We start from the raw sequence: 55,207 nt of genomic DNA, 5'->3' as shown, positions 1-55,207 counted from the left end.
GTTACGCCGGTTTCTTTCTCTCCGTTCATAATCGAGCGTTGGATCGGCGCCCCGCCGCGATAGGCAGGCAGCAGTGAGCCGTGCACGTTAATACAGCCAAGACGCGGAATATCGAGCACCTTTTTCGGCAGAATCTGTCCATAAGCCGCCGTTATGATCAGGTCAGGCTGCACCGCTTGAATATCGGCCACCGTCTCCGACGTTCTAAGTTTCTCGGGCTGCCATACAGGAATGTGGTATTGTTCAGCAAGGGCTTTGACAGGCGTTGGCGTAAGGACCCGCTTCCGTCCAACAGGACGGTCGGGCTGTGTGACGACAGCAACGACCTCATAGCCCTCATCTATTAGCATCTGCAAAGAGGGAACAGCAAACTGCGGTGTTCCCATAAATACAATTTTGGTCATGATTACTCCTTGTCTTGGCGTTGAATCTCATATACACGTTCCGCGATAGAAGTGAAGAGCACACCATTCAGATGATCGATCTCATGCTGGAAAGCACGTGCCAGGAAGTCCTCGGCGATCATTTCCCAAGTCTCTCCGAAGCGGTCCTGCCCTCTTACACGAATCTTTTGATGGCGAAGCACATCGCCATTCAACCCAGGAATACTCAAGCAACCTTCCGGCCCGAGCTGTTCGCCCTCTGTTTCCACAAGCTCTGGGTTCACCATCTCGATAAGACCATTCTCATCGCCTACATCAACAACGATCACACGCTTCAAGATGCCGATTTGCGGTGCAGCAAGGCCAACGCCCTCTGCATGATACATCGTGTCGGCCATATCATCGAGCAGCTTATGAAGATTTGCATTAAACTTGGTAACAGGCTTTGCTACCTCATGAAGTACCGGATCCGGCTCTTGTACAATAATTCGAATAGCCATGTATAAACACCTTCCTATCCCACTAGTTTCGTTGTCTATAAACCTATTTTATGCCAAAACGCTTGCTTACATCATCATTTGCGGATCAATATCGACGCTAAATTGCACATGCTGCTCTTTTGCCATCGGCTCAAGTGTAGACATAACTTCCGACATAAGGGCAGATAGATCGATAGGGCCTCTGCATTTCACGACGCATTGAAAGCGGTATTTGTTTTTAATTCTAGGAATTGGCGACGCAACAGGGCCGAATACATCGACAGCCTCAGTTGCATGATGCAAGGACTGGAGATAGCCCTTTCGCTCGGCCAGCTCCTTGATTCGAAGTGCAGCATTTTCTGCGGCACGAACCAATAGGGGCAGCTGCTCGTGCGTCATTGTGAGCAGCGCAATCCGGCTAAAGGGTGGCACCATCTGTGCTAGGCGATGTCTCAGCTCATCAGAGGCAAAGTTCGTATAGTCATGCCCCGAGGCATGGATGATCGAGTAATGCTCCGGTGCATAGGTTTGAACGATGACCTCGCCAGGAAGATGATGTCTGCCTGCACGCCCTTCAACCTGTGTCAGCAGCTGAAAGGTCTTTTCCGCTGCCCGGAAGTCCGGCATATGCAGGGCTGAATCAGCCGCAATGACGCCGACAAGCGTAACGTAAGGAAAGTCTAAACCCTTTGCGACCATCTGCGTGCCGAGCAGCACATCCGCTTTCCGTTCACGGAACTGCTGCAGCATGCGCTCATGAGAACCCTTCTCTGTCGTTGTATCTACATCCATGCGAATAACCCGAATGCCTGGGAAGCGTCTTGCCAGCTGTTCTTCTACCTTTTGCGTGCCTGTTCCGAAAAAGCGAATATGCTCGCTTTCACAGGACGGGCATACGGACGGTGCCCGCTCGGTATAGCCACAATAGTGGCACCGCAGATGCTCTGTCTTCATGTGATACGTTAGAGAAATATCACACTCTGGACATTGCGCAACATATCCGCACGTTCTACACATGACGAAGGTGGAATACCCTCTTCGGTTCAAGAGCAGCACCGTCTGCTCTCCTCGCTCAAGCCGTTCCTCAATCGCCTGTTCAAGCGGAGCGCTGAACATGGAGCGGTTACCAAGCTTAAGCTGCTCGCGCATGTCAACCACGTGAACAGGAGGCATTGGCCGCCCTCCAACGCGATCTAGCATCGTCAGCATCTTTAGCGGATACTGAGGCGGCTCAAGCCCTTTTGGAAGCGGCTCGTCGTGACGGATCTTTGCTGCATAATAGGTTTCAATGGAAGGAGTAGCCGAGCCTAGGACAACGACGGCTTGATGAAGCCTTGCCCGTTCGATCGATACATCTCGTGCATGGTACTTAGGCGTCTCCTCCTGTTTATAGGAGGTCTCGTGTTCCTCGTCAATAATAATCAACCCGATATGCTGGAAAGGGGCAAATACGGCAGAGCGCGCTCCAATGGCTACCTGAACACGGCCTTCTCGAATCTTGCGCCATTCATCATAACGCTCGCCCTGAGACAATCGGCTGTGCATGACGGCGACCTTAGAGCCAAATCTGCTCTTAAACCGCTCTACCATCTGAGGAGTTAGCGAGATTTCCGGTACAAGCACGATCGCTTCCTTCCCCTGCTTCAAGCAGTGATCGATGGATTGCAGGTAGACCTCTGTCTTGCCGCTTCCTGTCACACCATGAAGCAAAAAAGCGCTGGGTTCATTCTTATCAATGGCCGCTTCCAGCTGATCATAAACCTGCTGCTGCTCTGTCGTAAAAGGAAGCGGTGCTGAAGGGCGGAAGTTCCGACCAGAGTAAGGGTCCCGCATGACTTCCACTTCATCTATAACAACGAAGCCTTTGTCGGCTAATGCTTTAACCGCTGAGGCGTTTAGATCTTTAAGCGGCATTTCTCCGTCGCATTGAAGCAGCTGCTCAATAGTCTCCTGCTGACGCTTGGCACGAAGCGTCGTCAGCAGCTGGTTCGCTTGTTCAAGCGAGACAGCAAGCGTTACCCGCTTCAGCTTTTTGACCCCAATCCGGTCTTTGATCCGCTCCGTTTCCACAAGCCATCCGGCAAGCAGCGATGTCTTAATGATGCGTGATGCCGCTGGGAATCGCTCCAGCAGCTTGTTCGTTGCAATCGGCTGATGCTGCTTTACATAACTCCATATTTGTCGCGTATATGGCTCTTCCGCCTTATGGCGCAGCAATGAGCCAATAATCGTTTCTTCTCCGATCAGATCCTCTCCGCCTGTAAGAAGTGTATTAACCTGATGCTCGCCTGTTACAGACTCTTTAAGCTCATCGTCAGGCTTCTCCTCATCCCAAGCATCAACAGGCGTTTTGCTTAAGTATTCCTCAGCTTCGGCCCCAAGGCGAACCGCTTTCTCGCTTTTCCCTTTGAGCGCACTTGGAATCATGACCTGCAAGCAGGACGTATATGTGCACACATAACGCTGGCTCATCCATGAAGCCAAAGAGACGAGATCCGACGGAAGCGGGGGCACCACATCAAGCAGCTGCTGCACCTTTTTGAGCTTCCCCTTCTCGATCTCCGTCCGATTCACAAGCTCAACGACAAAGCCCTGCAGCGTACGAGGGCCGAAGGGGACGCTGACACGGCTTCCTATCTCAATCCAAGCCTGCATCGATTCAGGCACAAGATAATCAAAGGGGCGATTGGTATCCTTGCTCGGTACATCAACAATAACACGCGCAACCAAGAGCCCTGCTGGCGCCTCTTCAAAGAGCGTCATTTGATCGCTTGATCGGAACCCTTCCTTATTCAAGCTCATCCACCTCTAGCAGAAGCCGCTCACTCGCAATTTCCATAATTCTAGCCGCAATCACATTTTTCGAAGATAGAGAAATACTCTCGACTAAGCCTTGAGCGTCATAAATTTGTACTTCATTATTATTGGAGCCAAATCCCGCATCATCGCGAGAGACGTCGTTCGCCACGAGCAGATCGCAATTTTTGCGGCGAAGCTTGTCCTGTGCGAACTGTGCCACATCATGCGTTTCCGCTGCGAAGCCAATGAGGAGCTGACCTTTCTTTTTCTCCCCAAGCTCTTGCAAAATATCTGGATTCTTCACAAGTTCAATTGTCATACGATCCGAATGCTTCTTGATCTTCTGCTCCGCTCGCACCGCAGGCCGGTAATCCGATACAGCTGCGGCTTTAACGATGATATCCACGCCCTCATAGCGAGACATGACGGCGTCATACATGTCCTGCGTAGATTCAACGTGAATAACCTCTACGCCTGCCGGGGGCTCCACTTGCGTTTGACCTGCAATAAGCGTAACCTTGGCGCCCATATCACGCGCGGCAGCGGCTATCGCAAAGCCCATTTTTCCAGAGGAATCATTCGTAATATAACGTACAGGATCGATGCGTTCCACGGTTCCACCTGCTGTGACCATCACGGACTTCCCTCGAAGCTGCGAAGACTGCATTGTCTCTATTGGGAATGCGGGCATAGCTTGACCCAAATGGGTATTCTCGCCACCCTGCGCAAAGAAAGCCTCGATCTGAGCCACAATATACTCAGGCTCTGCCAATCTGCCTTTACCGGTATATCCACAGGCAAGCATGCCTTCATCCGGCTCAATCATCATAATGCCTCGTTCGATAAGCATCTTCATATTGTGCTGAACGGTGGGATGAGCATACATATGCACATTCATCGCTGGCGCAACCATAATCGGTGCTGTTGTAGCAAGCAGGGTCGTGGACAGCATATCATCCGCAAGACCATAGGTCATTTTCGCAATAATATTCGCTGTTGCCGGCGCAATGACAAACAAATCGGCCTTATCTGCCAGATCTATATGGGAAACCACTGAGGCATCGCGCTCATCAAAGGTATCGGTATACACAAGGTTGCGGGTCAGCGTCTGCAGCGTCAACTCCGTGATGAACTCCGTTGCGCTCTTGGTCATAATGACATGCACGTGAGCACCCGCTTGCTTCAGCTTGCTGCACAAGGTTGCCGCTTTATAGGCTGCAATTCCCCCTGTAATTCCTACCACAATCGTCTTGCCATATAACATTTGCTATCACCCTTTCCTCCAGTTGATCAACGGTTGATGAGTAAGGATCGCATGTTACGCTCAACAACCGCTAATCCTGTAAAATAAGGATATCTAAAAAAGAGGTTGCGTTGTCTTCTCATCTCGCAAAAAAAGTAACAACCTTGCGGCTGTTACTTCGCTCCATGAAATCAGGCTTTTATGGCTTTAATGCGAGAGTATCGCCTACTGAATACGCAGATTCAATACGCGATGCTCTAGCATCACACGGCAGCTATCGTGCCGTTATTACTGTACCGTCTCCTCTTCGGAAGGCTCCGCCTGCTCAGAAGATTCCACATCAATATAATCATTGTAAATCTCTTCAAGCGCCATGCCGACATACTTGTGAGATTTCGGCTGAAGCAGCTGTGTGCGGTCTCCTTCACGAAGCTCGCGCGCGCGACGGGAAGCCGCAACAACAAGAGAGTACTTGCTTTCTACCTTATTCACCAATTCATCAATAGATGGATATAGCATATTCTGCACCCCTATTCTCTTATTTAACTGTCAGAAGGCACACTGTTTATGTGCGCCTTTTCGTCAGAAGATATAAGATCTAAATTTTACAATGTTCGGCCATAATGATGCTTTCTATACGTTTGCACGCAAGATCAATCTCATCATTGACTACCGCATAGTCATAATGCTCCATAAGAGCGATCTCCTCCACCGCAACATTCATGCGATGGTCGATAACCGAATCATTCTCCGTACCGCGCCCGCGGATACGGTCCTTGAGCTCCTCGAGCGAGGGCGGCATCAAGAAGATAAAGATGCCTTCTGGGAACTTCTCCTTCACCATCAGCGCACCTTGAACCTCGATCTCAAGCAGAATATCCTTGCCTTCCGCAAGTGTCTTCTCAACGAATTCGCGCGGTGTGCCGTAATAGTTGCCGACATATTCCGCATACTCCAGAAGCTCGTCGTTCTCGATCATATCAAGAAATTGCTCTCTTGATCGAAAGAAATAGTTCACGCCATCAACCTCGCCAAGTCTTGGCTGTCTGGTTGTGACCGAGACGGAATAGGTCAAGTTCGTCGTTTTCTTTTGAAGTGCCTTGCAAACCGTACCCTTCCCTACGCCAGAAGGACCGGACAGTACAAATAACAAACCCTTTTTCATGATTCTCTCCATTTTCAGAGGTTGCTTAACAAGTTTATGTAGCAAAAACTTACTAAACAAGCAGTATTATTCGTCGTTGTCGTCGTCCTTCGTGGATAGACGATGAGCTACGGTTTCTGGTTGCACCGCAGATAAAATGACATGGTCACTGTCAGTGATGATTACAGCGCGCGTACGGCGGCCATAGGTTGCATCAATTAACATGTGACGATCACGAGCCTCTTGAATAATCCTCTTGATCGGAGCCGACTCGGGGCTCACAATCGAAATAATTCGGTTTGCAGACACGATGTTCCCAAAACCGATATTAATCAATTTAATCGCCATTCTTGGACCTCCTCTTAAATGTCGCTACTCCATGTTTGCGATCTGCTCACGAATCTTCTCAAGCTCAGCCTTCATCTCAACGACACGGTTCACGATCTCAAGATGATTCGCCTTTGAGCCAATCGTATTCGTCTCTCTATTCATTTCCTGAATGAGAAAATCGAGTTTGCGGCCAATAGGCTCCTCGCTCTCAAGCAGCTTTTTGAACTGCTGAAAATGACTGTAGAGCCGCGTTAGCTCTTCATCAATGTTACAACGCTCGGCAAATAAGGCAATTTCCATGCCAAACTTCGTATCATCAAAGGTAAGATGCTGCTCTGACAGCTGTTCAAGCCGCTGCTTAAGCTTAGCACGATAGTCCGTTACAACAACCGGGGCCCATTCTACGAGTTCTCCATGAATGACTTCCAGACGAGCTATACGTTCCTTCGTATCCTGCGCCAGATGAGCACCTTCAGCGATGCGCATCTGACACAATCCTTCCAAGGCTTCAGTCAGTCCATCTTCCAAGCAGGTGATGAGCTGCTCTTCCGACCATGTTGTCTTCTCACTAACGGTCACTACGTCCGGCAAACGAAGAATATCCATTAATTCCAAATTACCGGACAAGCCGTACTTCTGGCTCAACTGATTCGCTGCTTGCATGTAAGCATCTACCACTTGCATGTTCACATCAACCGCACTTGCAGTTTCACCAACATGTTCTTTGTTAATAAACACATCGACACGACCACGTCGGATGTGACGCTGCACAATCCGACGCAGGCGATCTTCAAGATTGGCCCATTCTCTAGGAAGACGGAGCACAATCTCGCTATAGCGATGGTTTACGGATTTCATCTCAATACTAATCTTGTATCCGCCAATTTCCTTCGCGGATTGACCGTAACCGGTCATGCTAAATACCATGGGAACCACATCCATTACCCTATTTTAATTGATTATGTTAGCCGAAACAAGGGGTCGTGCTTGCGTTCCGCTTTTTCCCATACATGCGATGTCAGTTCTGCTGTCATCTGATAGAACATGAATGGAGTAATGAGATAGATTCCATTAAAATGCTTCATAGCCGTCTCTAAGAGCTCTTTTCCGATCTCTACGCCTTCTTTGCGGCCAGCTTCTCCCTCAAGCCCCTTCATGCGGGCTCTTACTTCATTAGAGAGCTGAATGCCTGGCACCTCATTATGCAGGTACTCTGCATTGCGCTCGCTCGCCAGCGGCATGATGCCGACGAAGATTGGAATTGGAATGTCGCGAGTGAGTTCCGCCATGCGCTCGATCAAGGTTGGATCATAGACAGGCTGTGTCATGATATAGTCCGCACCTGCCTCAACTTTGCGATATAAACGCTCGACTGCCTTCTCGAGATACTTCACATTTGGGTTGAAGGCAGCGCCAACGACAAACTTTGCACGCTGCTTGAGCGGCTTGCCTGAGAACGCCATTCCGCGATTAAGCTGCTTAATCATCCGGATAATTTCAAAGGAAGTCAAATCATAGACCGAGCTGGAGTCCGGCAGGTCGCCAAAGCGCGCCGGATCGCCGGTCACGGCAAGCACATGGTCAATGCCAAGCGCGTCAAGCCCCATCATATGAGATTGGGTTCCTAACAGATTGCGGTCGCGACAAGCAATATGAATCAATGGTCGAATACCTGTCTCTTCATGAACAAGATGTCCAAGTGCCATATTGCTCATACGTGTAACAGCCATCGAGTTGTCAGCAAGAGTAAGAGCATCCGCGCCGCACTTTTTCAGCGCTCTCGCCCCTTCCATAAACTTTTGAATATCCAAATCGCGAGGAGGATCAAGCTCTACAATAACAGTATGCCGGCGCTTAACAAGATCTATAATGTTTTCTTGACGATTATCATCATAGCTTGACCAGCTGTTTTCAGCTGCTTCATTTATTTCGAGTTCAACATCGACTCCATCAACAACCTTGAGTGGAGCATAGCTCTCCGTTCCGATATAAATAGGAGCCTCTATCTCTGGTACCAAAGGAAGCTCGGTCGGATCAAGATTCGCGATAGCCTCCGCCATCACGCGAATATGATGCGGCGTCGTCCCGCAGCATCCGCCTACGATTCTAGCACCTAGCTTCGCAAAACGAACAGCGCTGTCAGCCATATAGTCAGCCGAGGCCACAAAGTTATAACGGCCATCCACATAATCCGGCATCCCCGCATTCGGGAACGCAGACAATGGGAAGCGCTCACGGCCGTCGACCTGCTCCATCGCGCGAAGCAATCCATTTGGACCCATGCGGCAGTTGAGCCCAACGACATCTGCGCCTTCTAGATGAAGGATGCGGAAGCTCTCCGTAAGACGAACACCGTCCTTCGTACGGTCGGAATCCTCCACTGCAAACTGACAGATGATCGGCACCTGCTGATCAAGTCTTCTTGCAATATGAAGGGCAAGTCTCATTTCCTCAAGATCATAGAACGTTTCGAACATAAGACCGTCTATGCCTTCTTCCAGCAAGGCGGACAACTGCTCCTCATAATCTCTTGCAACCTGAGAGGTATGAATATTTTCACGCTTGCCCGCACGAATAGAACCGAGGGCCCCCACGACAAATGCCTTTCCCTCAGCAGCTTCTCGAGCCAGCTTTACACCTGCACGGTTAATCTCTGTTACCTTGCCTTCAAGCCCATGGCGGATCAGCTTCTCTCGATTGGCTGTGAATGTATTGGTTTCAATGAGCTTCGCTCCAGCCGCTACATACTCACGATGGATATTGCGAATCGTATCAGGATCTGTTAGATTCAGATCTTCATAGGATATCCCAACTGGAAATCCCAACTCGTACAAATAGGTGCCCATTGCACCATCGCCAACAATTACCCCCTGCTTCATCGCTTCCCTTAGCGATAGTACCCCTTTACTCATCACAGTCAGCCTCCTGCACTCCTTGTCATTGAAGTCGCTATTACGTTATACGATTCAACCTCTCTCGCCGCAACAGTCAATGAACTAGTCTCTAATAATAAATAGATTCCTATAGAAATATCCATTTTCTTCACATCTGCTAAAGATAGACGAGATTCCTAGATATTCTTATATTGAACAAAAGACGCCCCAAGCGGGGCGTCACGCTTTTCTTCCTTATGTGAGATTATAACTTGATTTGGAGCAAAATGGCGCAAGTAATCAAGAAAATTTTTCTATAGGTATATAAACTTATTTTAAATGCAGTTCCTAAACGTTGAAAGGCCATCATTCAGATGACCTTTTGGCATGCAGGCTACTTCAACCATTGTCCAGTAAAAACGAACTCTGCAGGACCTGTCATGTACACATGATTGTCCGTAACATCCCACTCAATAAACAAGTCCCCGCCAGCAAGAGAGATGGTTGCACGGCGATCTGTCTTCTCGTTCAGCACGCTGGATACGAGCGTTGCACAAGCTCCCGTTCCACAGGCAAGCGTCGGACCTGCCCCGCGTTCCCACACTCTCATGTCGACTTGATTCTTATTGTTGACCGTCGCAAACTCGACATTGATCTTGCGTGGGAAGAGCGGATGCACCTCAAGCTTAGGGCCCCACGTGTTGAGATCGAAGGTCACTGCATCATCGACGTAGATAACCGCGTGCGGGTTCCCCATGGAAACCGCCGTAAAATAGAAGGTCGTGCCATCGACTTCGACTGGGTGCTGGATAATAGGGTTCTGATCCACCGTTGTTGGCACTTTCAATCCTTCCAGCACCGGCGCTCCCATATCTACACGAACGGACTTCACGATTCCGTTCTCTCTATGCAACTGGACACGCTGTACACCAGCGCCAAGCGTCTCAATCGTCAGCTCGTCGCCGTCTTTGTGCCCATGATCGGCAATATACTTCGCTACGCAGCGAATGGCATTTCCGCACTGCTCAGCTTCCGTGCCGTCAGAGTTAATAATGCGCATCATGAAATCTGCGCGTTCCGATGGCAAAATATATACGAATCCGTCTGCACCGATTCCGAAATACCGATTACAAGCTTGAACCGCAAGCTCGGACACATGCTCAGGGAGCGACTTTTCACCGTAGATTACTACAAAATCATTGCCCAGTCCGTTCATCTTCGTAAATTCCATGTTAGCCACTCCTTCTCTTAGAACCAGTACCTGTTAAGGCCCCTGGAGATTAAGCACCGATTTCTAAGGTTAGGATACACGATACGGACAACAATGGGTATTCAGGAACTGCAAGAAGATTTGCATTTATATGAATATTCCCTGAGCCTGATTTCAGTTAAATATGTCCTTATGCCGCACGTCGAGTAGGTGGATACATCTTCGCATTGCGCTTATGTTTTGGCTTGTTCCCTGACATGACGGAGCCAATGCCCATCAGGAACGTCGGGATACCTGCCATAACGAAGGTAATGGCCCAATCCCGAAGCCCAAGCGGTACGGTCTTGAAGACCGGCTGCAGCGGCTCAATGTAAAGCACGGCAAGCAAGAGAATCACGGATGACAAGACCGCTAGCACCAAGTAGCGGTTCTGAAAAATGTTGCGGTGGAAGATGGATCTTGAGCTGCGGCAGTCAAACACATGGATCAGTTGAGCCATGACCAGTGTAGCAAAAGCAACCGTCTGTGCCTGCGTCAGCTGTTCAGGGCTGTCAGGGTTCACGCTATACGTGAGCCAGAAGGCAGCAAGGGTGCATAGACCGATCAGTATGCCTCGGCTAATAATCTTCCAGCCAAGCCGTCTTGCAAAAATATTTTCCTTTGCTGAGCGCGGACGATGCTCCATCAGATCCTTTTCCGCTTGATCCACGCCTAAAGCCATCGCAGGCAGGCCATCCGTAACCAAGTTTACCCACAGAATCTGAATAGGCAAGAGCGGAAGCGGAAGCCCGAGCATCATCGCAAAGAACATGACGAGAATCTCGCCCACGTTCGATGCAAGCAAATACCGGATAAACTTGCGAATATTTTCGTAAATGCCCCGTCCTTCTTCTATCGCAGATACAATCGTCGCAAAGTTATCATCGCTAAGAATAAGCGCAGATGCTTCCTTCGAGACATCCGTTCCCGTTATTCCCATCGCAATCCCGATGTCGGCAGCCTTAATCGCTGGCGCATCGTTCACGCCATCGCCTGTCATGGCAACGACATGTCCTTTACGCTGCAAAGACTTTACGATCCGAAGTTTGTGCTCAGGGGACACACGCGCATAAACATATACTTGGTCTACAATCTTGTCCAGTTCGTCATCGCTAAGCTGCGAGAGCTTTGCTCCGCTTACCGACATGCCGTCTCTTGGGAGAATGCCAAGCTGGGAAGCAATGGCCTCTGCCGTAAGCTGGTGATCGCCCGTGATCATAACCGTCTTGATGCCTGCACGACGGCATTGATGAATGGCATCGCGCACTTCGCGACGCGGCGGATCAATCATCCCCGTCAAGCCGACGAAGATCAGCTGCGTCTCCAATGCTTGCTCGTCCGTAAGATTATCCTTCTCTTTCAAATCCTTATAAGCAAAGCCGAGAACCCGGAGTGCCTGCTTCGCCATGTGCTCATTGGCGGCCTTCACCTTTTGCTTCAGCGTCGCTGTAAGCGGTACGACATGGCCCTCCCACAGCACGTATGCACAGCGTTCCAGAAGTACATCCGGCGCTCCCTTCGTCATGATCATTCTCCCGCCCTGATGTGACACAATGACGGACATCCTTTTTCGATCCGAATCAAAGGGAAGCTCGCTTTCCCGTTTATAAAGCGTGCTTAGGCTGCTAGGCGTGATCCCCATCTTGGCAGAAAGCACGAGCAGTGCCCCTTCTGTGGAATCCCCCTTGATATCCCAGCTGAGGCGCTTATCACTTGCTTTCTTCTTTGAAGATTTGCCGTCCGCTTCAGTCTCGTCATCGTTCTCCAGCAGCAGCGCATTGTTGCATAATGCACTGATTTGAAGCAGGCGCCGGAGCGATTGATTCTGCTTCATATCCACGGCTCTTCCACGGTCGGTAATCTCTCCTTCCGGCTCGTAGCCCTCGCCGCTCACATGAAGTCCTTGCTCGCCAAGCCACAAATGCGTAACGGTCATTTTATTTTGAGTAAGCGTGCCGGTCTTGTCCGAGCAGATGACGGAGGCACAGCCTAGCGTTTCGACCGAAGGAAGCTTCCTTACAATCGCTTTTCGCTTTATCATGCGCTGCACGCCTAATGCCAGCGCTATTGTAACGATGGCTGGCAGCCCCTCTGGTATTGCAGCAACAGCGAGACTAACCCCCGCAAGGAACATGCCTAAGGCTGGCTGTCCATGCAGAATACCTGCCACTACAACCATAACCGTCAATCCCAATGCAACCACAATGAGTATCTTGCCAAGCTGCTCCAGGCGATGCTGAAGCGGCGTCTCCATCTCCTCCGTGCTCTGAATCAGATGCGCAATCTTGCCCATTTCTGTATCCATGCCCGTCCGAATGATAACGCCCTTGCCCGTTCCGCGAGACATCATCGTCCCCATAAAGCCAAAGTTGCGCATATCGCCTAACGGAATGTCATCCTCAGCAATCATTTGTGCATGCTTGCTTACGGCAACGGATTCACCAGTAAGAGCCGATTCCTCAACATAGCAGCTGTTCGTTTCCAGCCACCGAAGATCAGCCGGGATACGATCTCCGCTTTCAAGAAGCACAATATCCCCTGGCACAAGCTCACTTGCCGATATATGCTCAACTCGCCCTGATCGTACCACCTTCGCCATCGGTGCAGACAATTCCTTAAGCGCACGCAAAGAGCGCTCTGCTCGAAATTCCTGAACGAAGCCAAGAATACCATTCAGCAAGATAATGGCAATAATCGTTATCGCATCTAAGTATTCGCCTAGAATACCGGACACGAGCGTAGCCCCCGCCAGAACGAGCACCATAAAATCTTTAAATTGGTTTAGAAATAAGGCAAGAGGCGATATTTTCTTCCCTTCCGAGAGCTCGTTTTTCCCGTATTGCTCTCTTCGCTTGGATGCTTCATCTGTGGTAAGCCCTAGCTCTTTTTGCACATCCAGCTTCTTAAGCAGCTCTTCACTAGTCAGCTGGTGCCACATTTTTTGTCCCATTGCACGTACTCCTTTCCTCCTGATCGCTACTCCATCCAAGGCTTTGCTGATTGTCGACGTCCGAACCCTTAAACCTCCTTGTCCGACACCTTCATCGGCCCCTCGAACAGCCTCTAGGCTAAATCTATTCGGACAAGGTTAAAAATATCCCAATGTTATCAATACTCTGCTCTTAAGTTTTGGACAAAAATATGGCATCATAGAGAGGAAGTCATCATTGAAATAGGAGATCTTCATTATGTCACTAGACGGAATCGTAACAAGAGCGCTGGTCCATCAGCTCAAACAGACCGAAACAGCTCGTATTCATAAAATCCACCAACCGACTGAGCATGATCTGGTTCTGCATATGCGCCTTGCAGGAGCAAACAAGAAGCTGCTCGTCTCGGCAAATCCAACTTATCCGCGCGTGCACTTTAGCGATCAGGTATTTGTGAACCCGCCTGAGCCGCCGATGTTCTGCATGCTCATGCGCAAATATTGCGAAGGCGGCATCATTGAACGTGTTGAGCAGGTGGGCATGGAGCGCATCATTCACTTGTATATTCGAAAGCGCGATGAGCTTGGAGATGAATCGGTGAAACGGCTCATTATCGAGCTAATGGGACGCCACAGCAATATCATTCTTACAGATCCTGCGACGGGGCAAATCGTTGACGGCATTCATCATATCACTCCCGCTATCAGCAGCTACCGCATCGTCATGCCGGGCTTCTCGTATACCACTCCTCCTGAGCAGCTAAAGACAAACCCGCTTGATATGAACGAGGAAGAATTCAAGCAGCTTCTCTCTCATGAGGCTGAGCTCGACGAGGAGCATCCGGATGCGACTGCCAAGTGGCTTGTGCAGCAGCTATCTGGCGTAAGTCCGCTCTTAGCAAAGGAATGGGTTTACCGAATTGGACAGCAAGAGGACTCCGATTGGCTGAATCGTGCATGGTCTGCTTATAAGCAGATGATGGAGCCCATTCAAGCAAATCACTATCAGCCGAATATTGTGGAAGCGGATCATGGAAGAAGTTATTTCTCTGTCCTTCCACTCACACACCTGTCTGGGGATAGAACGATATATGACAGCGCTAGCGATTGCATGGAAGCTTTCTATGGCAATAAGGCCGAGCGTGATATGGTCAAGCAGCGTGTCGGGGATCTAACACGCTTCCTTGAGCAGGAGAAAAAGAAAAATCTAAAGAAGCTTGATAAACTTGAAGAAACGATTCAAGAAGCGAAGGATGCGGACAAGCACCGTGTGATGGGCGAGCTGCTGTTTGCCAATCTATACCAGATAAAGCGGGGCGATACGTCTATAGAGCTTGAGAACTTCTATGACGAGAACATGGGAATGCTGAGCATTTCACTCGACCCGCTGCTTGAGCCGTCAGAGAACGCACAGCGTTATTTTAAGAAATACAACAAGTTGAAAAACAGCATGCAGGTCGTAACGGAGCAGATGGAGGAAGCACAGAAGGAGAATGCGTACTATGACATTCTGCTTCAGCAGCTGTCTGACGCAAATATGCAGGATGCGCAGGAAATACGCGAGGAATTAATCGAGCAGGGACTGCTTCGCGACCGAGGGCGCAAGCAGAAACGCAAGAAAAAGGACAGCCGTCCTACCCTGTACCTATACACCTCTTCCGAAGGCATACCGATCTATGTCGGGAAAAACAATATCCAGAACGAATACCTTACCAATCGTCTCGCGAAGCCAAATGATACCTGGCTCCATACAAAGGATATTCCCGGCTCGCACGTAGTCATTCGCAGTGAGGAATACGGAGATGCTACCTTGGAAGAAGCAGCGCAGCTTGCTGCCTACTTCAGCCAAGCGAAGCATTCGAGCCAGGTGCCTGTCGATTATACCCTCATTCGCTATGTACGCAAGCCGAACGGCGCAAAGCCTGGCTTTGTCATCTATGATCGACAAAAGACGTTGTACATTACGCCAGTGGAAGCACGAATCGGCTCGCTGGGGTTTGAGATGAAGCAGGGCGGCTAATCTCTGCACAGCAGCTGTGCTTCGCTATATCTTATCTAAATAGGAAAGCAGCATCCCATTTCAATTTCCGGATGCTGTTTTTTACAATTCATTCGCGATAATTTTTCCCAATGTACGTACAAATCCAACACAAAAGAAGCAGTTCCCCTTTTAAGGAGCTGCTTCTTCTCATTCGAAAATATGACCCTTTTTCACGATAAACGAATCATACAAATTATATGTGCATATGATTAGCTGCCTGTTCCCATGAAACCTCATACCCTTGTCCTTTCGCACAAAAAATAGAATAGGATGAATATTCAGGATCTGCTTGCTTGTTATACCCTATCGCTTCTATAACCTGTATGGATTGATAACATGGCTCATAGCCCCCAAGCACCAGATTGAGCATTCCTTTGCCCTGTGTAAAAGAGGCCAGCTCTACGCTGTAATTCATGAAGGTTGCAACTGGCACCCTGCCCGTTAACGTTACCTTATCGCCCACGATCTCAGGCGGATTAAAGCTTCCATGTGCCTGTTGGATATCCGACAGCACCCTGCCCATATGATCGAGCGCTACCCTAATCTTATAATCATAGATCGGTTCAAGCAGGATGTTGTTGGCCTGTTCGAGCCCCTGCCGTATCGCACGGAACGTGGCCTCTCGAAAATCTCCGCCGTGAGTATGCTTGTTATGCGCGCGTCCCTTAAGGAGAGTAATCTGAATATCCGTTATTGGAGCTCCTGTCAATAGGCCATGATGGTCGCGTTCATGAACATGCTGCTCAACGAGATGCTGATAATTAACCGAAAGCACATCTGGATGACATTCATTACGAAAAGTGATTCCACTATCTCGCGGGCCTGGCTCTAGCCGCAAATGAACTTCTGCATAGTGCTTCAAGGGCTCAAAGTGCCCACAGCCAACCACAGCGTTCCCTATCGTTTCCTTATATAGAATCTGCGGCTCGCCAAAGCGGATCTTCAGCTGGAAGCGTTCTAGCACAATCCGCTCCAGCACCTCCAGCTGGATAACTCCCATCACCTGGAGGTGAATGTCCTGCGTACGTTCTTCCCAGCTTACACGAAGAGATGGATCTTCATCATCCAACATTCTGAAATATTTCAGAGCATCCTTGGGATGAACCGCAGGCTCTAGAATCACCTTGGATTTCAGTGCTGGAACAAGCTCTGCGGTTGTTTGTCTAGAAAGCGCGCCAACACCCTGACCGGACGCAGCCAGTGTTAATCCCGTGACCGCACACAGCTCGCCTGCCGATACGTGATCCTTCTGCTTAACTTGTTTTCCGTTGATAGAACGAATTTGCGTTACTTTTTCCGTATATTCTCTATCATCACGCCTATAGCTGATTGTTTCTCTCATCTGCAAGCTCCCGCTTAACACCTTCAAGAAAGTCATTCTTGTGCCCACAGCATCGTAACGAATCTTATACACCTGTGCCGAAAAGGGTTCGGCCGGGTCATATGAAGTCTTCGTTAATCCATCCAGCATAGCGAAGAATTGCTCGATGCCGGTATGCTGAAGAGCTGAGCCGCTCCCAAGCGGGAATATTCTCCGTTCCATGACCAACGTGCACAAGGCTTTCTGCCAGCGTGACGCGTCGAACCCATATTCAAGATAGGTCTCGAGCAGCAGCGTATCTCGTTCCGCAGCGAATTCCATCTGTTCAGTGCTCCAATCGTGAACCTCCCAAGAGGCGGGAAGCAGGAAGACATCCGTTGAAAACAAGCTCCTGATTTGCATTAAAACCTCATCCAGATTCGCTCCCGTTCGATCTGTCTTATTGACGAAGAAAAAGACCGGAACCTCCTGCTTCTTCAAAAGCTGCCATACCGTCTCCGTATGGCCTTCTACGCCCTCAACCGCACTGACGATAATAATTGCAGCATCCATGATCTGAATAGAGCGCTCCATCTCAGAAGAAAAGTCTACGTGACCGGGAGTATCAATAAGGTGATAAGTATTCTCCTTATAAGTAAACACGGCTTGGTCTGCAAACACCGTAATGCCGCGCTCCTGTTCAATCTCATGACTATCTAAAAATGCACTCCGATGGTCCACCCTGCCTGGCTCAGCTATCGTGCGGGTCATATATAACAGTTGCTCTGCAAATGTGGTCTTGCCGGCATCCACATGCGCAAAGAGTCCTAACGTTTTGATCATGGTGATAAAGGCACTCCCTCTAGCTCATAACTTAATGTGATCTCTGCTGAGCAATGTTTTTCAAACGCTCTACCACGCTTATATAGATCCTACGGCTGCCTAAAGCACCGTGAAACACATCCCCTTGGCGAGCACCATGGAAGTCTGATCCTGCAGTCATAAGCACGCCAAGGCGCGCTGCCAGCGCATGATATCTGGACGCATCTGCTTCAAGATGATCCGAGTGCCATACTTCAATGCCATCCGGCTTGATCTCATTCACAATGCGCTCTACGAGCTCATCATTGTCGTATAATCCCGGATGAGCGAGCACAACTGCGCCCCCCGCTTCTCGAATCCAGGTTGCTGCGTCAAGCGGACGAATGCGCGGAGGATTTACATAAGCTGCCCCGTCCTTGCCTAGATAACGGTCGAAGGCATCCTTCATATTCTTAGCCGCTCCTCTTCGCACGAGCGCATCCGCAATATGAGGACGTCCCACCGTTTCACCCTCTGCAAGCGGACGATCCAATTCAGCTATCACATCTTCCATCGTGAGCGGAATCCCAAGCTCTGTAAGCTTCTCAACCAGCATGTGATTGCGAATATCGCGGGTATTTCTTAGTCCTTTCAACCGCTCAAGAAAGATCGGGTCGTTCGCATCGATAAAGTAACCGAGAACATGAATATCAATACCTTCCTCAACCGTGCTAATTTCCACGCCGGGAACGAGCTCGATCTGAAGCTTCTCCGCTTCTTCGCGCGCTTCCTTAAGCCCTGCAACCGTATCATGATCGGTGATCGCAATCGCATCGAGCCCCGCTTGCTTAGCGAGCCTAACGTTTGAGGATGGCTCCTCCATCCCGTCCGAAGCAGTCGTATGTGTATGTAAATCCGCACCGCCGTTCAATGCGGGAATTCCTTTTGGATCGTATAGAGATTCACTCATTTTTCATCGGCCCCTTCCTTTTGCTGTCGTAAAAACGTTAAAAAAGCGGTTGCCGGCCATGTCAATACGCCATCCTTGCGGTGAACCGCATAGAATTGGCGCTTCAGGGACAGCCCTTCCACGCGCAATGTATCCACTAAGCCAAGCGCACGCTCATGGCGCACAGCTGAAGGTGACAGCATGGTAACGCCAAGCCCTGCTTCTACTGCCGACTTCACCGCTCCCGTGCTTCCGAGTTCCATGGCAATCGACAATGCCGTAAGATCCACACCGTTATTCCGGAGCGCTTCCTCCATCACAAGCCTAGTGCCAGAGCCCTGCTCTCGCATAATGAACGAGCAGCTCATCAGTTCATGCATCGTCACCGTCTCTCTACCGGCCAAAGCGTGGTTCTTCGGCACGATCAGCATCAGCTCATCGGACATCACTGCCTCTACAATCACCCCTGGTTCCGTCACAGGTGCTTCTACTAGTCCAAGATCAAGCTGATGATGCAAAATCCCTTCTACAATTTGCGTTGTATTCATAACCTTCATATTGAGTGTCATTTGAGGGTGCTTCGCACCAAATGCTCCTAGCAGGTGCGGCAGCACATATTCGCCGATCGTCAGGCTCGCACCAAGCTGAAGCTTGCCGTGCAGTTCATTTGTAAATACTGCCATAGCCTGCTCCGTCTCATGCACCAGATCAATGCTTCGCCGCGCATAAGGCAGCAGCGTTCTTCCTGCATCTGAAATAGAGAGCTTCTTCGTTGAGCGATGAAACAGCTTTGTCCCGAAATAATCCTCCAGCGATTGAATTTGCATCGTCACTGCAGGCTGGGTCATATGAAGCGCATGGGCTGCTGCAGAGAAGCTGCCCTTGGTCGCTACGGTATAAAAAATATGCAGTTGGTGAAAGCTGACTCCCATCGCATCTATCGTCCCTTCTTTGAAGCCGTCTTAGCCTATATTATATCACAAGCCAAATTACACCCACTACGCAAAAAGCCGTACCCCAAACGAGGTACAGCGATTCACGCGGCTCAAAGCTTGCTCTCATCTTTTATCTATTATCAAGCTACCGTCGCTTTCGTGAATTCTTCACCAAGGTCATTCGCCTAGAGTGACGAAGCCAGGAATAATACGTCTTTAGATCCCTCAGCTCCATCGTCTCGGACATTCGCCCCAGGTACGTCACCACGATCATCTTCATCAGCGGATTGCCTGCTAAATCCATATCCTGCTCAGACGGTACGAATTCCGCAACAAACACAATGTCGTCATCAATGAGGTACACGTCTTCTTCATTGCGGTAGTAAGAGGAGATTCGCTGCTGCTTCAAGCAATCCCACATCCATTCCGCAATGCTTTCCGTATTCGTATCAGCATGCGAAATGCGGTCATCAAAGCGAGTCTTAGCATGGTTAGTTATGACGATGTCCGCTATTTTCTTATCGCCTAGCATGACATAGAACGGTTCATACGTGCTCCATCGCTCCATCACCTTGTCCCTCACAGCTACCACTCTCCACCATATTAGGTCTTTTTATCTAGACAATTACCCATTATATTACATGATACGTATGCTATTCACAAGTTTAGTACATACATTTTTACACTTTTTTAGGGAAACTTTAACATCTAGTGAATATTCTGTGAATAAAGCAAATAGGCAGCGAAAACACCCTACATCTAGGATGTCTTCCCTGCCTGCTTGGCAATTGATGCTATAGCGTTCATGAGCGGGTGCCCTACATGCCGTAGAACCGCGTCTTCTCTTCAAACTGACCGCTGAATTCCGTCTTCAGCTCATTGCGATAGGATCTTTCGATCTTTTTTACATATGGAAGTCTTTTAATATTCTTCATCGTATCCTCTACGAATTCTGCATTGACGTATAACACGGCATAATGCATTTTTCTAGAAATATAGTGAAGACTACCGTACTTCTCCAGGTTGCGAGCCGCCTTCACATCGCTAACCCATATGATTAATCCTGTACGTACTGGAAACATGCGTAACCTCTCTTTCCATTCATACGACTAGCCGCAGCTCGAACAGCTGCCGCTGCAGCCATTTCCACAGCCGCCTGAAGGCTTAAGCTGATTGCTAGGCACTTTGATCGTATCGGATACAGCGTGGGCAATGGATTCGGACAGCTCGTATAACATCTCATCGAGCGCTGATTCCGCTTGTTTGAACATGCGGATCTCCTCTATCTGATCGAGTTGAAGCTCCGCCTCCTTCACCTCTGCCTTTGCCTTATGATAATCTGGATGGAAATGTCCAAAGCGCTCCGTTTCCGTGAACGCTTCCTTCTTGCGTGCGAATTCTTTGATTATCTGCTGGGCTTCCTGATGCGATTCCACCCTAACTTTCCAATATAAATAATTCGCCACTTCGGCCGAATCCTTAATCATGTCACCAAGTTCATACGCATGAGTAAGCAGAGCGGCCATATCGACAACTTCATGTTGCTGCACGATTATCACGCTCAATTCTCATTAAGGCTACCGCAATCACTCTCAGAGCCATGCTGGAAGCAGAATGCGTACGCCTCTGAACTGCTTCGGGTCAAAGGATTCCCGATTCAATCGATTGCTGTTGTCCATAGAAGCCTCAAGGAGCGTAAGCTCAGCGGGCGTGCCCTGAAGACGCCATGGGGTAAGCTGTCTTCGTTCTTCATGTTGAAGCTCTACTTCAATCGACAATTTCAGCTCAATCGCAGTCTGAATCAGCTCCTTCATCGTTGAAGCATGATACGTACGCATCGACTTGGTCCACATCTCTGGAAGTCGATTATACGGTGCTGATGCGGCATTCGCTTCTGAAATTACCGCGTCCATTTCATAATACTGCAAGCTACCAGTACTGTAAACTGTTCCTTTCAAATCATCCGAGGCGAACCGCTCAACACACCCTGTTCGCTCATCATTCTCCTTCTTTTCATGAGCAAGATAGTTCGATATGACTGGTGGGCATTCCAGCTTGTCATTCCCTTTTGAACCTATGGAATCTGGTGAAAATAAGCCTAATCGCATGAGTCGCTGTGCAACCTCATCCGCCTTATCGGCTACAACGATATAGTCTAAACTGCCTATAGGCACCAGAATGCCTTGAGCCAATTCCCTCTCACATTCGCGCTGAATTTGAAGTGCTGCCTCCTCATCCTTGCATCGTACAAGCAAAACTTCTTGAAAATAAGCCCTCCCTAATTGAAGAGACCATTGCTGAAGGGCATCCACGATCGCATCCGGAAGATCATCCACAGCATGCTCCTTCAAAAAATGATGAATAAAACTAGAGCTCCGTCCCCTGCCGGCAGCTTGAACAAAGGAATCCTTCGTCAGCCGATAGATGGCTAAGGGCTCTGATGCTTGAAGCTCTGCAATCATCTCAAGCTCATAGCGAACGGAGAACGAGCATTCCGGCGCAGCGATAATCTCAAAGTCTGGCTGTACAAATAACGACGGGGAAATCTCCCAAGCCGGCTCGGAGATCATCTTCACCTTCGAAACTTGCCAGCGATAGAACCATTCGCCAGCGCACTCTCCAAGGTCGCACAGCCCTAGGGTATGAGCGGCTAGCAGCCATGCTTGAAGCTTGTCTAGCAACCTTTGCGGCTTGTGATACAATGCCTGAACGGACGCCGTCATTCCTTGTACGGATCGCCACTCGGAGGCATGTCCACCAAGCGCCAGCTCAATAATCCCCTGATGCAGATCGATTTCTTGCGGCAAATATTGTTCCAGAACCGCATCATATATCGCCTGCCTCCATTCCTCCGGCGAACATGCAAGCCAGTGCTTCAACTGGTTAGGTTCAGCTTGATACCGATCAGCATGCTTCGTCAGCATCTTAAGTGAACATGCGATATCAAGCAGAAATGAAAGCGCAGGTGAAGCAAACGGCAAAGGGGAAAATTGAACATTGCACGCGGTCAACCCGTCACTTTTGATCTGCAGCGCGCCTTCTATACGCTGAATCGTCTTTTTCGGCAGCAAGCCTTTCGACGTCAACGAAAGCTCGCCTTTTGCTGCCATCACCATCAAGCGAAATAAATCATGAACTACTCCTTCACCCGCTTCAATGGATGAAGAGGGCGGTACAGGACTCAGATCAAGGAGACTGCCCTCGTATTGAACATCCTTGTCGTTGAGCCGCTCTTCCGCCTGTCTACTTAAGACAGCTTCGTATATGTCTCTAGGAATGACGTATAGTGTCTCATCCCACGACCACTTTAAGGGTGCTAGCAAGCCTAGCCCCATATAAACGGGCAAAGCTGCGCACACATAACCGATCGGACATTCCTCGCATTGTCCATTCCACGCCTCAAGCTTATGCTGATCAAAAGGGAGAGGGCCTGCAAGCTGCATAAGCACCTTATATATTTTTTTCAGCTCGGGAGACAGTCTTTCATAAACATCGATGATCGCCTGCTCAGACTGCTCATACTTGCGCCACTTCTGAGCGACTGGATGTTCGTCATCCGTCCTAGGCATCATCATTCTCAACTGACTCAACTTCATAGATTCCCTCTCCTTTCATCACATCATAAGTGTAGCCCTGTTCCGCTAAAAATAACTGTCTTTTTCTCGCAAACTCCTGCTCTTTCGACCGATCTGTAACTACTGAATAGAAATAAGCCTCTCTTCCATCGGATTTAGGCCGAAGCACCCGTCCGATACGCTGCGCTTCTTCTTGCCGCGACCCGAAACTTCCTGACACTTGGATGGCAATCGTGGCATCCGGCAAGTCGACTGCAAAGTTCGCTACCTTGGATACAATCAGGCTTCGAAGCTCTCCGGAGCGAAACTGCTGATACAGCCTTTCCCTCTCCTGCTGTGGAGTCTCTCCTGTCATTAACGGGATACGGAGCCGTTCGGACAACGTCCTTAGCTGGTTCAAATATTGCCCGATGATTAAGGTAGGCGCAGAAGCATGTCGCTCAAGCAGACGGTTCACAACAAGCTCCTTTTGCTCATTTTCACCTGCAATACGTGCTTTTTCCCGTTCAGATGCAGCCAGATAGCGCTCATGCGTCTCTTCTTCCATATCTACGCGCACCTCCACGCAATGTACCGTCGCGATCCAGCCTTCCTTCTCGAGGCTCTTCCAAGGCTGTTCATAGCGCTTTGGTCCTATAAGGGAGAATACGTCCTTCTCGCAGCCGTCCTCGCGCACAAGCGTGGCTGTCAGCCCTAACCGCCTTGCGGCTTGGAGGTCTGCTGTTGTACGAAAAACCGGGGCTGGAAGCAGGTGCACCTCATCATAAATAAGCAACCCCCAATTGCGCTCATGGAAGAGCCGCATATGAATCCATTCGTCCTCGTCAGAACGGCGGAACGTCATCATCTGATACGTAGAGATCGTGATCGGGCGAACCTCTTTTTCAGTCGATGTGTAAGTGCCGATCTGATCCTCACGAAGCGTTGTCTTCCTTAGAAGCTCTGCCTTCCACTGCTTAACAGAAGTTGCATTGGACGTCAGGATTAAGGTTTCGCTTTGAAGCGCGGCGATTGCTCCGATTCCCACAACCGTCTTTCCTGCTCCGCACGGAAGCACCACAACGCCATCGCCTCCTGGCAGTGTCTCGGAGCCTATAAATGCCTGCACGGCCTCCTGCTGATAGCTTCTGAGGCTGAAAGTCCGCCCTTTTCCCTCATCAGCAGGGTCTGCCAATGAAAAGGAAAGCCTTTCCCCTTCACGATAACCCACCCGATCGATAATCGGATAACCGGCTCTAGCCAGGTCTCGCTTAATCCTTCCTCGATTTTTCGGCTGGACAATCACGCAATCCTCCGCTAGTTTTCCGCTTATCAGAAGTCCAATTTCCCCATCCTGCATCATCCGGCTTAGGACATGGACATCCCTGCAGCGAAGCAGCAGTATGTCAGAGCCTTCTTCACCTTCAAGCGTGAACAGGCCATATCGATCCATCCAAAGCGTGATATCCTGTTTTACCTTCATTGGAACAGGAGCGGATGCATACTGCTCTAAAGCAGAGATGACTTCGTCACTCTTCATGCCTATGGCAGCAGCATTCCATAACGTGATGGGCGACATCCGAAAGGTATGAATCCCCACAGGATGCTTAACCAGCATCGAGAAACGCTGGATCGATAGGCGAATGTTATCGTAGTGAGGGCTTTTGTCGTAGACGAGCAGCGTTAAATCCTGCTGGACGATCAAGTCGAACGAGCGCTTCATGTATCCGAACCTCCTGTCATTTGCTAATGAATGAAAGAATCCAGCCCAACACCCTATATACCGACCATATAAAAAAAGTCCATCTCCTGCACATAAGGAAAAAATCCTTCATGAGATAGGAGATGAACCTGTGCAGATCCCTAAACTTGTCTAGTGCGTATAAGGCGATTCTGAAATCTCACTTAGGGCATGGCTCGCTTCATCCATTAAAGGAGTTCGAACGGCCAAATCGCCGAGCGATACGATGCCAACAAGCTTTCCGTTGTCTACTACAAGCAGACGCCGAATTTGATGCTCAGCCATAAGATCTGCTGCCTCATCAATAGATTGATCTGGAGAAATCGTGATTAGCTGCTCTGTCATTACATGACGAATTCTAGAAGAATTGGGCTTCTTCTCAGCAATGCCTCGAACAACGATATCACGGTCCGTTAATAGGCCAACGACCCTATCTTGTTCAAGCACGGGAATGAACCCTACATTGTATTGCTTCATCAGCACAGCCGCCTCATATACATTATCCTGCGTCGTTAGTGTTGCGGTAGGCTGAGACATAACATCCTTGATCTGGGACATGAGCTCATCACTCCTGTTCAAGTTGAGATATGAAAAAGAGGAAACCTCCAAGTTCTTATCATTCTTGGATAGATTTCCCCTTATATCGCCGTTCTATTCGTTTATCCTTGCAAGCCTGCTTATTTATAAGTGTCCAAAGCATCAAGCGCCAACATCATCAGCAGCTTAGACGCATATTGCATCGAAATTTCCTCAATATCAAAACGGGGATGGTGATGAGGGAATTGAGCGGCTTCCCTGTTGCCTGCGCCAACAAACACAAAGCAGCCGGGAACTTCCTTCAAATAATAGGAGAAGTCTTCTGCTGGCATCATCATATCCGTTGAGGCCACCGCTTCCTCTCCAAAGATCTCCTTCACCACGCGTTCTACTCTCTCGACTTCTTCCACCGGATTAACGACAGCTGGATAACCCACCTTATAATCCAGCTGGTAAGTGGCGCCATGCATCGCGCAAATATGCTCAATCATTGTCTCTAGTCTTTCTCGCAGAAGCTTGCGCACCTCGGGATGAAAGGATCGCACCGTCCCTTTCAACTTGGCGCGGTCCGCGATCACATTCTGCGTGCTTCCTGCCTGCAAGGACCCCACTGTAATAACCGCCGGCTCAAGCGGAGAAACATTCCGGCTTACGATCGTCTGCAGCTGCTGCACAATGGCTGCACCAATGACTACGGTATCCACGCATGCATTCGGTATTCCGCCGTGGCCGCCCTTCCCGTGGATCGTAAGGCTAAAGTCATCCACAGCCGCCATCATCGCTCCTGCACGTGTAGCGATCTTTCCCGTCTCGAGCGGTGACCAGAGGTGAACGCCATAGATAGCATTGACGCCTTTCAGGACGCCTTCCTTGATCATGGCCTGCGCACCTCCTGGACTTACCTCTTCCGCCGGCTGGAAGATTAGACGAATCTCGCCACTCCACTTCTCTTTATGCTTCGCCAGCATTCTCGCAGTGCTGAGCAAAGATGCAACGTGGCCATCATGGCCGCAGGCATGCATGACATTGTCTACGGTTGAACGATATTCGCATTTTTTCTCGTCTTGAATCGGAAGGGCATCCATATCCGCGCGAAGCGCAACGACAGGCCCTTCTCCATTTCGGATCGTCCCGACGACGCCGTAGCCGCCCACGTTCCTTTTCACATTCCATCCGAATTCCACTAGCTTCTGAGCGATAAAAGCTGACGTTTCTTTTTCCTGATAAGAAAGCTCAGGATGCATATGTAGATATCTGCGCCATTGGATCGTATCTTCGAAGTTCCATTCATCCTGATGAATGCTCCAATTGTCCATAGTCCTCAACGTCCTCTCCCATCGTACTATCGATCGGTTTGGATTCTATTGTAGCATAACCTCTTTTAGCGTTGCATGCAGGATTCTTGCGAATCATGCGCTCACACTCAGCTTACATTTATTAGCCACCCCTTTCCTTTAAATAGGAATTATAGAGACAAGCACGTTGTATATTAATTCACGAATTTGTCACATCATTTCCTTTCTCTTCCGTAGACATTGATCCTCCAGCTATCTTGCAGAACGGGTTCAAACATACTATCATGGAATAGATTGAAGTTGGCGACTGTAGAATTTAAGGAGGAAATGGCACATGATTATTGAGAATTCAGGCCTGAATGGTCTTGTATCAGAATTAGCCTACTTAGACGAAGTATCTGAAGAACTCGGCTTTTTTCGTGGGCAATGGGAATACTATCGCGCTACATACGATCTAAAGATCGAGGATAAACAGAATCATGAGGATTATTACGTTCGTATTAATACGCGCGTAACGGAAGGAAAGCTCGAGAAGCCTGACGCGCTCCTGCAAATCGAAGCAGTCTACATGGGACGTGCATCCTTCCCGCACGGTGTTGATTACGAAACTCCGATTCCTCAGAACATTCTGAAAACAGCAAAGCAAAAGCTTGAGCAATTGAAGCAAGCCTTGGCTGCTTAGGGGTTTCTCCTTGAATCGAACATCTTATAAAACCATGCAGCGTAAACCCCCGGCTCCTCGGCTCAGTAAAGGTACGCCAGACTTCCAACTGCTTGTGCTGACCTTACTGCTTGTGGGATTCGGTGTCGTCATGGTATTTAGTGCGAGTTCTAATACTGCTGCCGTTTCAAAGCTATACAACTTCGATGCCTTCTACTTCGTCAAACGTCAGCTGATGTGGGCCGTACTTGGACTCATTGCGATGCTTATTGCGATGAATATCCCGTATCAGTTTTATAAAAAGTGGTTTTTGCCTTTATTTATTGTTACAGCTATCCTTCTCTTGCTCGTTCCATACTTCGGTGCTTCCATTAACGGCGCCAGAAGCTGGTTTCGATTAGGGCCAATTAGTATTCAGCCTACTGAGATTGCAAAGATCGCCATGGTGCTGTATTTATCCGCTCTGATCACAAAGAAGGGCGAGAAGTTTAGAGAGTTCAAACGGGGATTGTTCCCTGTTATGATCATCGTAGGATTCGTGATCGGTCTCATTATGCTTCAGCCTGACTTCGGTTCGGCCTTCATCATTGCGATAACGGCAGGAATCATCGTTATAGCAGGCGGCGCAAATCTTAAGCACATCCTGAACTGCGCGCTCGTCGGCCTGCTTGGCATTGTGACGGTACTCGGTATCAACATGCTAATTCCTTCAGATGGTACAGGCAGTGACTATAAGATGGGACGTATCCAGTCTTGGCTGGACCCATTCCACGATGCACAGAATGCGAGCTATAACCTGCTTCAATCGCTAAAAGCAATCGCTCATGGTGGTTGGACAGGCGCAGGCTTCGGACAAAGCATCCAGAAGCTCTTGTATCTGCCCTATCCGTACAACGACTTTATCTTTGCGGTTATTGCAGAAGAGCTGGGATTTATCGGGACAACTATCTTTCTTTGCTTCTACGCCTACTTTGTATTGCGTGGATTGCTGATTGCGCTGCGCTGTCCGGACATTTTCGGAACGCTGGTGGGAGTCGGCATTATCGGCAATATTGCGATACAAGCCTTTATTAATATCGGAGGAGTCACGCGAACGATTCCGATTACGGGGGTAACCCTGCCGTTCATTAGTGCGGGGGGAACATCCTTATTTATAACGATGGCGAGCATCGGAATACTGCTAAGCATCTCGAGGGAGTCCAATCGGACGGTGCAAGAGAAGACCGAGAGGAAAAGTCCTACTGAACATAGAAAAGACTACCGGCCAATACGGCCTGTGTAGTCTTTTTTTCTACCCATTATTTAATGCGAAGGATCTCTTCGGGCTCTTCATCCTTGAAGTCCACACCCTCAACCTTTACATTGATCTCCACGACGGAAAGTCCTGTCATATTCTGAACCGCTTCGCGTACATTAAGTTGAAGCTGTCGGCAAACCTCTTGAATAGGCATTCCATAAATGACAATAACGCGAAGATCAATTGCCGTTTCAACCTGACCAACCTCTACGGTTACACCCTTCTGTACGTTTTTGCCGCCCAGTCGCTTAGCCCATCCTTCAGATAGCCCTCCAGACATCGCAGCAATCCCTGGCGTCTCCAAGGCAGCGATGCCGGCGATGGTCGCGACGACATCATTCGAAATTCGAATATTTCCTTCCTCATTCAACAATTGTTCCTCTGCCATCGACGTCATCCTCCTTTTCATTCTTACCTTTATTGTACTGAACCAATTTCGTGAAATCAAACACGTATTTTCAACTTTTGCTAATAGGTGTAGAATAAGAACTCGGCGAGGTATATTGGTAATTAAAACCGTTCATCTTACTTAAGAAGAACCTATGTTATGGAGGAAAAAGAACGTGAAGACAAAACTATTTTACGGCGTGCTTGTTGCGCTTTTTATCGCTAGCGCAGCAGGCCATTACTTACATTGGGGAATGATCTTAAACTTCATTCTCTCAGCCGGAGCCATCTTGCTGCTTGCCGCCTTTCTCGGCAAGGCAACCGAAAGTGTCGCCCATTATGCAGGCGAACGAATCGGGGGCTTTCTGAATGCTACCTTCGGGAACGCCACAGAGCTCATCATTGCCATCTTCCTCGTCAAAGAAGGCATGTTTGAGATGGTGAAGGCAAGCTTAACGGGCTCCATTATCGGCAACCTGTTGTTTGTACTTGGACTTAGCTTATTCTGCGGGGGCTTAAAGTACAAGGTGCAATCTTTTAATGTCGATCTAGCAAAAATGAACGGCTCCTTGATGGTCCTAGCCACAATTGCTTTATTCGTACCCGCCGTCTTCTTCAATACCCATACGATCTCCTCGCAGTCTGTGACCACCCTAAGCCTTATCGTTGCAGGGGTACTTATCCTATCGTACATACTATGGCTTGTCTTCTCCATGATGACACATAAAGATATTTTGGCAGAAGAGCAAAAGCAAGAAGAACCGCATGTCGAGGATGGCCCTGCCTGGAGCAAGACGACATCCATCCTTATGCTTGTGATCGCAACCGTTATGGTCGCCTTTGCCAGCGAGTGGCTTGTGGGCACGCTTGATGCATTGTCTGTGCAGTTCGGTATGAATGAGCTCTTTATCGGCGCTTTCGTCATTGCCATTGTGGGAAATGCCGCAGAGCATGCTGCTGCCATCTTCCTTGCGATGAAAAACAAAGTCGGCGCATCTGTAGAAATTGCCATCGGAAGCAGCCTGCAAATCGCCTTGTTCGTTGCTCCGGTGTTAGTCTTTGTGAGTGCCGCTTTTGGAAACACGATGGACTATGTATTCTCCATCATCGAGATTGTTGCGATTATGGTGTCCGTCTTTATTGCCAAATCGATCTCACAGGATGGCCGGACCAACTGGTACGAAGGACTGCTGCTGCTGGTCGTATACGTGATACTGGGAGCTTCCTTCTATCTGATTCCAGCCTAAAGAGCAACAAAAAAAAGCTTGAATGACGCTATATGTCATTCAAGCTTTTTATTATGACTTTGCATTGCGCAGTGATTTCTCAAGTGCTTCATACAATGTAGCAAGATTGCGCTCCAGCTTGCTAACAAGCTGCTTACCTAGATTCTCATCGATAAGCTCCGCCTTCACTGCGAAATCAACCTGTCGTGAGAAGCCATACATCTGCGTGTCCAACACTTCCTCATAGAGAGGGCAGTAACGAGTCGCTAGGTTCTCCATCTGAACCTGAATAAGCTTCTCTATCTGAGACGCTTCCTCTTCTAACAGGGTCAGCGCCTTGTCATTTAATTGCTGCATCGAATTCGACGAAGTCATGCCAATTTCCCCCCTATGACCCGGAAATCATGATTGTTCTATTCACCATATTAGACTATCATGATGTTGAACACAAGAGACAAACACAAAAAGCCGAGAATGATTCTCGATTTCTCGGCTTTTTGTGCAGTTCGTCTGGACTTTCATTATTCACTTACAACGGTTACATTCAAACCATGCTTATTGAATACTTCTGCCATGGCAGTCTTCGCTTCTTCAGCATCTGGACCATGAACATGAAGCTCATACGCATGATTGCCTACCAATGTTGTGAACAACCCCAAAATACTTTTCACATCGATGTATTTGTTCTCTGCTTGTAGAACAATGGAAGATCGGAATTGGTTTGCTTTTTGGGAAATTTCTACTACTGCCGTGTTGTCGGACATCGTAATCCCTCCATATAATGAGAAATATTGAAGTATGTTCACTTACTACCATCATCATACCTTGAAGACCCTATGCCTGCAAGGGTTTTCATTCTGAAAATAGTGGTATTTCCATCAATTAGTCGCTTAGCTAATTATTTCAAATATTCGGGGTTCAACGGCTCCAATTCTGGAACCACAAAGAGACCATCCTTGCGGACAAGAACATCATCGAAGTACATCTCTCCGCCGCCATATTCAGGACGCTGAATCAGCACAAGATCCCAGTGAATCGAAGAACGGTTTCCGTTGTCCGCTTCCTCATAAGCTTGACCTGGGGTGAAGTGAATGCTTCCCGCGATCTTCTCGTCAAATAGGATATCCTTCATCGGATGAAGAATGTACGGATTCACGCCAATTGCGAATTCCCCAATATAACGAGCTCCCTCATCGGAATCAAGAATATCGTTTAGGCGAGCTGTGTCATTGCTCTTAGCGTCTACGATCTTGCCGTTTTCAAAGGTAAAGGAAATGTTCTCAAACGTCGTACCGTTGTACAAGGTCGGCGTATTGTACGTAATCGTACCGTTGACAGAATCTCTTACCGGAGCAGTGTATACTTCGCCGTCTGGAATATTGCGTTGTCCGGAGCATTTGATTGCTGCAATGTCGCGAATGGAGAAGCTGAGATCTGTACCCGGTCCTACAAAGCGAACTTTGTCTGTACGCTCCATCAAATCTTTAAGAGCATCCATCGCACGATCCATCTTCGAGTAGTCGAGGTTGCATACATTAAAGTAGAAATCCTCAAATGCCTCAGTCGATGTGTTCGCAAGTTGTGCCATCGATGCGTTCGGATAGCGAAGCACGACCCACTTCGTGCGCTTCACACGCTCTTCCATATGTACAGGATGAGAGTAGAGAGCATTATATAGCTTCTGCTTCTCCTCAGGAACATCAGACAATTCGTTTGCATTCTCGCCAGCTCGGATACCGATATAGCCATCCATGCGCTGCATGCGAAGCAGGTCGAATTCCTTCCACGTTTCCATTTGCTCCTTCGATGCGTTCATGAGCAAAGAGCGAAGCACGGAACGGTCTGTCAATTCAACAAACGGACGTCCGCCAGCTTTCCCAATCTCATCGATCAGGCAATTAACCAATTCACGCTCAGAGCCAATCATTTCGACGAGAATATTCTCGCCTGGCTGTACATTAATCGAATAGTGTACCAAGTTGTGTGCTAATTGTTGAATACGCGGGTCTTTCATACCTAGTTCCTCCTCAGATGACTGCTATGCCACCTCAATGCTTGAAGCACCAGTGGTGATTGTTGCCAAAACCTATTTTATTGTATCATGTCCATCTCGTGAAGTCAGCGAGTTCGTGTAAACTCCGATACCGTTCGGATCGTTTCACTTACGCTCTTCTTACCGTTATAATACACCTTCATCTTGCCATCTAAACGCAAGGGAAGCTGAGATTTCCGATCGACCCATAATAAATACTGCGCGTCGACTTTGCAGGAACGTAGAAGCGACTTCAAATTGGAGCGATGAGAGGAGGCGGCTTGATTAAGCTGCATTTCTAATTGCGCTGCATCCGCCTTGCTCAACTTGTTTTGAACCTCCAGCACCTTTTTTCTTGGAATCACGACTAGTTCATAATCCTGCCATAGGCGCTCTTCGAACATCTTTTTAGCATCGGTTGGATCGACATGAATACGAAAGGCCAATGCTTCGTCCAATGGAAATGTCGGTTCTGTTACTCCCCGCTCTTTGGGAGCCATTCCTTCTCCTGCATTCAGTGTGTATAAGCTTTTGTTCGACTCCACACGCTCAACCGTCGTCTTTGCTTCCCCAAGCTGCTCAAGCAGCCTAATCGGATTCCAGCGGGTCGTTGTTGTATTTTCCTTCTCTGGATGGCTGACAAGCCTCATATGCAGCCCTTCATGGTGCTGGACCTGCCCCTCAAACCTAAGCTTCTTCGTTAAGACTTCCCTTTCTCCTGTTCGAATCTCCGTCATGCCTTTAAATGCAAAATGATCCTCACCTGATAGACCGTCTATCGATCTTGTCACGATATCCTTAGGCGGCATATCAACTGGTGATCTACAGCCTGTTAAACCTAAACATATGGCCAATATCGCCATCCACCTTGCCCGTCGAATAAATAGCCCCACTCTTTGCTCACCTCATCTTTTCATTCGTAAAAGGATGCAAAAAAAAGACGAGACAGTGTCTTCACCATCTCGTCTAGCGTCTCTCAATTGAATATTCGTTATTCGTTAAGTCATTCGGTGTCTGTAAAAATATGAATCGTATTGCGCCCCATCTGCTTGGCATGATATAAGGCCATATCCGCTCGGTTAAACAGGCTTTCCACACTGATCTGCTCATCATGCTGACCCCACTGTGCAACACCGCTCGATACCGTAATATTGGGCTCTGTTTCCTTTTCGATGCGCATTCTTATCCTTTCTGCAATCTTATAAGCATTCGAGGCATGCAGATTTGGAAAATAGATCGCAATCTCTTCTCCGCCCCAACGGGCAGCAATATCCCCTTCTCGAATAGAGGAGCTGATAATTCGGCTCACCTGACTAAGAATTTGATCACCCATCAGATGGCCGTAAGTGTCATTTATTTGCTTAAAAAAGTCAATGTCAATCACGATAAGCGAACCGCAGCGTGTACTGTGCTGCTGCTCATCAATTTGTTGATTCAAGTAATGCCTTGCAAATAAACCTGTCAATTGATCCTTATCCGCAAGATGCTTCACCTGCGCATGCAAGGTGGCATTGGCAATCGCAAGCCCCATATGTTGAGCCAGCTTCTGAAGGAGCTTAAAGTTGTCATAGGTGAAAAATCGCGGCTCGGAATCTCCTACGATGACGATGCCTTTGATCACGCCTCCAGCTACAAGCGGCGCAGCGATGACAGAGCGCAAATTCAGATTCTCAAAGAAATCACCGTGGCCATGCCCTTGCTCCATAGCATCCGATATAATAAACGGCTCCTTCACGATCGACATATGCTGATAAAAAGCGATCGGTTCATGAAAGGCATCATGATCCTCTTTTACGCTTTGGGACACAAGATCATATCTAGCAAGCTCATCATGATATTGCAGCAGAATGCAATAATCGGCTTGGAATACTTTTGAAAGCTCTTCCGTTGCATCATCAAAGATTTCCTTTAGATGCAGCGTCTGATTGATTTTTGTCGTGAGATCATTAATAAAACTGAGCTCTTGGATGACCGCATTCGCCTGTTCATGTAGCTTGGCATTCTCAAAGGCTGCACCTGCCGCTTCGACAATCAGCTGTACGAATTGAAGCTCTGACGACTCCGGAATGTCATGCTCGAAGATCAGCTTCAGCACCCCATACGCCCCTTGCTTGCCTTTCAAGGCAAGCGCAATATCACAGCCGTCCTCGCGCTGATCATAGCAGATGCTGCCTGTCATAAACGCCTGCTTGACTATTGAATCCTCCCAAGGCTTAAACATAAGCACTTTGACTCTTGGATTATCAATTCGCAGATCCTGCGTGACATAGACTTCGGCTGTAGCTGTCGGCAAGAGTTTCTTTACCCCAAGCATGATCTGGGACAATACCGCATCGACATCAATATGATGATGAATCGTTTGAATCATATCGCATACCGCATCTCGACGCTTCGCTTCAAATTCAGCATGGCCACGAGAGCGATTCAGATCGTCAATAAAGATCTGTTCATATTCTCGGTAGAAGCCTTGCTGAAGCTGAAGTGCCCAGCCTTCAATCGAGAGGGCGCCACAGCTTGTCCACTGCTTTTCTACTCGATACAGCAGCACGGATAGAACAAGCTCAGATTCTCTAGCCGATATAGGAACACTTACATATGCATAATCGCCTACCGGGTCGATCTGAATGCGCTTGCTCTTTAGTGAAAGCTGGACCAATTCTACATTAAGAATCTCCCTATTCTCTTCCACCAAGTCCCATGATCCCTCATATAGCCGCACCCCGTCGTAGCTGTATAAAGCAGGCGTTCCCAGTTCTTCTCTAACCCGCGTTGGAATCAGCCATAGCCAGTTGGTATAAGCCTGCCGCAGAAATGACTCCGTATACGGCAAATCATGTTCCGTAATATCCTGAGGAACAATCCAATCGCTAGAAAATAAACGATCTGCTTGACGAAGCATCTCAGCATCATGTTTAAAGGATTCAGTTATCGTTAATGATCTATGATGGGGAAACTGACGATCCGTCATCTTGATCTCCTTTATGTTCTTAAGTAGATAGTACAATTCTATCATACTATACTTTGGAGTAAGAATCATAAGTTTTAGCAAAAAAAGTAGGTATTTAGAACTATGTCGAATAATGAAAAATAGTTCCGTCGTATTATGTCGAGTTGACACACATTGCGACACTCATACATTTATGCTTGACATCAGTATTCTACTTCTTATAAAATTATGTGATGAATATGGGCGAATTTGTTGTGTCACCCTCAGAGTTTCATCGCAGGTGCGACAGCGGCTGAACGAACTCGTACCTGAGCCGAGGATGCGAAGAATCCGATTGATCTCTTCTTAATTGGCTTCAGCATGGCACTCACACGAAGACACCCGCATTTCAACCTATATTTTTGTAGACAAAGGAGTCAATATTACATGGCACGTTACACAGGTCCTAAGTTTAAATTGAGCCGTCGTCTTGGTATTTCCTTGAGCGGCACTGGTAAAGAATTGGCAAAGCGCAACTACGCGCCAGGACAACATGGTCCTAACCAACGCAAAAAATTGAGCGGCTACGGCGTTCAATTGCAAGAAAAACAAAAATTGCGCCACATGTACGGTTTGAACGAGAAGCAATTCCGCAACTTGTTCGATCGCGCTGTGAAGCTTCCAGGTATCGCTGGTGAGAACTTCATGTTCTTGCTCGAAAGCCGCTTGGACAACCTTGTTTACCGTCTTGGCTTCTCCAACACTCGTTCTGGTGCTCGCCAATTGGTAGCTCATGGTCACGTTACAGTAAACGGCAAAAAAGTCGACATCGCTTCCTACTTGGTAACTCCAGGGGATGTTATCGGCCTTCGTGAAAGAAGCCGTGGCTTGAAAGTCATCAAGGAAGCTATGGAAGGTCGTCATCACCTGCCAGCTTACCTTGAGTTCAACGAAGCAGCTATGGAAGGTAAGTACATCCGTCTTCCTGAGCGCGCTGAGTTGTCCACTGAAATTGACGAGAAGCAAATCGTCGAGTTCTACAGCCGTTAATCATAAGGGGCTGTCCCGAGTCAGAATGCTCTGGCTCTGGGGCAGCTTTTTATTTTGGGTTAAAAAATCTACTTATTGCCTTGTTTATCAGCTGCGCCTTCTCCTTCTGTCCTGCTGCATCATACAGCACCTCTCTAACCCCTTTTCTTTTCACTTGCTTCGCTGCTTCTGTATATCTTTTCCTTTCACCCTCAATTAATTCTGCCGTCAATATACGGCAAACTGTACATAAATGATTGTGAACTCGTCTAATCTTGTAACAAATTGCTTTTCGCTGCGTCTATACTTGCAGATATTGCGTACTTTTTTATGGTATAATGAAGAGCGCTGCAATCATTAAGGAGGAAAACATGCATGGTTGAGGAGAAAAAGACGAAGAGTGATCCTTCTCCGACACGTCCAAAGCGATCCTTCGGCCGTACCCTATGGACGGTAACGAAGTGGTTTATGCTCTTTGCAGTGCTATGCGGCTTCTTTGTAGGAGGCGCAGCACTTGGATATGTGACTTCTCTTGTTAAGGATGAGCCGATACGTAGTCAGCAACTCATCCAAGAGAAGATTTCGGAGAATGCCATCACAGGATATGTCTACTTCAACGATGGTTCTCAGATCGGTCAGTTGAGAACCGATGAAGTTCGCTCCCCCGTTACATTTAAACAAATTCCAACTGTTGTGATCGATGCGTTGATTGCAACAGAGGATAATCGATTTTGGGAGCACAACGGGATAGACATTCGAGGCTTGTCTCGTGCCGTCGTTCAGAAGGTCATGAGAATGCCTGTCCAGACCGGAGGCAGTACTTTAACCCAACAATTAGCTCGTCGTGTCTTTTTAAACTTAGATCGTACAGACAGCCGTAAAGCCAAGGAAATTCTGCTTGCAATGCGAATTGAACGCTCCATGTCCAAAGAAGAAATCATTACAGCTTATTTGAATCAGGTTCCATTTGGCAACGGATCTACTGGCTATAACGTGTTTGGGATCAAGGCCGCAGCAAAAGGGATATTCAACATCGACAAACTTGAAGATCTGAACATTGCGCAGGCCGCATACTTAGCAGGTCTCCCTCAGCTCCCTTCTGCTTACACTGCCTACACAGGCAAAGGCGAGTATAACGAAAAGGGAATTGAGAGAGCCATTGAGCGTCAGAAACTGGTATTAAGACGGATGCTCGAAGAAAACAAAATTACAAAGCAGCAATATGATGAGGCATTGGCCTTTGATATTCGTGGTTCCCTGGCAGAGCCGCGGGAAAAAGCATATGCGACCTATCCGTATCTGATGCTTGAAGCAGAGCGTGAGGCCGCTCAAATTCTTGTTCTTCAACAGAATCCCGAGCTTACTAAAGCTGACTTAACGAAGAAAGAGAATGCTTCGCTCATCGAAAATGCTCGTTTGGAACTGCAGCGTGGTGGCTACCGCGTATATACCACGATTGACAAGAGCATTTACAAGGCGATGAAGAAAGTGGCCGAGAACCCGGACAACTTCACTCCTGACAGTGAAACGAAGGGAATCGAGCAGGTCGCCGGCGTCATGATCGATCATCGCACAGGAGCTATTCTTGGTATGATCGAGGGTCGTGACTTCTATGAAGAGCAGATGAACTTGGCAACGCAGATGCTTCGCCAGCCGGGTTCAACAATGAAGCCAATTGCAGCTTATCTGCCTGCGATTGACGCAGGACTGATTCAGCCCGCTTCAATCGTCGACGATGCTCCAATTATATTGAAGGATGGGAATAAGGGTTATCACATTCCGGGTAACGCTAACGGAAGATATCAAGGACTTGTAACGGCAAGAGATGCCTTGAACCAATCCTTGAACCTCCCTGCCCTCAAGATCTTCCTGGACAAAGTCTCGATTAAGAAGGCTTGGGAATTCGTTGAGAAGCTTGGCATCACGACGATTCAACCAATCGATCACCAGTCTCAGACTGGGGTAATCGGCGGTTTAAGCTTAGGGGTGTCCGTGCAGGAACTGACGGGCGCATATGGTGCCATCGCCAACCAAGGTCAGTTTAATGAAACGTACTTTATTGCGAAGATTACCGATTCGAACGGCAATATCGTTTACAAGCATGAAACGAAGCCAGATCAAGTCGTATCCAAACAAAGCGCTTATTTGATGACCGATATGATGAAGACCGTTATTTCAGATCCTCGCGGTACGGGTCGTCGTGTAAGAAATGAATTCAATGGTTACGGCAGTATTGACGTAGCAGCGAAAACAGGTTCCACTCAGAACTATGCCGATACGTGGTTCGTCGGCTATACGCCTGACGTTACGATGGGCATCTGGGTAGGTTATGAACAGCAGAAGCATGTGCTGAATAAGAGTGCGTATTCCCGTTCGACCGAGATCTGGTCGAAGGTCATGAATGAAGTGATGAAGGCAAAGCCCGAACTGCTGCAAACGAAGCAATTTGAGCGGCCGGACGGAATCGTTCGCATGACGGTATCCGGCTTTAGCGGCAAGCTGCCAAACGAGCTTACGCGGCAAGCGAATCGCTTAGTAACGGATATCTTCAATCGCAAGTATGTTCCAACAGAGCAAGAAGATGTGCTTGTCAGCATGAAGTACATTACGTATAACGGCGTTAACTACATCGCTAATAAAGCAACACCTGACGACATGACAAGTTCGAAGATCGTGGTGAAGCGCGAAAAGCCAATCAGCGAATTAATCGAGGAATTGCAGAAGGCGCTGAATAATTTGTCATCTAGCAGCAAACGCCGCTCTATTGAGTCGTATCTGCCGCAAGATGCAACCACAGACGCTCCTTCCAAGCCGGATCCACGTCAGGATGACGGCAAAGCGCCTAGTGCGCCAGGAAGCGTCTCAATCGAAACCGTCAGCGACTCGTCTGTACGCATACGCTTTAGTGCAGCTCCTGAAAAGGATGTCGTGGGATACCGCATGTATCGTTCTGTAAATGGCGGAAGCTATCAGAAGGTTAGCACAACAGTATTAACAGGAGACGAGACCCGGTTTATTGATTACATTACAGCAGGCAACAGTTATAGCTACTATGTGACCTCTGTAGACGTCGTAGGCAATGAATCCTCGCCATCTGCGACAGTTACATTCGGCGGAGCAACAACACCTGATCCAACTACACCGCCTGAGGGTAACGGTAATGGCGAACAAGGCAATGGTGAATCCGGAGGCAATGGCAACGGATCAGAGCAAGGACCTGTTGATCCTTCTAACCCTGGTGAAACGCCAGGTACAGAAGAGCCAGACAACCCATCTGAAGCTGTGCCACAAGCTCCTACTCAGCTAAGCGCCAAGAAGACCGAACTTGGGGTAAGCCTTAGCTGGAAAGGTTCTAGTCAAGGTACGGAGTACAATATCTATTACAGCTCCTCGCGCAATGGGAAGTATGAGCGTATTGGCTCCTCCCCTAGCGCTGAGTTTGAAATCATCACCTTGAAGCCTGAAGGCTGGTATCGCGTTACATCAGTCAACAAAGCGGGAGAGTCACAAGCCTCCAGCCCAATCCAAGTAAGCAGCTAATAATAACAGCATCTTGCACACCTTGCGCTTGATGCTTGAAACCAAAAAGTCCTGTTAGAAGAGACATCGGAACAAGAATCGTTCCCTCCTCCTTCTAGCAGGGCTTTTTCCTTATCGATTTATCGTTATTCAAGCTTGAATCCAAGCTTAATAAAGCTAAGAACGTGCATGCATGCTGCAAAAAGCACGTATGTTTCATTAGAGACCCAAGAAAACATTCAATGTCTTTAATACGAAAGAGGTGAATCCATGGATAACCAATCCTCCAATCCACATTACCCACCTCTGCATATCCCGCAGCCCATTCGCAGCGATGGTGCAGGAGGTCCAGACAGAGGCCCGCGCGATATTATGAGGGATTTGGAGAATCCCAATATGTTTGTGCCCCCTATCACTGATGCCGGACTCATTCCCAACCTTAAATTCTCCTTTTCTGATACCCATATGCAACTAAATCATGGCGGCTTGTCGCGAGAAATCACAGTGCGTGATCTTCCGATAGCCACGACGCTAGCTGGCGTCAATATGAGCTTAACACCTGGAGGCATAAGAGAGCTGCATTGGCACCAACAAGCCGAATGGTCTTATATGCTGCTTGGTCATGCACGGATTACGGCAGTCGATCAAAATGGGCGCAATTTTATTGCGGATGTAGGTCCTGGAGACCTCTGGTACTTCCCTCCCGGCATCCCTCATTCCATTCAGGGCTTGGAAGACGGCTGCGAATTCCTGCTTGTATTTGACGATGGGAGCTTCTCCGACCTTAACACCTTATCCATCTCCGATTGGTTTGCACATACGCCAACGGACGTGCTGTCCGCTAATTTTGGCGTACCTAAAGAGGCATTCAGCGGCATTCCCACCGAGCAGGTCTATATATACCAGGACAAATTGCCGGGCTCTATTGATAGCCAGCGCGTTCAATCTCCGTACGGTGAAGTACCCCTGAGCTTCAAGCACTCCCTGCTCGCACAGCAGCCTATTCTTACGCCAGGCGGCAATGTAAGAATTGTGGACTCTACAAATTTCCCGATATCCAAAACGATAGCGGCTGCCTTAGTAGAAATTGAACCCGGAGCCATGCGAGAAATGCACTGGCACCCGAACAATGATGAATGGCAGTACTACCTGGCTGGCCAAGGGCGCATGACCGTATTTGCAGGCAACGGAGCCGCTCGCACCTTTGATGTTCGTGCTGGCGATGTCGGCTATGTTCCATTCGCCTATGGCCATTACATCCAGAACACTGGCAACCAATCGTTATGGTTCCTAGAGATGTTTAAAAGCGCTCGTTTCCAAGATGTTTCCCTCAACCAATGGATGGCTCTTACACCAACAGCATTAGTGAAGAGCAATCTGAATGCGAGCCCTGAACTTATGCATTCCTTAAGAAAAGAAAAATGGCCCGTCGTCAAATATCCCGGCTTTACTTATAGCCCAAATAAACACTCATAATGAATCGCGATGATGACACAAGAAAAACAAAGGAATGCTGGATAAGCAATATGGAGTCGGCAAAAGCTTCCTATAAGTGATAGTGTCGGTCTTTATTTTTATGTTTTGGTTTATCCCCTAGCTGATATCCAATTTATAAGATGTATTTATGGTATTCAATAATTTTAGACCTTGACCGGCGGGAAAACGATCATTGATCAACTTGATCCTTCTTCATCCTGTTCTTCCCTATATACAAAAGAACATAACAAAAAGGCATTCGCCAGGCAGCTGAGGCCGATTAGATCCTCTTGCTGCACAACGAATGCCCTTATTCATTTATAGGTAGAGTAGAGTCATAAATATCCCATCAAGGAAGCAGAATGCTTCAATGCATAGGACAAAAAACTGCTTGTATTACCCGTCTCGAATCTCATAACTCTTCCTAACATCTATACCGCAATCTAATCTTCGATCGTGGACAAATCACCTGTTGGGAGATTAAGCTCCCACGCCTTCAATACACGGCGCATGATTTTACCTGATCTCGTCTTAGGAAGTTTATCTTTGAATTCGATTTCGCGCGGAGATGCATGCGCTGACAAGCCTTCTTTCACGAACTTTGCAATATCTGCCTTCAACTCGTCAGAAGGAGCATATCCTTCACGCAAGGAGATAAAGGCCTTAATGATTTCACCGCGAACAGGGTCCGGCTTGCCAATGACCCCAGCCTCTGCTACAGCTGGATGTTCAACAAGCTTGCTCTCGACTTCGAAAGGTCCTACGCGCTCACCGGAGGTGTTGATCACGTCATCAACACGGCCTTGGAACCAGAAGTATCCGTCTTCGTCACGGTAAGCGGAGTCTCCGGACACATACCAACCGGATAGACGGAAATATTCTTCGTACTTCGAAGGATTGTTCCAAATCTTGCGCATCATGGATGGCCATGGCGTACGAATCGCCAAGTTGCCCATACGATATGGAGGCAGCTCGTTGCCGTGATCATCAATAATCGCAGCTTGGACGCCAGGGATCGGACGTCCCATGGAGCCAGGCTTGATATCCATGCTTGGGTAGTTACAGATTAAGTGACCGCCTGTCTCAGTCATCCACCATGTATCATGGATGCGCTGATTGTATACTTTTAATCCCCAGCGAACGACTTCTGGATTCAATGGCTCTCCAACGGACAGCACATGGCGCAAGGAGCTAAGGTCAAACTCCTTCAGCACCTCATCGCCAGCGCCCATCAGCATGCGAAATGCAGTCGGCGCACTATACCATACCGTTACTTTGTATTTCTGAATCGTGCCATACCAATCTTGAGGGCTGAAGCGTCCGCCGCGAACCACGTTGGTGGCGCCATTCAGCCATGGTGCAAATATGCCGTTAGACGTACCGGTTACCCAACCCGGGTCAGCTGTACACCAGTAAATATCATCTTCTTTGAGATCAAGAACCATCTTGCCTGTATAGTAGTGTTGAACCATTGCATTCTGAACGTGGAATACGCCCTTCGGCTTGCCCGTCGAGCCAGAGGTATAGTGAAGGATCAACCCGTCCTCGCGCTCAAGCCACTCGATGTCTGCTTCATCAGAAGCTTGTGCCATCTCTTGAGCGAAGTTAATGGTTCCCTCAACTGCTTCAGCCTCCTGACTTACAAGCACAACATGCTTGAGTGCAGGCAGCTCATCGCGGAGTACGCGCGGAAGCAGGCTTGGCGTGGTCACAATTGCTACTGCTTCACTATCTGCAAGGCGATCTTTAACCGCGGTCTCCATAAAGGCTTCGAACAAAGGACCGATAACAGCCCCTGCCTTAATAGCCCCAAGCAAGCTTACATAAAGCTCAGGTGTTCTTGGCATGAAGATAAAGACGCGATCTCCCTTTTGAATGCCGTACTTGCGAAGGACATTAGCGAATTGATTCGATCTCTTAGATAGATCCGCAAAAGTGTACGCTTCATCGCGTGTGCTGTCGCTATAGTAAAGCGCTACTTTATCTCCTCTGCCTTCTTTCACATGGCGATCAACCGCTTCATACGCCATATTCACTTTGCCTGTCTCATACCAGGAAAAGTGCTTCTCTACTTCCTCCCAATTAAACTGAGAGGTAGCTTCTTCATAGCTTACCAAGTTCGGATTAACTGCCGTTGCCTTTACGATCTCTTCTCCTTGCACATTACTCATTCAGACTCATCTCCCTATTTCAATACTTTCTCTAGACCATGCCATGGCTTTGTAACGGTAGTTAAACCGCTTACATGAAACATATTAATGAAAGGACGATGGTGCATCTCTATGTTGTCAAGGAATGTTTTTTGAATATTTTGGCACATTTATTATAGCACAGGTTTACTTTTGTGCCTATTATTTTCCTTTTCAAATTTATCCATATTTTCTTATAAAGCTTCGATTAACCTTTTCTTTTGTTCCTTTTTTTGCTATAACCGAATAGAGCCCCTAAAAGGAGTTGTCGATATGGAACACTTCAAGCGCTATCATGCTCAAGTCATCCCCTTCGAGGATCGGGTCGTTATTATAGAAGGCCCCGTACATGCCAATGCCATTGAAACGCTTCAGATGCATGCTGATCTGGATGCCTTTCGCAGGCCCAAAGAACAGCAGCAAGCCCTTATGGAGATTGCAGATTTAGAAGAAGGTCGCATTATTGTCGCTAGAGATCAAGACATGATTATCGGCTATGTTACGTTTCACTATCCTGATCCGCTAGAGCGCTGGTCTGAGGGAAATATGATCGATCTTATCGAGCTCGGCGCCATTGAAGTGGCGAAAGATTATCGGGGAATCGGTCTTGGCAAGCAAATGATCGGACTAGCATTTTTAGATGATCAGCTCGAGAACTGCATCGTCTACACAACAGAATATTATTGGCATTGGGATCTGGAAGGGACCGGACTTAATGTATGGGATTATCGAAAAATGATGGAGCAGCTGATGAAATCCGCAGGCATGATCTGGTATGCAACCGATGATCCTGAGATCTGCTCTCATCCTGCAAACTGTCTTATGGTTCGAATCGGCAAGGATGTACCGTTGTCCTCCAAGGAACAATTCGATCGGCTTCGTTTCCGACAGCGGTTTATGTATTAACAATTGGAGGGTTTGCCTCATGAGTAACCAACCTGTTTTTGTTTATAACAAAGAGGTACTGCAATATCGCTTCTATCAGGAGCATCCTTTTGATCAGTTTCGCGTGCTGTTAGCAAAGGACTTGATTGAACAGATTGGGGCGCTGAGCGAATCCCAAATCGTCACTTCTGCAAGCGCAAATGTGGAAGCGCTTCAGAGAATCCATCGCGAGGACTACATTCAAGCAGTGATGCAATTGAGCGAAGAGATTCCGGATCCCGATTGGATCCTTAGAGCCCAGCAGTACGGTCTGCATGACGAGGAAACGCCTTATTTCAGAGGCATGCATGAGGCAGCCGCCTCCATCACCGGCGGCTCTATAGCCGCTTGTGAGGCTGTGATGACAGGTCGAGCCCCTCACGCCTTGCATCTAGGGGGAGGACTGCATCACGCCTTTCCTAACAAAGGAGCTGGATTCTGCGTCTATAATGATGCAGCTGTTGCAATCTCCCATATACGAGATAAGTATCAAGCTAGAGTGCTTTATATCGATACGGACGTTCATCATGGAGACGGCGTTCAATGGTCCTTCTACACGGATCCTAACGTATTGACCTATTCGATTCACGAGACAGGCAAATATCTGTTTCCAGGGACCGGATTTGTGAACGAGCGCGGCGAAGGCGAAGGATTCGGTGCATGTGTCAACGTTCCACTCGACCCGTATACTGAAGATGATTCCTGGATGGAGTGCTTTAAGCGGACGATTGAGCAAACGGCGGCCGTCTTTAAGCCGGACTTGATCGTGAGCCAGCATGGCTGCGATGCCCATGCCTTCGATCCCTTGTCTCATATGCATTGCAGCATGCGCATTTATAAAGAAATGCCGCGGATCATCCACGAGGCAGCTCACACTCATTGTGACGGCAGGTGGGTTGCGATAGGCGGTGGCGGTTACGATATTTGGAGAGTCGTTCCACGGGCTTGGAGCCTGCTTTGGCTTGAAATGATCGATCATCCGATGCTGCAGGAATTAGACAGCACCCCTGACCTTTCGCTCCCAGAAGCCTGGATTCAGCGTTGGCAAGAACAATCAGTGCACGATCTGCCGCAGACTTGGCTAGATAACGTGAATCTATGGTCCCCGATGCCTAGACGCTCCCTCATTGCAGAGCAGAATTTGCGCATTTCTACACTTGCAATGGAGTATGTCCGCTAAGAAGGACACTCTCCCTTTAACCTCCTTATATAAGCACTAAAATAGGCGCTGATCCTTCTACAAGGAAACAGCGCCTATCGCTTTTTTACAAAGATTACAATTGATTCAACATATCTTGGATAATAAGATGCGAATGCTCGGATGCCATAACGGTAAATTCAGCGAAGTTCATATGTGCTGAACCGTCAGCCCGGTCTGACATCGAACGGATAATGACAAAAGGAATATCGTTCAAAGCACAGGTCTGTGCTACCGCAGAGCCTTCCATCTCCGTACAGAAGCCTTGGAATGTCTCGTGCAATTCGCGAACCTTCTCACGACTTGCAATGAACTGGTCGCCTGAAAGTACCAAGCCTGTCCGATAGCGGCCTGGGAAGCGTGCTTCGCACACCTTTTCAGCCAAGCTTACAAGGTCTTGATCAGCCTGAAATACGGATTGTTCTTGATACGGTATCTCTCCTGGCTTGAAGCCAAGCGGTGTTACGTCCATATCATGCTGCAAGCAGGCGCTTGAGATGACGATATCGCCAATCTGAAGCTCAGGATCAACAGCGCCAGCGACACCTGTAAACAAGACCTTCTCGACCTTAAAGCGATCAATCATGACCTGCGTTGTCACCGCAGCATTGACTTTGCCCACACCTGACTTGCAGATGACGACAGATTTACCGTAAAGAGTGCCTGTGTAATAGGTGGTGCCAGCACCTTTAATTTCAGCCTTATCTGTTAATGCTTCCAACAGCAGCTGAATCTCTTCATTCATCGCTCCAATAATTCCAATGGTCATGAAGGACCTTCCCCCTATCCTATTCCTATACAGATGAAAAGCCCCGAAAACGGGGCTTCATGCTGTCCATGTCAATTGTCTATTCTTCGTTCACAGAGCTCACCGACAAGCGGAGAATCGTCTCATGAGGAAGAATAACATGAGCGTGATCGACATGCTCCTTCTTCATCAGCTTCGTCAGCAAGCGCATGGATACTGCACCAATGTCATACATTGGCTGTGCAACCGTCGTCAATTGAGGGCGCACCATAGAAGCCATGCGGATGTTATCCACACTGATAATGGAGAAATCATCTGGTACGGATAGACCTGCATCTTGGATGCAATGAATTGCACCGATCGCCATCTCATCCGTTGCCGAGAAGATTGCCGTAGGCTTTTTCTTCAACCCTAGGAAGTATTTCATCGCTTCAATGCCGGATTCGTAACGGTAGTTCCCGATGCGAACCAGATCTTCCTTGTACTCAATGCCAGCGCCTTCCAGCGCCTTCTTATAACCTTGGAATCTGGCGAATCCATTTGCAGGATCTTGAAGCGTTCCACTGATCATCGCAATATCACGGTGACCGTGGCGAATAAGCGTATTCACAGCATCAAATGCCGCTGCTTCATGATCGATATCTACCGATGGAATCAAGCCTTGCTCGTCCGTTGTCGCACATAGCACAATCGGAACGGAAGCGGTACGGAAAGCCTGAATGTGATCTTCCGTCACAACACCGCCCATAAACAATAAACCGTCCACCTGCTTTTCAAGCAGCGTGTTGATCACTCGGATCTCTTTCTCTTTCTTCTTGTCTGCATTACACAAGATGATATTGTAATGATACATATTCGCAATATCTTCAATACCGCGTGCAATTTCAGCAAAGATCGAATTCGAAATATCAGGAATGACAACGCCTACTGTCGTCGTCTTCTTGCTTGCAAGACCGCGAGCTACAGCGTTTGGACGGTAGCCAAGACGTTCGATCGCTTCATAAACTTTCTTGCGCGTCTGTGGCTTTACATTTGGATTATTATTCACGACACGAGAAACGGTGGCCATCGAAACGCCAGCTTCTCTAGCTACATCATAAATAGTTACTGTCACGATCCTTCTCTCCAATAACCAATTTATTTAATACGTACATGCGAGACATATTAGAGTCAATCATACGATATTTTCAGAAAATTCGCAATGTCACGCTGAGTTTTCCATGAAAATTGTCGAAAATTAGATCAATGGAGATAAAATCGACTCTAATCGATCATATTGAATCTGATAATGCGAATCATGCCATGTGACTTCGCCATCCTTCAAAAGCATAGCTTGAGGCGACTCATGCTTAATGCCGAGCTGATCCGCTGCTGCTAATGAGATCTCCCGATCTTCCACGACCAAGATAAGGCCAAAAGCAATATTGTCCTTCTCAAATCGTTCAACAACTTGCTTCATTTCTGAAGCTGCTTGCGCACTGATTGGGCATCTGGTGCTGTGCTTAAACAACACCACAGGCTGCTCATGCGAGCGCTCAACGAGGGCATGCAGCTCGTCTAACGAATGAATGCTGTCCATTCATCTTCCTCCTTTGCAACAGGATCCGAATGTCTTTCTTAGCTTATTTTAACCCGATAAGCGTCGGTTCTAAAACCTGATATTTGCTTTAGTCTTCGTTGGATGTCGCCCATCCATTCCGAATCGTTCCAAGTTTTTGCCATCAGATACAAATCAAGCAGGTGATTGACCCGATCCTCCCCTATACGCTGAAACAATTCATCCAGATGGTCGCAGCCCGCATCCACGCATTCCTTCAGCACACTTGCTACTTCATTTACATCATCAAAATAAGCGCTCATTTTGCCTGTACGCTCTTCTTGCATCATTGTCTTCATCAGCTGTATGACTTCCTGCTTCAGTTCAGGCAGAAGCTCAGAGTAATCGCATTCCGAGCATGTGTACACGGGTACATGGTGAATCTCAATCGTTCTCGCATGTACGACCGTGCGCAAAGTAATATCCATGTCATGACCACAACTGCAACGCTTATTCATGATGATCCCCCCATTAAAACATGAACTTCTTTAAAATCGCCCTAAAATGTTCACTACCATAACGTTAAGTTCTTTTAACAAATAAAGATACGGAATTATTTCGACTTTTTTAAGCATATTCCTGCAAACCAACTGCATGTATTTATTTACACATTTAGAAAAACTACATATTGCGCATTTGTAAAAAGAAATGATTAATATCACATTCTATCACAATAACCTTTCTAAAAATGTGTTATTTATTGGGCGAGTGTGGTTAAATAATGATGAAAATGCACAATGCTGCTTCCTATTTTTGATGATAAGGAAAATGGTAATTATTAAGGAGGAACCATCTGATGAGACTAGCGAACAAAAAAATCATTGCATTAGTCGATCATGAATTTGAAGATTTGGAGCTTTGGTATCCTGTCTATCGCGCCCGCGAGGAAGGTGCTGAGGTCCATCTGGTTGGAGACGAGGCCGGTAAGACCTATATTGGTAAATACGGTGTACCCGCAACCTCCAATTACGCCTTCAAATCCATTCAGGCTTCGGATTATGACGCAATTCTCGTACCTGGAGGCTGGGCTCCTGATAAGCTTCGCCGTTACGAGGACGTGCTTCGCATCGTCCGCGATATGAACGAATCGAACAAGCCGATCGGGCAGATTTGCCATGCAGGCTGGGTCCTTATCTCAGCCAAGATCCTAGACGGCAAGAAGGTGACTTCTACCCCTGGCATCCGTGACGACATGGAGAACGCTGGGGCGATCTGGTTTGACGAAGAAGTAGTTGTGGACGGTAATTTGATTTCCGCCCGCCGACCACCAGATCTTCCGGCATATGGCAAGGCCTTCTGTGATGCGGTTGCTGCTCAATAATCATTTGCACAACATGACGTTCATGAAACACAAACAAAAAGAAGCTGCTAATAATCGGCAGCTTCTTTTTGTTGTTATGAATTTGGAGCCGTCTCCGGCTTGCTTTCGATAACAGGGGCATGTTCAATGCCTAGTATCTCATCGATTTCGACCTTCGTACGGCACTTGAATACAAGTTGCACCTTCTCTTTCGCTTCTTCATGAGAAGCTTTGCGTATCGCATGCTTCACTCTTGGAATCGAACGAGATGACATACTAAGCTCATCGACTTGAAGGGCCACCCAGAGCGGCACTGCTCTTGGATCTCCCGCCATTTCGCCACATACACCTACCATAATCCCATGGTTTTTTGCCGCATCCACGGTGTTCTTGATCAATCTTAGAACCGCAGGGTGGAATGGATCATACATATGGGCAATCTGCTCATTCATGCGATCCACAGCAAGCGTATATTGCACCAGATCATTCGTTCCGATACTAAAGAAATCGACTTCCTCCGCGAATAAGTCGGCCAATGCAGCCGCAGCCGGAATCTCAATCATCATCCCGATTAATACTTCTTCGTCAAACGGGATGCCTTCGCTCCGCAGTTCCTCCTTGGCTTGCTCTAGGACTCGCTTGGCTGCATGAAGCTCCTCTAGCGAGCTAATCATCGGCAGCAGGATCTTGATCTTGCCATGTGCGCTAGCACGAAGCAGGGCCCGCAGCTGCGTCTTGAAGATCTCCGTCTGATCCAAGCTTATTCGAATGCCGCGATAGCCTAAGAACGGGTTATCTTCGTCTGCAAGCTGCAGAAACTCTAGCGGCTTGTCTCCGCCGATATCAAGCGTACGGATGATGACTGACCGGCCAGGGAACGTTTCTGCAACCTCGCGATATACCGTTAGCTGCTCTATTTCATTTGGTGCGTACGAACGGTCCATGTAAAGAAATTCGGTACGGAAAAGCCCCACACTTTCAGCTCCGACGCTAAGCGCAATATCCAGCTCTCTCGTAGAGCTGATGTTGGAGGCAAGATGAATAGCATGACGATCAATCGTCTCGGCCGGCAGATCCTTAATCTTCGCAAGCTCATCGGCTTCACGAAGGAAAGCTTTCCTTCTTTCCTCATACCAGTTCTTAATTTCCTCGTTCGGTTCCACATAGACGAAGCCGTTCTCTCCGTCCACGATCACCATATCCCCTGTCTGAATCGGTTGACTAAGCTTTCCTTCCAGGCCGACAACGAGCGGAATCCCGAGCGCACGTGCCATAATGGCAGAGTGTGACGTTCTTCCGCCCTGCAGCATGGCAATGCCTAATACGTTTTTCGGATTCAAATGTACGAGCTGTGAGGGAGACAACTCCTTTGCGACCAAAATGTAAGGCTGCGCATCTTCAGGTAGTCTGATCTCCGGCGCACCAAGCAGGTGCTTCAGGAGTCGATTGCCGACATCCTTAATATCAAGCGCCCGCTCCTTCATATATTCATCATCCAGCAGATCAAACATCGTGACAAAATGATCGATCGCTTCCTTAACCGCTACCTCTGCTGCCTTATATTGGCGTTGAATGATCCCTTGAATCTCACTCATAAAGATAGGGTCATCCAGAATCGCCAAGTGTGCATCGAAGATTGTAGACTCTTCATTGCCTACCATTTCTCGAATCTCATTTTGAATAAACACAATCTCGTCTTTGGAAGAACGGATGCCGTCGTACAAGCGCTCGAATTCCTTTGCCAAGTCCGATGGATCCATCCGTTCCTCTCTTATATCCCATTCCCAAGTAGGAAGCACAAACGCCTTGCCGATTGCAATCCCAATTGATGCTCCAATTCCTTTTACCTTATGCGTCAACGCTTCTCACCCCCGTTAGAGCCGTCTTCTTTCAGGACAACGGACATTACTGATGTCTGTGCCTTTTTCACATGTGTATAAGGTGCGAAGCTCCAGGAGGCCACCCGATCTCCATTGGTTATGACCATTGGCGTCACAAGTGAACGACCCTGCTTCTTGATGTAAGGAATGTCAAATTTGATTAATAACTGTCCTGGCTTCACAACATCGCCTTCCTCAACACAGGCCTGAAAGCCTGCTCCATTCAGTGTCGAAGTCTCTATGCCGACATGCAGCAGCACCTCAAGCCCTTCCTCGCTCTCAATGCCTACCGCATGCATCGTAGGGTACACATTGCGTACGACACCCGCAACAGGAGAGACAAGCTCCCCTTTATCCGGAAGAAAGGCAACACCATTGCCAACGATCTTCTTCGCAAAGATCGTGTCCGGTACATCCTCAATCGGCATCATCTTGCCCTGCAGCGGAGCAAGCAGCCACACCTGCTTGGCATCCTTTCGAAGACGTTTCAACAGTTCATCGCGTATAAGCTCTGAATATGTTCCAAAGACAACCTGAACATGTCCGCCTCCAAGGCGAATGACTCCAGCTGCACCGAGCGTACGAAGCGAATGCCGATCGATCCATCTATCATTCTTCACCTTGATTCGCAATCTTGTAATGCAGGCTTGGATATCGATAAGATTATCTTTACCTCCAAGCGCCTGAATAATGAGCGGCGTTCGATGCATCAGATCGCCAGCCATATCATCAAGCAGCGATCCTTCAATGCGGCCAGGCGTTGGAATCTGGAATCTCCGGATGGCAAAGCGGAACAGAACGTAATAAATAAGTCCGAAGGCTACCCCAATTGGAATGATGAGCCAAGCCCGTTCAGATAAATGATAGTTTACGATGTAATCAATTGCTCCTGCCGAGAAGGAGAACCCATGGCGTATCCCGAGCTCTGCAGTAATCCACATCGCGCCGCCTGTGAGCAGCGCATGGGCAATAAAGAGGTATGGCGCCGCAAATAAAAATGCAAACTCGATAGGCTCTGTTATGCCTGTCAGCAACGACCCTAGCGCAGCGCTCATGTACGTCTTGAACACCTTCGAACGAAGATCCTCACGAGATTCATGGATTATTGCCAACGCAACAGCTGGCAGTGCGAACATCATAATCGGATATAGGCCTGCCATATATGTACCGGCTGTGGGATCTCCAGCAAAGAAGCGCGGCAGATCCCCCGTTACCGTAAACCCGCTGCCGTCTGTATATTCTCCCATTTGAAACCATACGAGGTTGTTCAAAATGTGATGCATGCCAAATGCTACCAACACACGGTGAAGCACTCCGTAGAGGAACACGCCAAAGGACCCCATCGCGAGAACCTCGTTGCCGAGGAAAGTAATTCCCTGCAGCAAGAACGGATGAATAAGCATGAGGATAAAGGAAAGTCCTAATGAGAATAGAAGCATGACAAGCATGACGAATCTCGCTCCAGCAAAAAACTGCAGATATTCCGGTAGCTTGAGATCATGCCAGCGTTCATGCACATACCCTGCTAACAGCCCAAAAAGGATCCCAATCAGAACGGTTGGTTCCATGTCCGTTAAAGCTGTATGCGCAGAGATTTGATAAAAAATAATCATTCCAGCGAGAGCCGCCATGCCTGCGGTACCTGCATTGTTGGACATCCCTAAAGCAACGCCAACGGCAAACAAGTACGGAAGCATGGATAGCAATCCTTTGCCTGCCCAAGTCATCCAGTCTGCGGCTTCAACAAAGCCAAAGCTTGCGAGCAGGTGTCCTGCTGCCAGGACCACAGCGATCGCAGGCAGTAGAAATAAGGGCTGAGATAATGATCGCGATAGCTGCTGCAGCGATCCAATTTGATTCATAAGCCCCCGCTCCTTATGCATTCATATTATAGTGTGACAGCAAAAAAGCCGGAGCATGACACCAAAGGAATGGTACGTTACTCCGGCTCAAGAACGCGAATAACGCTTCATGGTCTAGATTATTATACCATGAACCTGCTCATTCACGAATCTCTTTATCTTTTTGTTAATTGTCCCATGATGCATGGAGCGTAATCATTGCTTGCACTAGCTTCTCTTAGGTTGAACAACGGCATCTATAACCTTGATGCAAGCGTCCATTACCACGTTCAAACCGTGTTCCTTTGCGTATGCATGCGCCTCTTCATTCGTAATCCCCTGTTGAAGCCACAGGGTGTCCGCACCTACCTCGACAGCGTCTTTAGCGACCTCAAGACAGTATTCACTGCGGCGAAACACATTGACGATATCAATGTGAACAGGCACATCCTGTAGTTTCGCATAGCAGGTCTCACCAAGAATCGTGCTTGCTTTTGGATTCACCGGAATAATCTTGTAGCCTCTTTGCTGCATTGCTGCTGCAACCAAGTGAGAGGTTCTTGTTGGATCATCTGACAATCCAACGACAGCAACGGTATTGCTCTTTTCAAGAATTGTTCTGAACTCATCTTGTGAAGGCTGTACATACGACATGTCCTAATCCCCCCCTGCAGTAACCACAAAATCGTTTCTTTACTTCATATTCAAATCATTAAATTTCATGACTTTTAGCTGTAAGGGTTCCCTTACCCTATGAATTTATCCATTCCACATTAGCTCCCAGAGCTTTGAGATGGTCAAAGTATATAGGATACGATTTGGCTACATGATGAGCGTCACGAATAATAATCGGCTGTTTGGAACGCAGCCCTACAACCGTAAGCGCCATAATGACACGATGGTCATAGTGGGCATCAATCTCTACGCCACCTTCTACACCTTCTGGTCGACCATGGACAATAATCTCAGCTTGGCGCTCTTCCACTTGAGCCCCGGCTTTACGAAGCTCATTCACGTAGTCTGTGATGCGGTCGCACTCTTTATATCTTAAGTTCTCAACATTGTAGAACCGGGATGTTCCTTCTGCAAACACAGCTGCAGCCACCATCGCAAGCACAGCGTCTGTTGCAGCATCGCCGTCAAACTCCACCGCCTTGAGCTTCCCTTTGCTTTGCACATGAATGACACTATCTTCATGGGTAAAAGGAACACCCATCATGCGAAGCACATCCACAATCGCACGCTCGCCTTGCTTGCTGTCCTCTGTCAAGCCGCGCAGCGTAACATCAGACTCTGTTACCGCAGCCGCTGCAAGCACTGCAGCTGACCCGGGATAATCGCCCTGAACACGGTAGTCTCTCGCTTCATACTTCTGTCTGCCCGGTACGCGGTAGCTCATCAGGTCTTCACTTGCTTCAATTACGATTCCCGCTTCCTTAAGCACTTCAAGCGTTTGGCCAACCACGACCTTCGACTTCAGGTCATCCGTTACTTCAATCGTGCTGTCTTCCTTTAGAAGTGGAACCAGGAACAATAACGCACTTAGAAATTGAGAGCTGATATTACCCGATACTTTAATCGCTCCCCCGCGAAGCTCGCCGCCATAAATGGTGATCGGCAGCTTTCCTTCACGATGCTCGATCTTAGCTCCGAGCTGCTCGAGGGCCTCGATCAGGTCATCATGTGGACGCTTGCCGAGTGAATCCGGATAGGCATTAATAAAGTGGACCTCCGGAAGTAAGGAAGCAATCCCCATTAGAAAGCGAAGCACAGCGCCCGCATTGCCTACATTCAATTCCTTGTTCTCTGGAAGGAGCTTAGGAACGCCGCCAAATCCCGTAAGGACAATCTTCGTATCGTCTTCCTCTAGCACTGCCCCCAGATCACGCAAACAGCGGCGCATCGCATCGCTGTCTTCACTGTGCGCAGGATAGTAAATGGTACTTTGTCCATCAGCCAAAGCTGCGGCGAGCAAATACCTAGTTGTATAGTTTTTCGAGGATAAGGCTTGAATATCTCCTTGCAATTGAGCAGTAGGCGTTACGCGTACATCCATAATACACACTCCTTAGTTTTAATATAGGCATGTCTGCTTAAAAACGAAGCAGCTGTTTATGTTGAAGAGTTCATTCTCGGCTTGTTGAGCACAATTGACAAAATTCAAATCGGTACGTATCCTGTGAATGTAATATGATAAAAATCACACCTCGCAAAAGAAAGACAAGAGTAGTCAGGAGGCTATATAACGCATGGATACTGTGCCGCAAATGGAAGTAACCGAATTGCTCTCTCGCTTAAATCAGGGCGAGAAGCTTCATATGATTGATGTTCGTGAAGACGAGGAAGTCATCCACGGCATGATTCCAGGCGCCATTCATATTCCGATGAATCAAAT

General features: G+C 48.1%; 45 protein-coding genes and 2 pseudogenes (1 of these 47 cut by a window edge). 11 read left to right on the top strand and 36 right to left on the bottom strand.

The genetic code is table 11. The annotated features are described in order from the left end of the window. From fmt to I2H74_RS07610, 11 genes and pseudogenes are all read right to left on the bottom strand, one after another. Window positions 1-404: pseudogene (gene fmt, locus I2H74_RS07660) on the bottom strand (methionyl-tRNA formyltransferase) (it extends 545 nt beyond the left edge of the window). Between the two features lie 2 nt (window positions 405-406). Then, window positions 407-883 (bottom strand): peptide deformylase, encoded by a 477-nt coding sequence (gene def / locus I2H74_RS07655; protein ID WP_195572963.1) that lies wholly within the window; start codon window positions 881-883, stop codon window positions 407-409. Window positions 884-949: 66 nt separating this feature from the next. Further along, the gene (gene priA, locus I2H74_RS07650) at window positions 950-3,625 is read right to left on the bottom strand and encodes a primosomal protein N' (RefSeq protein ID WP_195573444.1); all 2,676 of its coding nucleotides are present in this window, start codon (window positions 3,623-3,625) and stop codon (window positions 950-952) included. 25 nt (window positions 3,626-3,650) lie between these two features. Next, window positions 3,651-4,925, bottom strand: coding sequence for a bifunctional phosphopantothenoylcysteine decarboxylase/phosphopantothenate--cysteine ligase CoaBC (coaBC, locus tag I2H74_RS07645; RefSeq protein WP_195572961.1), 1,275 nt, complete (start codon window positions 4,923-4,925; stop codon window positions 3,651-3,653). A 267-nt stretch (window positions 4,926-5,192) separates the two neighbouring features. Further along, window positions 5,193-5,423 carry a DNA-directed RNA polymerase subunit omega gene (gene rpoZ, locus I2H74_RS07640; RefSeq protein WP_195573442.1) on the bottom strand — a complete coding sequence of 77 codons (231 nt, stop codon included), beginning with the start codon at window positions 5,421-5,423 and terminating at the stop codon, window positions 5,193-5,195. Between the two features lie 79 nt (window positions 5,424-5,502). Further along, window positions 5,503-6,069: a guanylate kinase gene (gmk, locus tag I2H74_RS07635; protein WP_195572958.1), complete on the bottom strand. Its 567-nt coding sequence runs from the start codon at window positions 6,067-6,069 to the stop codon at window positions 5,503-5,505. Between the two features lie 66 nt (window positions 6,070-6,135). Then, a complete protein-coding gene (remA, locus tag I2H74_RS07630) occupies window positions 6,136-6,396 on the bottom strand; it encodes an extracellular matrix/biofilm regulator RemA (protein ID WP_005548256.1) in 261 nt (86 codons plus the stop codon). A 24-nt stretch (window positions 6,397-6,420) separates the two neighbouring features. Then, window positions 6,421-7,305: a YicC/YloC family endoribonuclease gene (locus tag I2H74_RS07625; protein ID WP_195572957.1), complete on the bottom strand. Its 885-nt coding sequence runs from the start codon at window positions 7,303-7,305 to the stop codon at window positions 6,421-6,423. 32 nt (window positions 7,306-7,337) lie between these two features. After that, window positions 7,338-9,290 (bottom strand): bifunctional homocysteine S-methyltransferase/methylenetetrahydrofolate reductase, encoded by a 1,953-nt coding sequence (locus tag I2H74_RS07620; RefSeq protein WP_229106444.1) that lies wholly within the window; start codon window positions 9,288-9,290, stop codon window positions 7,338-7,340. A 355-nt stretch (window positions 9,291-9,645) separates the two neighbouring features. Continuing rightward, a complete protein-coding gene (gene dapF, locus I2H74_RS07615) occupies window positions 9,646-10,482 on the bottom strand; it encodes a diaminopimelate epimerase (RefSeq protein WP_195572955.1) in 837 nt (278 codons plus the stop codon). A gap of 169 nt (window positions 10,483-10,651) precedes the next feature. Further along, complete coding sequence (locus tag I2H74_RS07610; protein ID WP_195572952.1) at window positions 10,652-13,450, bottom strand: calcium-translocating P-type ATPase, SERCA-type; 2,799 nt, start codon at window positions 13,448-13,450, stop codon at window positions 10,652-10,654. A 238-nt stretch (window positions 13,451-13,688) separates the two neighbouring features. On the opposite strand from I2H74_RS07610, the gene I2H74_RS07605 reads away from it, so the two are divergent. Continuing rightward, window positions 13,689-15,449, top strand: coding sequence for an Rqc2 family fibronectin-binding protein (locus I2H74_RS07605; protein ID WP_195572950.1), 1,761 nt, complete (start codon window positions 13,689-13,691; stop codon window positions 15,447-15,449). 214 nt (window positions 15,450-15,663) lie between these two features. On the opposite strand, the gene I2H74_RS07600 is transcribed toward I2H74_RS07605, so the two are convergent. From I2H74_RS07600 to I2H74_RS07555, 10 genes are all read right to left on the bottom strand, one after another. After that, window positions 15,664-17,613, bottom strand: a complete 1,950-nt coding sequence (locus I2H74_RS07600; protein ID WP_195572949.1) for a GTP-binding protein — start codon at window positions 17,611-17,613, stop codon at window positions 15,664-15,666. A gap of 31 nt (window positions 17,614-17,644) precedes the next feature. After that, entirely contained in the window at window positions 17,645-18,541 is an 897-nt protein-coding gene (locus tag I2H74_RS07595; protein ID WP_195572947.1) for a PHP domain-containing protein, read from the bottom strand. Next, complete coding sequence (locus tag I2H74_RS07590; protein ID WP_195572945.1) at window positions 18,538-19,452, bottom strand: selenium metabolism-associated LysR family transcriptional regulator; 915 nt, start codon at window positions 19,450-19,452, stop codon at window positions 18,538-18,540. Before I2H74_RS07590 ends, I2H74_RS07595 begins: the two co-directional genes overlap by 4 nt. A 148-nt stretch (window positions 19,453-19,600) precedes the next feature. Beyond that, entirely contained in the window at window positions 19,601-20,038 is a 438-nt protein-coding gene (locus I2H74_RS07585; RefSeq protein ID WP_195572943.1) for a hypothetical protein, read from the bottom strand. A 235-nt stretch (window positions 20,039-20,273) separates the two neighbouring features. Continuing rightward, window positions 20,274-20,537, bottom strand: coding sequence for a YlbG family protein (locus I2H74_RS07580; RefSeq protein WP_195572941.1), 264 nt, complete (start codon window positions 20,535-20,537; stop codon window positions 20,274-20,276). Between the two features lie 27 nt (window positions 20,538-20,564). Continuing rightward, complete coding sequence (locus tag I2H74_RS07575; protein WP_420707428.1) at window positions 20,565-21,011, bottom strand: YlbF family regulator; 447 nt, start codon at window positions 21,009-21,011, stop codon at window positions 20,565-20,567. Window positions 21,012-21,047: 36 nt separating this feature from the next. Continuing rightward, window positions 21,048-23,051 (bottom strand): helicase-associated domain-containing protein, encoded by a 2,004-nt coding sequence (locus tag I2H74_RS07570; protein ID WP_195572939.1) that lies wholly within the window; start codon window positions 23,049-23,051, stop codon window positions 21,048-21,050. Further along, on the bottom strand, window positions 23,017-24,732 hold the full coding sequence (locus I2H74_RS07565; protein ID WP_195572937.1) for a DNA repair helicase XPB: 1,716 nt from the start codon (window positions 24,730-24,732) through the stop codon (window positions 23,017-23,019). The genes I2H74_RS07570 and I2H74_RS07565 overlap by 35 nt, the downstream gene beginning before the upstream one ends. A 150-nt stretch (window positions 24,733-24,882) precedes the next feature. Then, window positions 24,883-25,308, bottom strand: coding sequence for a CBS domain-containing protein (locus I2H74_RS07560; RefSeq protein ID WP_195572935.1), 426 nt, complete (start codon window positions 25,306-25,308; stop codon window positions 24,883-24,885). Window positions 25,309-25,427: 119 nt separating this feature from the next. Next, window positions 25,428-26,603 (bottom strand): amidohydrolase, encoded by a 1,176-nt coding sequence (locus tag I2H74_RS07555; RefSeq protein ID WP_195572933.1) that lies wholly within the window; start codon window positions 26,601-26,603, stop codon window positions 25,428-25,430. A 313-nt stretch (window positions 26,604-26,916) separates the two neighbouring features. Between I2H74_RS07555 and I2H74_RS07550 the strand changes: the two genes are divergently transcribed. Further along, on the top strand, window positions 26,917-27,264 hold the full coding sequence (locus tag I2H74_RS07550; protein ID WP_195572930.1) for a YugN family protein: 348 nt from the start codon (window positions 26,917-26,919) through the stop codon (window positions 27,262-27,264). Window positions 27,265-27,298: 34 nt separating this feature from the next. Beyond that, window positions 27,299-28,525 carry a putative lipid II flippase FtsW gene (gene ftsW, locus I2H74_RS07545; RefSeq protein ID WP_195573436.1) on the top strand — a complete coding sequence of 409 codons (1,227 nt, stop codon included), beginning with the start codon at window positions 27,299-27,301 and terminating at the stop codon, window positions 28,523-28,525. A 16-nt stretch (window positions 28,526-28,541) separates the two neighbouring features. Here ftsW and I2H74_RS07540 read toward each other — a convergent pair whose 3' ends face one another. Then, window positions 28,542-28,928 carry an Asp23/Gls24 family envelope stress response protein gene (locus I2H74_RS07540; protein WP_195572928.1) on the bottom strand — a complete coding sequence of 129 codons (387 nt, stop codon included), beginning with the start codon at window positions 28,926-28,928 and terminating at the stop codon, window positions 28,542-28,544. A 154-nt stretch (window positions 28,929-29,082) separates the two neighbouring features. On the opposite strand from I2H74_RS07540, the gene cax reads away from it, so the two are divergent. Next, window positions 29,083-30,174 carry a calcium/proton exchanger gene (gene cax / locus I2H74_RS07535; RefSeq protein WP_195572926.1) on the top strand — a complete coding sequence of 364 codons (1,092 nt, stop codon included), beginning with the start codon at window positions 29,083-29,085 and terminating at the stop codon, window positions 30,172-30,174. A gap of 51 nt (window positions 30,175-30,225) precedes the next feature. Here the strand turns inward: cax and I2H74_RS07530 are convergent, their stop codons facing one another. From I2H74_RS07530 to I2H74_RS07510, 5 genes are all read right to left on the bottom strand, one after another. Next, window positions 30,226-30,528, bottom strand: coding sequence for a DUF1507 family protein (locus tag I2H74_RS07530; RefSeq protein WP_195572924.1), 303 nt, complete (start codon window positions 30,526-30,528; stop codon window positions 30,226-30,228). 146 nt (window positions 30,529-30,674) lie between these two features. Continuing rightward, on the bottom strand, window positions 30,675-30,917 hold the full coding sequence (locus tag I2H74_RS07525; RefSeq protein ID WP_195572922.1) for an HPr family phosphocarrier protein: 243 nt from the start codon (window positions 30,915-30,917) through the stop codon (window positions 30,675-30,677). A 134-nt stretch (window positions 30,918-31,051) separates the two neighbouring features. Further along, a complete protein-coding gene (locus tag I2H74_RS07520; RefSeq protein ID WP_195572920.1) occupies window positions 31,052-32,167 on the bottom strand; it encodes an aminopeptidase in 1,116 nt (371 codons plus the stop codon). Between the two features lie 104 nt (window positions 32,168-32,271). Further along, window positions 32,272-33,039, bottom strand: a complete 768-nt coding sequence (locus I2H74_RS07515) for a hypothetical protein (protein ID WP_195572918.1) — start codon at window positions 33,037-33,039, stop codon at window positions 32,272-32,274. Between the two features lie 149 nt (window positions 33,040-33,188). Next, the gene (locus tag I2H74_RS07510) at window positions 33,189-35,153 is read right to left on the bottom strand and encodes a sensor domain-containing diguanylate cyclase (protein ID WP_195572916.1); all 1,965 of its coding nucleotides are present in this window, start codon (window positions 35,151-35,153) and stop codon (window positions 33,189-33,191) included. 405 nt (window positions 35,154-35,558) lie between these two features. On the opposite strand from I2H74_RS07510, the gene rpsD reads away from it, so the two are divergent. The 3 genes from rpsD to I2H74_RS07495 all read left to right on the top strand — a co-directional run bounded on the left by rpsD (window position 35,559) and on the right by I2H74_RS07495 (window position 41,135). After that, window positions 35,559-36,161, top strand: coding sequence for a 30S ribosomal protein S4 (rpsD, locus tag I2H74_RS07505; RefSeq protein WP_195572914.1), 603 nt, complete (start codon window positions 35,559-35,561; stop codon window positions 36,159-36,161). 354 nt (window positions 36,162-36,515) lie between these two features. Continuing rightward, window positions 36,516-39,680 carry a transglycosylase domain-containing protein gene (locus I2H74_RS07500; protein ID WP_195572912.1) on the top strand — a complete coding sequence of 1,055 codons (3,165 nt, stop codon included), beginning with the start codon at window positions 36,516-36,518 and terminating at the stop codon, window positions 39,678-39,680. A 249-nt stretch (window positions 39,681-39,929) separates the two neighbouring features. Beyond that, window positions 39,930-41,135, top strand: a complete 1,206-nt coding sequence (locus tag I2H74_RS07495) for an oxalate decarboxylase family bicupin (protein ID WP_195572909.1) — start codon at window positions 39,930-39,932, stop codon at window positions 41,133-41,135. A 443-nt stretch (window positions 41,136-41,578) separates the two neighbouring features. On the opposite strand, the gene acsA is transcribed toward I2H74_RS07495, so the two are convergent. Next, window positions 41,579-43,306, bottom strand: a complete 1,728-nt coding sequence (acsA, locus tag I2H74_RS07490; protein ID WP_195572907.1) for an acetate--CoA ligase — start codon at window positions 43,304-43,306, stop codon at window positions 41,579-41,581. 291 nt (window positions 43,307-43,597) lie between these two features. Here acsA and I2H74_RS07485 point away from each other — a divergent pair, with 291 nt between their 5' ends. Beyond that, window positions 43,598-44,230 (top strand): GNAT family N-acetyltransferase, encoded by a 633-nt coding sequence (locus I2H74_RS07485; protein ID WP_195572905.1) that lies wholly within the window; start codon window positions 43,598-43,600, stop codon window positions 44,228-44,230. A gap of 19 nt (window positions 44,231-44,249) precedes the next feature. After that, window positions 44,250-45,428: an acetoin utilization protein AcuC gene (locus tag I2H74_RS07480; protein ID WP_195572904.1), complete on the top strand. Its 1,179-nt coding sequence runs from the start codon at window positions 44,250-44,252 to the stop codon at window positions 45,426-45,428. Window positions 45,429-45,522: 94 nt separating this feature from the next. Here I2H74_RS07480 and I2H74_RS07475 read toward each other — a convergent pair whose 3' ends face one another. From I2H74_RS07475 to I2H74_RS07460, 4 genes are all read right to left on the bottom strand, one after another. Continuing rightward, window positions 45,523-46,215 carry a 5'-methylthioadenosine/adenosylhomocysteine nucleosidase gene (locus I2H74_RS07475; RefSeq protein ID WP_195572902.1) on the bottom strand — a complete coding sequence of 231 codons (693 nt, stop codon included), beginning with the start codon at window positions 46,213-46,215 and terminating at the stop codon, window positions 45,523-45,525. 79 nt (window positions 46,216-46,294) lie between these two features. Beyond that, entirely contained in the window at window positions 46,295-47,308 is a 1,014-nt protein-coding gene (gene ccpA / locus I2H74_RS07470; protein WP_195572900.1) for a catabolite control protein A, read from the bottom strand. A gap of 123 nt (window positions 47,309-47,431) precedes the next feature. Continuing rightward, entirely contained in the window at window positions 47,432-47,773 is a 342-nt protein-coding gene (ytxJ, locus tag I2H74_RS07465) for a bacillithiol system redox-active protein YtxJ (RefSeq protein ID WP_195572897.1), read from the bottom strand. A 38-nt stretch (window positions 47,774-47,811) separates the two neighbouring features. Then, window positions 47,812-48,249 carry a hypothetical protein gene (locus I2H74_RS07460; protein ID WP_195572895.1) on the bottom strand — a complete coding sequence of 146 codons (438 nt, stop codon included), beginning with the start codon at window positions 48,247-48,249 and terminating at the stop codon, window positions 47,812-47,814. Between the two features lie 338 nt (window positions 48,250-48,587). Between I2H74_RS07460 and I2H74_RS07455 the strand changes: the two genes are divergently transcribed. Beyond that, window positions 48,588-49,112, top strand: a complete 525-nt coding sequence (locus I2H74_RS07455) for a type 1 glutamine amidotransferase domain-containing protein (RefSeq protein ID WP_195572894.1) — start codon at window positions 48,588-48,590, stop codon at window positions 49,110-49,112. 74 nt (window positions 49,113-49,186) lie between these two features. Here the strand turns inward: I2H74_RS07455 and ptsP are convergent, their stop codons facing one another. From ptsP to aroA, 4 genes are all read right to left on the bottom strand, one after another. Further along, on the bottom strand, window positions 49,187-50,950 hold the full coding sequence (gene ptsP / locus I2H74_RS07450; RefSeq protein WP_195572892.1) for a phosphoenolpyruvate--protein phosphotransferase: 1,764 nt from the start codon (window positions 50,948-50,950) through the stop codon (window positions 49,187-49,189). Continuing rightward, complete coding sequence (locus I2H74_RS07445; RefSeq protein WP_195572890.1) at window positions 50,947-52,833, bottom strand: glucose PTS transporter subunit IIA; 1,887 nt, start codon at window positions 52,831-52,833, stop codon at window positions 50,947-50,949. The genes ptsP and I2H74_RS07445 overlap by 4 nt, the downstream gene beginning before the upstream one ends. A 207-nt stretch (window positions 52,834-53,040) precedes the next feature. Then, window positions 53,041-53,466, bottom strand: a complete 426-nt coding sequence (locus I2H74_RS07440) for a CoA-binding protein (protein WP_195572888.1) — start codon at window positions 53,464-53,466, stop codon at window positions 53,041-53,043. 97 nt (window positions 53,467-53,563) lie between these two features. After that, window positions 53,564-54,868 (bottom strand): 3-phosphoshikimate 1-carboxyvinyltransferase, encoded by a 1,305-nt coding sequence (aroA, locus tag I2H74_RS07435; RefSeq protein WP_195572886.1) that lies wholly within the window; start codon window positions 54,866-54,868, stop codon window positions 53,564-53,566. A 193-nt stretch (window positions 54,869-55,061) separates the two neighbouring features. On the opposite strand from aroA, the pseudogene I2H74_RS24540 reads away from it, so the two are divergent. Continuing rightward, window positions 55,062-55,207: pseudogene (locus tag I2H74_RS24540) on the top strand (rhodanese-like domain-containing protein); the annotation flags it as partial.

The sequence above is a fragment of the Paenibacillus sp. 1001270B_150601_E10 genome, from assembly GCF_015558675.1.
In the GTDB taxonomy this organism is placed as follows: Bacteria; Bacillota; Bacilli; order Paenibacillales; family Paenibacillaceae; genus Paenibacillus_B.
The sequence above is the reverse complement of the archived record's forward strand: the minus strand, read 5'-3'. Positions and strand labels throughout refer to the sequence as shown.

Excerpts from the sequence above, each read along its gene's own strand:
- def (WP_195572963.1), bottom strand. The coding sequence starts at position 883 with ATGGCTATTCGAATTATTGTACAAGAGCCGGATCCGGTACTTCATGAG.
- priA (WP_195573444.1), bottom strand. The coding sequence starts at position 3,625 with ATGACGCTCTTTGAAGAGGCGCCAGCAGGGCTCTTGGTTGCGCGTGTT.
- coaBC (WP_195572961.1), bottom strand. The coding sequence starts at position 4,925 with ATGTTATATGGCAAGACGATTGTGGTAGGAATTACAGGGGGAATTGCA.
- rpoZ (WP_195573442.1), bottom strand. The coding sequence starts at position 5,423 with ATGCTATATCCATCTATTGATGAATTGGTGAATAAGGTAGAAAGCAAG.
- gmk (WP_195572958.1), bottom strand. The coding sequence starts at position 6,069 with ATGAAAAAGGGTTTGTTATTTGTACTGTCCGGTCCTTCTGGCGTAGGG.
- remA (WP_005548256.1), bottom strand. The coding sequence starts at position 6,396 with ATGGCGATTAAATTGATTAATATCGGTTTTGGGAACATCGTGTCTGCA.
- I2H74_RS07625 (WP_195572957.1), bottom strand. The coding sequence starts at position 7,305 with ATGGTATTTAGCATGACCGGTTACGGTCAATCCGCGAAGGAAATTGGC.
- I2H74_RS07620 (WP_229106444.1), bottom strand. The coding sequence starts at position 9,290 with ATGAGTAAAGGGGTACTATCGCTAAGGGAAGCGATGAAGCAGGGGGTA.
- dapF (WP_195572955.1), bottom strand. The coding sequence starts at position 10,482 with ATGGAATTTACGAAGATGAACGGACTGGGCAATGATTTTGTAGTAATC.
- I2H74_RS07610 (WP_195572952.1), bottom strand. The coding sequence starts at position 13,450 with ATGGGACAAAAAATGTGGCACCAGCTGACTAGTGAAGAGCTGCTTAAG.
- I2H74_RS07605 (WP_195572950.1), top strand. The coding sequence starts at position 13,689 with ATGTCACTAGACGGAATCGTAACAAGAGCGCTGGTCCATCAGCTCAAA.
- I2H74_RS07600 (WP_195572949.1), bottom strand. The coding sequence starts at position 17,613 with ATGATCAAAACGTTAGGACTCTTTGCGCATGTGGATGCCGGCAAGACC.
- I2H74_RS07595 (WP_195572947.1), bottom strand. The coding sequence starts at position 18,541 with ATGAGTGAATCTCTATACGATCCAAAAGGAATTCCCGCATTGAACGGC.
- I2H74_RS07590 (WP_195572945.1), bottom strand. The coding sequence starts at position 19,452 with ATGGGAGTCAGCTTTCACCAACTGCATATTTTTTATACCGTAGCGACC.
- I2H74_RS07580 (WP_195572941.1), bottom strand. The coding sequence starts at position 20,537 with ATGTTTCCAGTACGTACAGGATTAATCATATGGGTTAGCGATGTGAAG.
- I2H74_RS07570 (WP_195572939.1), bottom strand. The coding sequence starts at position 23,051 with ATGAAGTTGAGTCAGTTGAGAATGATGATGCCTAGGACGGATGACGAA.
- I2H74_RS07565 (WP_195572937.1), bottom strand. The coding sequence starts at position 24,732 with ATGAAGCGCTCGTTCGACTTGATCGTCCAGCAGGATTTAACGCTGCTC.
- I2H74_RS07560 (WP_195572935.1), bottom strand. The coding sequence starts at position 25,308 with ATGTCCCAGATCAAGGATGTTATGTCTCAGCCTACCGCAACACTAACG.
- I2H74_RS07555 (WP_195572933.1), bottom strand. The coding sequence starts at position 26,603 with ATGGACAATTGGAGCATTCATCAGGATGAATGGAACTTCGAAGATACG.
- I2H74_RS07550 (WP_195572930.1), top strand. The coding sequence starts at position 26,917 with ATGATTATTGAGAATTCAGGCCTGAATGGTCTTGTATCAGAATTAGCC.
- ftsW (WP_195573436.1), top strand. The coding sequence starts at position 27,299 with ATGCAGCGTAAACCCCCGGCTCCTCGGCTCAGTAAAGGTACGCCAGAC.
- I2H74_RS07540 (WP_195572928.1), bottom strand. The coding sequence starts at position 28,928 with ATGGCAGAGGAACAATTGTTGAATGAGGAAGGAAATATTCGAATTTCG.
- cax (WP_195572926.1), top strand. The coding sequence starts at position 29,083 with ATGTTATGGAGGAAAAAGAACGTGAAGACAAAACTATTTTACGGCGTG.
- I2H74_RS07530 (WP_195572924.1), bottom strand. The coding sequence starts at position 30,528 with ATGACTTCGTCGAATTCGATGCAGCAATTAAATGACAAGGCGCTGACC.
- I2H74_RS07525 (WP_195572922.1), bottom strand. The coding sequence starts at position 30,917 with ATGTCCGACAACACGGCAGTAGTAGAAATTTCCCAAAAAGCAAACCAA.
- I2H74_RS07520 (WP_195572920.1), bottom strand. The coding sequence starts at position 32,167 with ATGAAAGACCCGCGTATTCAACAATTAGCACACAACTTGGTACACTAT.
- I2H74_RS07510 (WP_195572916.1), bottom strand. The coding sequence starts at position 35,153 with ATGACGGATCGTCAGTTTCCCCATCATAGATCATTAACGATAACTGAA.
- rpsD (WP_195572914.1), top strand. The coding sequence starts at position 35,559 with ATGGCACGTTACACAGGTCCTAAGTTTAAATTGAGCCGTCGTCTTGGT.
- I2H74_RS07500 (WP_195572912.1), top strand. The coding sequence starts at position 36,516 with ATGGTTGAGGAGAAAAAGACGAAGAGTGATCCTTCTCCGACACGTCCA.
- I2H74_RS07495 (WP_195572909.1), top strand. The coding sequence starts at position 39,930 with ATGGATAACCAATCCTCCAATCCACATTACCCACCTCTGCATATCCCG.
- acsA (WP_195572907.1), bottom strand. The coding sequence starts at position 43,306 with ATGAGTAATGTGCAAGGAGAAGAGATCGTAAAGGCAACGGCAGTTAAT.
- I2H74_RS07485 (WP_195572905.1), top strand. The coding sequence starts at position 43,598 with ATGGAACACTTCAAGCGCTATCATGCTCAAGTCATCCCCTTCGAGGAT.
- I2H74_RS07480 (WP_195572904.1), top strand. The coding sequence starts at position 44,250 with ATGAGTAACCAACCTGTTTTTGTTTATAACAAAGAGGTACTGCAATAT.
- I2H74_RS07475 (WP_195572902.1), bottom strand. The coding sequence starts at position 46,215 with ATGACCATTGGAATTATTGGAGCGATGAATGAAGAGATTCAGCTGCTG.
- ytxJ (WP_195572897.1), bottom strand. The coding sequence starts at position 47,773 with ATGGACAGCATTCATTCGTTAGACGAGCTGCATGCCCTCGTTGAGCGC.
- I2H74_RS07460 (WP_195572895.1), bottom strand. The coding sequence starts at position 48,249 with ATGAATAAGCGTTGCAGTTGTGGTCATGACATGGATATTACTTTGCGC.
- I2H74_RS07455 (WP_195572894.1), top strand. The coding sequence starts at position 48,588 with ATGAGACTAGCGAACAAAAAAATCATTGCATTAGTCGATCATGAATTT.
- I2H74_RS07445 (WP_195572890.1), bottom strand. The coding sequence starts at position 52,833 with ATGAATCAAATTGGATCGCTGCAGCAGCTATCGCGATCATTATCTCAG.
- I2H74_RS07440 (WP_195572888.1), bottom strand. The coding sequence starts at position 53,466 with ATGTCGTATGTACAGCCTTCACAAGATGAGTTCAGAACAATTCTTGAA.
- aroA (WP_195572886.1), bottom strand. The coding sequence starts at position 54,868 with ATGGATGTACGCGTAACGCCTACTGCTCAATTGCAAGGAGATATTCAA.